Annotated in this window: 56 protein-coding genes, 1 tRNA gene and 1 pseudogene (2 of these 58 only partly in view); 34 read left to right on the top strand and 24 right to left on the bottom strand. The window is 63.0% G+C overall.

Annotation, left to right across the window (positions count from 1 at the left end):
* From ACWFSR_RS12620 to ACWFSR_RS12600, 5 genes are all read left to right on the top strand, one after another.
* On the top strand, positions 1-697 hold the 3' portion of the coding sequence (locus ACWFSR_RS12620) for a DUF2520 domain-containing protein (protein WP_447522523.1). 53 nt of this gene lie to the left of the window's left edge; 697 of the gene's 750 nt are visible here — the last part of the coding sequence; its start codon lies off the left edge, out of view; the stop codon is at positions 695-697.
* Positions 694-1557: a pantoate--beta-alanine ligase gene (panC, locus tag ACWFSR_RS12615; protein ID WP_197106566.1), complete on the top strand. Its 864-nt coding sequence runs from the start codon at positions 694-696 to the stop codon at positions 1555-1557. Before ACWFSR_RS12620 ends, panC begins: the two co-directional genes overlap by 4 nt.
* 58 nt (positions 1558-1615) lie before the next feature.
* Positions 1616-3115, top strand: a complete 1500-nt coding sequence (gene lysS / locus ACWFSR_RS12610; protein ID WP_197109413.1) for a lysine--tRNA ligase — start codon at positions 1616-1618, stop codon at positions 3113-3115.
* A gap of 8 nt (positions 3116-3123) precedes the next feature.
* Complete coding sequence (locus tag ACWFSR_RS12605) at positions 3124-3300, top strand: hypothetical protein (RefSeq protein WP_447522522.1); 177 nt, start codon at positions 3124-3126, stop codon at positions 3298-3300.
* Between the two features lie 98 nt (positions 3301-3398).
* Positions 3399-3587 (top strand): hypothetical protein, encoded by a 189-nt coding sequence (locus ACWFSR_RS12600; RefSeq protein ID WP_197106563.1) that lies wholly within the window; start codon positions 3399-3401, stop codon positions 3585-3587.
* Positions 3588-3674: 87 nt separating this feature from the next.
* Here the strand turns inward: ACWFSR_RS12600 and ACWFSR_RS12595 are convergent, their stop codons facing one another.
* Positions 3675-4697, bottom strand: coding sequence for a LacI family DNA-binding transcriptional regulator (locus ACWFSR_RS12595; RefSeq protein ID WP_197106562.1), 1023 nt, complete (start codon positions 4695-4697; stop codon positions 3675-3677).
* A gap of 235 nt (positions 4698-4932) precedes the next feature.
* Here ACWFSR_RS12595 and ACWFSR_RS12590 point away from each other — a divergent pair, with 235 nt between their 5' ends.
* The 5 genes from ACWFSR_RS12590 (at position 4933) to ACWFSR_RS12570 (ending at position 12354) form a co-directional block, all read left to right on the top strand.
* A complete protein-coding gene (locus tag ACWFSR_RS12590) occupies positions 4933-6972 on the top strand; it encodes a beta-galactosidase (RefSeq protein WP_447522521.1) in 2040 nt (679 codons plus the stop codon).
* Positions 6969-7901, top strand: a complete 933-nt coding sequence (locus tag ACWFSR_RS12585) for a carbohydrate ABC transporter permease (RefSeq protein WP_197106560.1) — start codon at positions 6969-6971, stop codon at positions 7899-7901. Before ACWFSR_RS12590 ends, ACWFSR_RS12585 begins: the two co-directional genes overlap by 4 nt.
* Entirely contained in the window at positions 7901-8779 is an 879-nt protein-coding gene (locus tag ACWFSR_RS12580) for a carbohydrate ABC transporter permease (protein ID WP_197106559.1), read from the top strand. Before ACWFSR_RS12585 ends, ACWFSR_RS12580 begins: the two co-directional genes overlap by 1 nt.
* A 79-nt stretch (positions 8780-8858) precedes the next feature.
* A complete protein-coding gene (locus ACWFSR_RS12575; protein WP_197106558.1) occupies positions 8859-10190 on the top strand; it encodes an ABC transporter substrate-binding protein in 1332 nt (443 codons plus the stop codon).
* Positions 10174-12354, top strand: coding sequence for an alpha-galactosidase (locus ACWFSR_RS12570; RefSeq protein WP_447522520.1), 2181 nt, complete (start codon positions 10174-10176; stop codon positions 12352-12354). Before ACWFSR_RS12575 ends, ACWFSR_RS12570 begins: the two co-directional genes overlap by 17 nt.
* A gap of 19 nt (positions 12355-12373) precedes the next feature.
* On the opposite strand, the gene ACWFSR_RS12565 is transcribed toward ACWFSR_RS12570, so the two are convergent.
* From ACWFSR_RS12565 to ACWFSR_RS12540, 6 genes are read right to left on the bottom strand one after another with little or no spacing between them, the layout of a single operon-like run.
* Positions 12374-13330, bottom strand: a complete 957-nt coding sequence (locus tag ACWFSR_RS12565) for a pirin family protein (RefSeq protein ID WP_447522519.1) — start codon at positions 13328-13330, stop codon at positions 12374-12376.
* Positions 13331-13364: 34 nt separating this feature from the next.
* Positions 13365-14510 carry a peptidase C39 family protein gene (locus tag ACWFSR_RS12560; protein WP_447522518.1) on the bottom strand — a complete coding sequence of 382 codons (1146 nt, stop codon included), beginning with the start codon at positions 14508-14510 and terminating at the stop codon, positions 13365-13367.
* A gap of 42 nt (positions 14511-14552) precedes the next feature.
* Positions 14553-16190, bottom strand: a complete 1638-nt coding sequence (locus tag ACWFSR_RS12555) for an ATP-binding cassette domain-containing protein (protein WP_447522517.1) — start codon at positions 16188-16190, stop codon at positions 14553-14555.
* The gene (locus ACWFSR_RS12550) at positions 16187-17044 is read right to left on the bottom strand and encodes an ABC transporter permease (protein WP_447522516.1); all 858 of its coding nucleotides are present in this window, start codon (positions 17042-17044) and stop codon (positions 16187-16189) included. The genes ACWFSR_RS12555 and ACWFSR_RS12550 overlap by 4 nt, the downstream gene beginning before the upstream one ends.
* On the bottom strand, positions 17041-18030 hold the full coding sequence (locus ACWFSR_RS12545) for an ABC transporter permease (protein ID WP_447522515.1): 990 nt from the start codon (positions 18028-18030) through the stop codon (positions 17041-17043). Before ACWFSR_RS12545 ends, ACWFSR_RS12550 begins: the two co-directional genes overlap by 4 nt.
* A 3-nt stretch (positions 18031-18033) precedes the next feature.
* Positions 18034-20706: an ABC transporter substrate-binding protein gene (locus ACWFSR_RS12540; protein WP_447522514.1), complete on the bottom strand. Its 2673-nt coding sequence runs from the start codon at positions 20704-20706 to the stop codon at positions 18034-18036.
* Between the two features lie 123 nt (positions 20707-20829).
* On the opposite strand from ACWFSR_RS12540, the gene ACWFSR_RS12535 reads away from it, so the two are divergent.
* Positions 20830-21903 (top strand): hypothetical protein, encoded by a 1074-nt coding sequence (locus ACWFSR_RS12535; protein WP_447522513.1) that lies wholly within the window; start codon positions 20830-20832, stop codon positions 21901-21903.
* A 12-nt stretch (positions 21904-21915) separates the two neighbouring features.
* On the opposite strand, the gene ACWFSR_RS12530 is transcribed toward ACWFSR_RS12535, so the two are convergent.
* Both ACWFSR_RS12530 and ACWFSR_RS12525 read right to left on the bottom strand, forming a co-directional pair.
* On the bottom strand, positions 21916-22149 hold the full coding sequence (locus ACWFSR_RS12530; RefSeq protein WP_447522512.1) for a helix-turn-helix domain-containing protein: 234 nt from the start codon (positions 22147-22149) through the stop codon (positions 21916-21918).
* On the bottom strand, positions 22149-22799 hold the full coding sequence (locus ACWFSR_RS12525) for a hypothetical protein (RefSeq protein WP_447522511.1): 651 nt from the start codon (positions 22797-22799) through the stop codon (positions 22149-22151). Before ACWFSR_RS12525 ends, ACWFSR_RS12530 begins: the two co-directional genes overlap by 1 nt.
* A 145-nt stretch (positions 22800-22944) precedes the next feature.
* On the opposite strand from ACWFSR_RS12525, the gene ACWFSR_RS12520 reads away from it, so the two are divergent.
* From ACWFSR_RS12520 to ACWFSR_RS12495, 6 genes are all read left to right on the top strand, one after another.
* Positions 22945-24060 carry a hypothetical protein gene (locus ACWFSR_RS12520; RefSeq protein ID WP_447522510.1) on the top strand — a complete coding sequence of 372 codons (1116 nt, stop codon included), beginning with the start codon at positions 22945-22947 and terminating at the stop codon, positions 24058-24060.
* 167 nt (positions 24061-24227) lie between these two features.
* The gene (locus ACWFSR_RS12515) at positions 24228-26705 is read left to right on the top strand and encodes an ATP-dependent Clp protease ATP-binding subunit (protein WP_197106549.1); all 2478 of its coding nucleotides are present in this window, start codon (positions 24228-24230) and stop codon (positions 26703-26705) included.
* Between the two features lie 193 nt (positions 26706-26898).
* Entirely contained in the window at positions 26899-27402 is a 504-nt protein-coding gene (locus ACWFSR_RS12510; protein WP_447522509.1) for an amino-acid N-acetyltransferase, read from the top strand.
* Between the two features lie 26 nt (positions 27403-27428).
* Positions 27429-28055, top strand: coding sequence for a hypothetical protein (locus ACWFSR_RS12505; RefSeq protein WP_231599639.1), 627 nt, complete (start codon positions 27429-27431; stop codon positions 28053-28055).
* 12 nt (positions 28056-28067) lie between these two features.
* Complete coding sequence (locus ACWFSR_RS12500; protein ID WP_447522508.1) at positions 28068-28520, top strand: SseB family protein; 453 nt, start codon at positions 28068-28070, stop codon at positions 28518-28520.
* Between the two features lie 185 nt (positions 28521-28705).
* A complete protein-coding gene (locus ACWFSR_RS12495; RefSeq protein ID WP_447522507.1) occupies positions 28706-29827 on the top strand; it encodes a DUF2510 domain-containing protein in 1122 nt (373 codons plus the stop codon).
* Positions 29828-29918: 91 nt separating this feature from the next.
* On the opposite strand, the gene radA is transcribed toward ACWFSR_RS12495, so the two are convergent.
* The 4 genes from radA to ACWFSR_RS12475 are packed head-to-tail and all read right to left on the bottom strand — an operon-like array spanning position 29919 to position 33632.
* Positions 29919-31274, bottom strand: a complete 1356-nt coding sequence (gene radA / locus ACWFSR_RS12490; protein WP_197106545.1) for a DNA repair protein RadA — start codon at positions 31272-31274, stop codon at positions 29919-29921.
* Between the two features lie 31 nt (positions 31275-31305).
* On the bottom strand, positions 31306-31620 hold the full coding sequence (locus ACWFSR_RS12485; RefSeq protein WP_197106544.1) for a metal-sensitive transcriptional regulator: 315 nt from the start codon (positions 31618-31620) through the stop codon (positions 31306-31308).
* A gap of 2 nt (positions 31621-31622) precedes the next feature.
* Positions 31623-31925, bottom strand: coding sequence for a rhodanese-like domain-containing protein (locus ACWFSR_RS12480; RefSeq protein ID WP_197106543.1), 303 nt, complete (start codon positions 31923-31925; stop codon positions 31623-31625).
* Between the two features lie 51 nt (positions 31926-31976).
* Positions 31977-33632: an FAD-dependent oxidoreductase gene (locus tag ACWFSR_RS12475; protein WP_447522506.1), complete on the bottom strand. Its 1656-nt coding sequence runs from the start codon at positions 33630-33632 to the stop codon at positions 31977-31979.
* 174 nt (positions 33633-33806) lie between these two features.
* Here ACWFSR_RS12475 and ACWFSR_RS12470 point away from each other — a divergent pair, with 174 nt between their 5' ends.
* The 3 genes and pseudogenes from ACWFSR_RS12470 to ACWFSR_RS12460 form a co-directional block, all read left to right on the top strand.
* Positions 33807-34385, top strand: coding sequence for a hypothetical protein (locus tag ACWFSR_RS12470; protein WP_447522505.1), 579 nt, complete (start codon positions 33807-33809; stop codon positions 34383-34385).
* Positions 34386-34421: 36 nt separating this feature from the next.
* Positions 34422-34511 (top strand) — tRNA-Ser (locus tag ACWFSR_RS12465).
* 247 nt (positions 34512-34758) lie between these two features.
* Positions 34759-34878: pseudogene (locus tag ACWFSR_RS12460) on the top strand (Mu transposase domain-containing protein); the annotation flags it as partial.
* Between the two features lie 88 nt (positions 34879-34966).
* On the opposite strand, the gene ACWFSR_RS12455 reads toward ACWFSR_RS12460, so the two are convergent.
* From ACWFSR_RS12455 to ACWFSR_RS12435, 5 genes are all read right to left on the bottom strand, one after another.
* Positions 34967-35899, bottom strand: a complete 933-nt coding sequence (locus ACWFSR_RS12455; protein ID WP_447522504.1) for an NAD-dependent epimerase/dehydratase family protein — start codon at positions 35897-35899, stop codon at positions 34967-34969.
* 331 nt (positions 35900-36230) lie between these two features.
* Positions 36231-36503 (bottom strand): MerR family transcriptional regulator, encoded by a 273-nt coding sequence (locus tag ACWFSR_RS12450; RefSeq protein WP_447523449.1) that lies wholly within the window; start codon positions 36501-36503, stop codon positions 36231-36233.
* Positions 36504-37495: 992 nt separating this feature from the next.
* On the bottom strand, positions 37496-37738 hold the full coding sequence (locus ACWFSR_RS12445) for a hypothetical protein (protein WP_197106538.1): 243 nt from the start codon (positions 37736-37738) through the stop codon (positions 37496-37498).
* Positions 37735-38733: a TerC family protein gene (locus tag ACWFSR_RS12440; RefSeq protein WP_447522503.1), complete on the bottom strand. Its 999-nt coding sequence runs from the start codon at positions 38731-38733 to the stop codon at positions 37735-37737. The genes ACWFSR_RS12445 and ACWFSR_RS12440 overlap by 4 nt, the downstream gene beginning before the upstream one ends.
* Before the next feature lie 211 nt (positions 38734-38944).
* Positions 38945-39547: a TetR/AcrR family transcriptional regulator gene (locus ACWFSR_RS12435; RefSeq protein WP_447522502.1), complete on the bottom strand. Its 603-nt coding sequence runs from the start codon at positions 39545-39547 to the stop codon at positions 38945-38947.
* Between the two features lie 56 nt (positions 39548-39603).
* Between ACWFSR_RS12435 and ACWFSR_RS12430 the strand changes: the two genes are divergently transcribed.
* The 3 genes from ACWFSR_RS12430 to ACWFSR_RS12420 are packed head-to-tail and all read left to right on the top strand — an operon-like array spanning position 39604 to position 43807.
* Positions 39604-40965 (top strand): flavin monoamine oxidase family protein, encoded by a 1362-nt coding sequence (locus ACWFSR_RS12430; protein ID WP_447522501.1) that lies wholly within the window; start codon positions 39604-39606, stop codon positions 40963-40965.
* A 2-nt stretch (positions 40966-40967) separates the two neighbouring features.
* On the top strand, positions 40968-42056 hold the full coding sequence (locus ACWFSR_RS12425; RefSeq protein ID WP_447522500.1) for an agmatine deiminase family protein: 1089 nt from the start codon (positions 40968-40970) through the stop codon (positions 42054-42056).
* Positions 42053-43807, top strand: coding sequence for an amidase (locus ACWFSR_RS12420; protein ID WP_447522499.1), 1755 nt, complete (start codon positions 42053-42055; stop codon positions 43805-43807). Before ACWFSR_RS12425 ends, ACWFSR_RS12420 begins: the two co-directional genes overlap by 4 nt.
* A 12-nt stretch (positions 43808-43819) precedes the next feature.
* Here the strand turns inward: ACWFSR_RS12420 and ACWFSR_RS12415 are convergent, their stop codons facing one another.
* Entirely contained in the window at positions 43820-44329 is a 510-nt protein-coding gene (locus tag ACWFSR_RS12415) for a GNAT family N-acetyltransferase (RefSeq protein WP_447522498.1), read from the bottom strand.
* Positions 44330-44382: 53 nt separating this feature from the next.
* Between ACWFSR_RS12415 and ACWFSR_RS12410 the strand changes: the two genes are divergently transcribed.
* Positions 44383-44892, top strand: coding sequence for a MogA/MoaB family molybdenum cofactor biosynthesis protein (locus tag ACWFSR_RS12410; protein ID WP_197109433.1), 510 nt, complete (start codon positions 44383-44385; stop codon positions 44890-44892).
* Positions 44893-44958: 66 nt separating this feature from the next.
* On the opposite strand, the gene moaC is transcribed toward ACWFSR_RS12410, so the two are convergent.
* Positions 44959-45438 carry a cyclic pyranopterin monophosphate synthase MoaC gene (moaC, locus tag ACWFSR_RS12405; RefSeq protein ID WP_197109434.1) on the bottom strand — a complete coding sequence of 160 codons (480 nt, stop codon included), beginning with the start codon at positions 45436-45438 and terminating at the stop codon, positions 44959-44961.
* Positions 45435-46757 carry a molybdopterin molybdotransferase MoeA gene (locus ACWFSR_RS12400; protein WP_447522497.1) on the bottom strand — a complete coding sequence of 441 codons (1323 nt, stop codon included), beginning with the start codon at positions 46755-46757 and terminating at the stop codon, positions 45435-45437. Before ACWFSR_RS12400 ends, moaC begins: the two co-directional genes overlap by 4 nt.
* A gap of 96 nt (positions 46758-46853) precedes the next feature.
* Between ACWFSR_RS12400 and ACWFSR_RS12395 the strand changes: the two genes are divergently transcribed.
* The 7 genes from ACWFSR_RS12395 (at position 46854) to ACWFSR_RS12365 (ending at position 52466) form a co-directional block, all read left to right on the top strand.
* The gene (locus ACWFSR_RS12395) at positions 46854-47267 is read left to right on the top strand and encodes a TOBE domain-containing protein (RefSeq protein WP_197109436.1); all 414 of its coding nucleotides are present in this window, start codon (positions 46854-46856) and stop codon (positions 47265-47267) included.
* 68 nt (positions 47268-47335) lie between these two features.
* Positions 47336-48112, top strand: a complete 777-nt coding sequence (modA, locus tag ACWFSR_RS12390) for a molybdate ABC transporter substrate-binding protein (protein ID WP_447522496.1) — start codon at positions 47336-47338, stop codon at positions 48110-48112.
* Entirely contained in the window at positions 48109-48996 is an 888-nt protein-coding gene (locus ACWFSR_RS12385; protein ID WP_447522495.1) for an ABC transporter permease, read from the top strand. The genes modA and ACWFSR_RS12385 overlap by 4 nt, the downstream gene beginning before the upstream one ends.
* A gap of 3 nt (positions 48997-48999) precedes the next feature.
* Positions 49000-50214, top strand: a complete 1215-nt coding sequence (locus tag ACWFSR_RS12380; protein ID WP_447522494.1) for an ABC transporter ATP-binding protein — start codon at positions 49000-49002, stop codon at positions 50212-50214.
* A gap of 103 nt (positions 50215-50317) precedes the next feature.
* Positions 50318-51145, top strand: a complete 828-nt coding sequence (locus ACWFSR_RS12375) for an MOSC domain-containing protein (protein ID WP_447522493.1) — start codon at positions 50318-50320, stop codon at positions 51143-51145.
* A 9-nt stretch (positions 51146-51154) separates the two neighbouring features.
* Positions 51155-52219 carry a GTP 3',8-cyclase MoaA gene (moaA, locus tag ACWFSR_RS12370; RefSeq protein ID WP_447522492.1) on the top strand — a complete coding sequence of 355 codons (1065 nt, stop codon included), beginning with the start codon at positions 51155-51157 and terminating at the stop codon, positions 52217-52219.
* A gap of 1 nt (position 52220) precedes the next feature.
* Positions 52221-52466 (top strand): MoaD/ThiS family protein, encoded by a 246-nt coding sequence (locus ACWFSR_RS12365; RefSeq protein WP_447522491.1) that lies wholly within the window; start codon positions 52221-52223, stop codon positions 52464-52466.
* A gap of 79 nt (positions 52467-52545) precedes the next feature.
* Here ACWFSR_RS12365 and ACWFSR_RS12360 read toward each other — a convergent pair whose 3' ends face one another.
* Together ACWFSR_RS12360 and ACWFSR_RS12355 are read right to left on the bottom strand one after the other, a co-directional pair.
* Positions 52546-52971 carry a molybdenum cofactor biosynthesis protein MoaE gene (locus ACWFSR_RS12360; protein ID WP_447522490.1) on the bottom strand — a complete coding sequence of 142 codons (426 nt, stop codon included), beginning with the start codon at positions 52969-52971 and terminating at the stop codon, positions 52546-52548.
* A 2-nt stretch (positions 52972-52973) separates the two neighbouring features.
* Positions 52974-54197 carry a ThiF family adenylyltransferase gene (locus tag ACWFSR_RS12355; protein ID WP_447522489.1) on the bottom strand — a complete coding sequence of 408 codons (1224 nt, stop codon included), beginning with the start codon at positions 54195-54197 and terminating at the stop codon, positions 52974-52976.
* Between the two features lie 235 nt (positions 54198-54432).
* Between ACWFSR_RS12355 and ACWFSR_RS12350 the strand changes: the two genes are divergently transcribed.
* From ACWFSR_RS12350 to ACWFSR_RS12340, 3 genes are all read left to right on the top strand, one after another.
* Positions 54433-54879: a hypothetical protein gene (locus ACWFSR_RS12350; protein WP_447522488.1), complete on the top strand. Its 447-nt coding sequence runs from the start codon at positions 54433-54435 to the stop codon at positions 54877-54879.
* Between the two features lie 99 nt (positions 54880-54978).
* Complete coding sequence (locus ACWFSR_RS12345) at positions 54979-55350, top strand: PH domain-containing protein (protein ID WP_197122994.1); 372 nt, start codon at positions 54979-54981, stop codon at positions 55348-55350.
* A gap of 32 nt (positions 55351-55382) precedes the next feature.
* Entirely contained in the window at positions 55383-56009 is a 627-nt protein-coding gene (locus ACWFSR_RS12340; RefSeq protein ID WP_447522487.1) for a GyrI-like domain-containing protein, read from the top strand.
* A gap of 16 nt (positions 56010-56025) precedes the next feature.
* Here the strand turns inward: ACWFSR_RS12340 and ACWFSR_RS12335 are convergent, their stop codons facing one another.
* On the bottom strand, positions 56026-56845 hold the 3' portion of the coding sequence (locus ACWFSR_RS12335; RefSeq protein ID WP_447522486.1) for a VOC family protein. The gene runs 71 nt beyond the window's last position; 820 of the gene's 891 nt are visible here — the last part of the coding sequence; the start codon falls outside the window, past its right edge — the gene reads right to left on this strand; its stop codon occupies positions 56026-56028.

The following is a 56845-nucleotide window of genomic DNA, read 5'->3' as shown; positions in this document are numbered from 1 at the left end:
CGGCCCGATTCTTGGCGCAGCCCTCGCCGGCGCGGGCCATGCAATCGTCGGAATCGCGGCGACGTCAGAGCGCAACCTTGAGCGTGCAAGCGCGATCCTTCCCGACGTTCCCGTGCTCGACATCCCGACTCTGGTTGAACGCAGCGAGCTTGTGATTCTGGCGATTCCCGAGGGCGAGATTGAGTCCTTCGCGAAGGGTCTCGCCGATGCTGGAGTGTGGCAACCGGGGCAACTCGTGCTGCACACTGCGCCGGGGCTCGGCTATCAGGCGTTGGCGCCTGCGCTTGCTGCCGGCGCGATTCCGCTCGCCGTACATCCGGCCATGGTGTTCACGGGAACAAGCCTTGACCTCACGCGCCTGCACGAAACCTATTGCGCCGTCAGTGCCCCCACTCCGGTATTGCCGATTGCGCAAGCTCTCGTCGTGGAGATGGGTGCCGAGCCGATCGTGATCTCCGAAGACGAGCGTGCTGCGTGGGCCGAAGCGGTCAGTACCGCCACTAGCTTTTCGGCCGCGATTGTCCGTCAATCTTTAGATTTGCTCGGCAGCGTCGGGGTGGATGCCCCCGCGCGTGTTTTAGGTCCGCTGTTGCGGTCCTCGGTCGAGAGTGCGCTTGCGCGTGCAACTGCGACTAGCATCGATGTTTCCTTGCTCGACCCCGAGCCGAGGCCCCATTCACAGGAGGACCCCTCGTGAGTTCACACCCCCGCCCGCAAGTTATTGAGACCGTCGCGGGTATGCGCGATGTGGTTGCGCACGAGCGCGCCGCTGGCCGCACTATTGCTTTGACGCCCACGCTGGGTGCGCTTCACCAGGGTCACCTCGCTCATGTTGAGCGCGCCGCCGAGCTCGCCGATGTGCGCATCGTTTCGATCTTTGTGAATCCCACCCAGTTCGGTGCCACCGAAGATCTCGACAAGTATCCGCGCACGATGGATGACGATCTCGACATGCTTGGCGAGCTGGGGGTTCCCTACGTCTTCGCCCCCAGCGTGGAGGAAATGTACCCGAAGGGGCCAACCTCCACCACGATCTCGGCCGGCCAGATCGGCACCATGTTCGAGGGCAAAACGCGCCCCGGCCACTTCGACGGTGTGCTCACCGTTGTCGCCAAACTGCTCGCCATCACAAGCCCGCAGTTCGTCACCTTTGGCCAGAAAGATGGCCAGCAACTCTTTCTCGTTCGCCGCATGATCACCGACCTCAACATCCCGGTGCAGCTCGAGATCATCGAAACCGTGCGCGAAGAAGACGGCCTCGCCCTCTCCAGCCGCAACCAGTTCTTGGATGCTCACCAGCGCGAAGCAGCATCCATCCTGTCGACAGCATTGAACGCTGCAACCTCGGCCGCCGACAGCGGCCTTGACGCCGTGATCGCCGCCGCGCAGGGTGCACTCATGGGGGCATCGGGTGTGGAGCTCGACTACTTCACTGTCGTTGACACCGACACCTTCATGCCGGTGCCCGATGGGTACCGTGGGCCCGCTGCTGCCCTCGTCGCTGCCCGTGTGGGGGAGACCCGTCTGATCGACAACGCGACCCTCTACGTCGGCTAGTTTTCGGGCGCATTCTTGGGCGCGGCAGTGTTGCCTTATCCCGGCTACGATTGAGGGCGTGAATGACGCCGCTAACGCCCCCGAGCCCACCGAAGCTGAAGTTTCTGAGCAAAAAGCCGTTCGGTTAGAGAAGCGTCAGCGACTCATCGATTCGGGCGCTGAGGCCTACCCGGTCGGCGTCGCGATCACCACGAGCATTCCGGCCGTGCGCGAGAAGTACCCGTCGCTTGAAGCGGATGACACCACCGGCGATGTCGTTGGTCTCGCGGGTCGCATCGTGCATCTCCGCAACACGGGCAAGCTGTGCTTTGCCTCGCTGCAGTCCGGTGACGGCCAGCGTATCCAGGTCATGGTTTCTCTCGGCGAAGTGGGCGACGATTCGCTCGCGCTGTGGAAAGAACTCGTTGACCTCGGTGACCACCTCTTCGTGAGTGGAGAAGTCATTTCGAGCCGCCGCGGCGAGCTTTCGGTCATGGTCAAGGAATGGAAGATTGCGGCCAAGGCCGTTCTTCCCCTGCCCAACCTGCACTCCGAGTTGAGCGACGAACAGCGCGTTCGTAGCCGCTACCTCGACCTCATCGTTCGCGACCAGGCCCGCTTCACGGTGCGCGCTCGCGCCAAGGTGAACGCCAGCCTGCGCGCCACGTTCGCCGCGCACGACTACCTCGAAGTCGAAACGCCGATGCTGCAGACGATGCACGGTGGAGCATCCGCTCGCCCCTTCGTCACGCACTCGAACGCGTTCGACACTGAGCTGTACTTGCGCATTGCTCCCGAGCTGTTCTTGAAGCGTGCCGTTGTCGGTGGCATTGAGCGCGCGTTCGAGATCAACCGCAACTTCCGTAACGAGGGCGCTGACTCCACGCACTCGCCCGAGTTCGCGATGGTCGAGGCGTACCAGGCCTACGGCGATTACAACCAGATGGCAGACCTCACGCAGGAGCTCGTGCAGAACTCCGCGCTCGCCGTGACGGGCTCCACGCTCGTCACTCTCTCCGACGGCACCGAGTATGACCTCGGCGGCGAGTGGGCGCGTATCTCGATGTACGACTCCCTCAACGAAGCAGCTGGCCTGAGCGTCACGCCGCAGACTCCCGCCGACGAACTGAAGGTGTTGGCGGATGCCGTTGGCATCGAGGTCACTCAGCCCACCCACGGCAAGTACGTGGAAGAGCTGTGGGAGCACTACGTCAAGCCGGGCCTCGACCACCCGACCTTCGTCATGGACTTCCCCGTCGACACGAGCCCGCTCGTGCGCGACCACCGCAGCATCGAAGGTGTTGTTGAAAAGTGGGACCTCTACGTTCGTGGCTTCGAATTGGCCACCGGCTACTCCGAGCTCGTTGACCCCGTTATTCAGCGCGAACGTTTCGTCGAGCAGGCACTCCTCGCGAGCCAAGGCGACGTTGAAGCCATGCGCCTAGACGAAGACTTCATCCGCGCTCTCGAGCACGGTATGCCCCCGACCGGTGGAATCGGTGTCGGTGTCGACCGTTTGCTGATGGCCATCACGGGCCTTGGCATCCGCGAAACCATCCTCTTCCCGCTGGTTAAGTAAGCACGACAATGACTGACCCAGTGCCCAACGAGACTCCGGATGCGGCTGAGACGCCGGATGCGGCTGAGTCTCCGAAGAAGTCGACGATCACCCCCATGCGCATTGCGCTCTGGGTACTCGTGGCGGGCGCTGGCCTCTTCATGGTCATCTCGGGACTCGTCGGCGTTATGGTGAAGGCTCAGTAGTGGATCGCAAATCTTCACGGCTCATCATGACTGTGACTCTCGTGGGACTTGTCGTTCTCATCGCCATTGTCACCTTCGTCAACGGTTAGGCTAGAAACGTGCCTCAAGAATTCTGGTCGAACGCCATCTTCTCCGTCATCCCGACGATTGCTATTGGCGCCATTTTCTGGATCGTCATGTCGGCCATTATTCGTTCTGACCGCACCGAACGTGACAGCTACGCCAAGATCGAAGCTGAAGAGCGCGCCAAGGTTGCCGCTCAGGCCGAGTCAACACCTACCGCGTAGGTACCGCCGACCGCCTGGTCACTACCGACCGCCTAGGCACCAGTTGGTCGCTGCAGTAGTTTCCTGCTGAGCACCAGAGGTGGGGTTTTAGGCCGAGCCACGCAGTTTGATTTCGGTGGGCAGAATGCGACCGGGAGTTTCCGGTGTGATGCCGTTGACGAGTTCTAACACCATGGATGCCGCTTCTCGGCCCAAGAGATCGGCTGGCTGACGCACTGTCGTGAGTTGGGGTTGGCACCGCATCGCCCAGTCGCTGTCATCGAAACCAACGATGCCGATGTCTCCGGGCACTGAGCGCCCGCGTTCGCGCAGCACATCCATGGCGCCGGCAGCGAGAGCATCGGATGCCGCAAAGACTCCGTCGATGTCTCCGGCGCGGTCGAGGAGGGCTTTCATTCCCTCAACGCCGCTGTTGCGCGAGTAAAGCGGAAAGTCGACAACCAGGTTCTCGTCGAACTGGTCGCCCAGGGCATCCCGAAAACCGGCTAGTCGTTCGCTACCGGAGTCGCGGTCGAGGGCGGCGGCAATCATGCCGACTTTCTTGCGCCCGGTGGAGAGGAGCTCGCGGGTGATATCGCGGGCTGCGCCGCGGTTGTCGATGCCGACGTAGGGCATGTCGGGCGCGCTCATGGGGTGACCGACGAAGACGGCGGGGAGTCCAATGTGGGCGATGGCGTCGGCAATGGGGTCGTGTTCGCGGGCCGAGACGATGACGGCGCCGTCGACGAATCCACCGCGGAGGTAGTCGGCAATGCGAGCACTGTCGCGGTCGGAACCGATGATGAGGCAGACGAGTTGGTAGTCCGCTTCGGAGAGGCGTTCGTTGGTGCCGAGAAGAATCGCGCCGATGTTGGGGTCTTCGAGAAAGACCGAGTGGGGCTCGTGCACGATGAGCGCGATTGCCTTGGAACGCTGGGTTGCGAGGTTGCGAGCCGCCATATTGCGCACGTAGCCGACTTTGGCGATGGCCTTCTCGATGGCCTCCCGAGCCGAGTCAGAAACGTACGGTTCGCCGTTGAGCATGCGGGAGACGGTGCCACGGGAGACGTTGGCCTCGGCCGCTACGTCGAAAATTGTCGCGCGGCGTGGTCGTGCCCCAGGTGTTGCCATAACCCCATGCTAGCGCTCTCACGGGTGCGGCACTGGCCCCGTTTCGCGGGACTGTTCACGCTCACAGACACGCCGAATGCTTGACAGAGCGAATAAGGCTCGCTTAGTCTGTGAACGCTCCCAGAGATTGTCGCCAATTTTTGTGGGTCAGGTTCTGTGCACGTTCACAGAATCCGAACAATTGTGAGCAGAACTGCTGACTCAGCAGCTGCGCCCATCGCCAAAGGAGGCACGCGTGACCACACCCCGCGCAGATCGCGTCGCGAGCTGGTCACCCGATTCCCTCGTGCTCGGTTGTGACTACAACCCCGAGCAGTGGTCAGAAGAAGTGTGGCAGCAGGATGTGGCCCTCATGCGTGAGGCCGGGGTCACCCTCGTCGCGATCAACATCTTCGGCTGGGCTGAGATTGAGCCGCGAGCGGGGGAGTACAACTTCACTCGCCTCGACGCGATCATGGATCTGCTGCACTCTGCCGGCATCCGCGTAAACCTCGGCACCGGCACCTCATCGCCGCCCGCGTGGCTTACGACGGCGCACCCCGATATCTTGCCCACCGCGGCCGACGGCACCCGCCGTTGGCAGGGTGGCCGCCAAGGCTGGTGCCCGAGTTCTCCCGAGTTCCGCACGGCAGCTCTCGGCCTTGTCGAGAAAGTAGCCGAGCGCTACAGCAGCCACCCAGCGCTCGCGATGTGGCACGTCTCCAACGAACTCGGATGCCACAACGCGCACTGCTACTGCGACACCTCCGCAGCCGCGTTCCGCGTCTGGTTGCAGTCGCGCTACGAGACCATCGATGGCCTCAACGCCGCCTGGGGCACGACCTTCTGGAGCCAGCGCTACAGCGACTGGAATGAAGTTCTCCCGCCCCGGATCACGCTCTCGTCGGCAAACCCTGCGCAACGACTCGACTTCAACCGCTTCAGCTCCGACGAACTTCTCGGCTACTACAAGGCCGAAGCGTCGCTGTTGCGCTCTAAGAGCAGCATCCCGGTGACCACGAACTTCATGGTGACCGCGCACATCCGCAGCCAGAACTACTGGCAGTGGGCGAGCGAAATGGATGTCATCGCCAACGATCACTACCTCGATCACCGGCTGCCGCATCCGAATAATGAACTCTCGTTCGCGGCTGACCTGACTCGTGGGCTTGCCCAGGGTTCGCCGTGGATGCTCATGGAGCAGGCCAGCAGCGCAGTGAGCTGGCAGCCATACAACTTGGCCAAGCAGCCGGGTGAAATGCTTCGCAACACGTTGACGCACGTTGCTCGGGGAGCAGACACCGTCTGCTTCTTCCAGTGGCGAGCGTCGCGACAAGGCGCCGAGAAATTTCATTCGGCCCTGCTCCCTCACGCTGGTACTGACACTGCTGTGTGGCGCGAGACCCTCGACCTGGGTGAGAAACTCCACTCCCTCGAGACTCTCGCGGGCACTCGGGTCGAGGCGTCCGTTGCACTCGTCTTCAGCTGGGAATCCTGGTGGGCGGCCGAGGGCGACTCGCAGCCATCGTCTGCCGTGCGCTACCTCGAGCAGGTTCATGCGGCCTACAACGCTGCAAGCGCGAATGGCGTCACGGTCGATATCGTCGCACCCGGTGCTGCGCTCGACGCCTACACGCTCGTCATCGTTCCTAGCCTCTACCTCGTCGACGACGCGAGTGCGGCCGTCATCAGCGACTACGTTGCGGGCGGTGGCAACGCGGTTGTCACGTTCTTCTCCGGCATCGTGGACGAAACCGACGGCATCCGCCTGGATGTCACCGGCGAGACCCCTCCCGGTGCGTTCAGCGACATGCTTGGCGTCTGGACCGAACAGTTCATGCCCGTGAAGCCCGAAACACGTCTGCTGCTGAACGATGGCGGTCAGGCGAGCATCTGGGCTGAGCACGTCCGCCCCACCACAGCGGATGTCGTTGCCGAGTTCGCGTCCGGCCCCATTCCTGGTGGGCCGGCCGTCACTCGCAATCGCTTCGGTTCGGGAGCTGCGTGGTACGTGGCAACCGCACTCGACGCTCCGAGCTTTGCGGACCTCATGGGCCGCGCACTCAACGAGGCTGGCGTCGAGGCGCTCGATCTGCCCGCCGGTGTTGAAGTCGTGACGCGTTCAAACGACACCGACCGCTTCCGCTTTGTGATTAACCACAGCGCGCATGAAATTTCTTTCCCCGCCGACGGCGCAGAATTGTTGACGGAAACTACGGTCACAGGTTCGGTGGCTGTTCCCGCTGGTGGCGTTCGCGTCATCCGCCTGACTGTCGAAGAAGGAGCAACGCGATGACTACAGACATTGCTACGCCCGCCACACCTAAGAAGGCGGTGACGAAGAAGGTTCGCCGCGCTACCAAAGCCACGAAGAACCGTGGAGCGGTGCTGTTCTTTATCGCCCCGTTCTCGGTGCTGTTTGCCCTGTTCTACATCTTGCCGATCCTGGTCGCGATCTATCAGTCGCTGCTGACGGTTGAACGAGAAGGAACGTTCGGTAAGCCCACCGAGGTGTTTGGTGGCTTCGTGCAGTACGCACGAGTGTTCCAGGACGACGCTTTCTGGTCATCCATTCTTCGGGTGCTCACCTTCGGTGTCGTGCAGGTGCCGATCATGCTCGGCCTCGCGTTGTTGCTTGCGCTGCTGCTGGACTCCCCGCTCGTCAGAGGCAAGCGCTTCTTCCGCCTCGCGTTCTTCGCACCGTATGCCGTTCCCGGTGTTATCGCGGCGGTCATGTGGGGCTTCCTCTACTCGCCCAAGCTGTCGCCGTTCACCGCGATCACGAGCGAGATCAACTTCCTCGGTGCCGACCTCGTGCTGTGGGCCATCGCGAACGTTGTGACGTGGGTGTTCGTGGGCTACAACATGATCATCATCTACTCGGCGCTGCTCGCGATCCCCAGCGAGATCTACGAAGCCGCTCGCCTCGATGGTGCGTCGCAGGCTCGCATCGCCTGGTCGATCAAGATTCCGTTGATCACCCCCGCGATTACGCTCACCGCCATTTTCTCGATCATCGGAACGCTGCAGCTGCTCGCTGAACCTCAGGTCTTCAAGAGCTTCACCTCGGCCGTGACCAGCACGTTCACGCCCAACTTGCTCATTTACTCGACAGCCTCGGTGCCGAACGTGAACCTCGCCGCCGCTTTCTCGGTCGTGCTCGCGCTCTTCACCTTCGCGCTCTCGTTCACCGTGCTCAAGTTCACCCAGCGAAAGGCTGACTGATGAGTGCCACGACAACTCCCGTGAAGAAGCACAACGGTCCTCGCGAAAGCCTGTTCTCTCGGGCCGGCGCCATGCTCGTCATGGCTATCTGCACCTTCTACTTCTTGGTGCCGATCTGGTGGCTCTTCGTGGCCGCGACGAAAGACCGCGCCGATTTCACGACAAGCGCACCGCTCTGGTTCGCTGACTTCAACCTCATCGAGAACATCGGCAACTTGGCGGCCTACCGCGACGGCGTCTTCTTCCGCTGGATGCTCAACAGCGTGCTCTACGCCGGTGCGGGTGCTGCCATCGCAACACTCTTCGCGACGATGATGGGCTACGCGCTGGCGAAGTACAGCTTCCGCGGCCGCGAAACCCTCTTCAACGTGGTGCTCGGTGGCGTGCTGGTTCCGGCAACGGCTCTCGCGCTTCCGCTGTTCTTGGTCTTCAGCCAGGTGGGCGCCACCAACACGTTCTGGTCGGTGTTCTTGCCGAGCATCGTGAGCCCGTTCGGTGTGTACCTTGCCCGCATTTATGCGACCTCGAGCGTGCCAGACGAACTTGTTGAAGCTGCCCGTATCGACGGCTCGGGCGAGGTGCGTACCTTCTTTACGGTTGCCACTCGACTGATGACGCCGGCAATGGTCACGATTTTCCTCTTCCAATTCGTCACGATCTGGAACAACTTCTTCCTGCCGCTCATCATGCTGCGCGACGAGAAGCTATTCCCCGTCACGCTTGGCCTCTATATCTGGAACAGCCAAGTCAGCCAGATTCCCGAAATTCGGGCGTACGTGATCATCGGTGCCCTGCTGTCGATCATCCCGCTCATCATTGCTTTCCTCAGCCTGCAGCGCTTCTGGCGCAGTGGGCTGGGAACGGGCGCAATCAAGTAGTCGCCCTCTCGACCACTCGGCTTACCCCGAGGGAAACCCCGCACCACACCACAATCACAATCGCAAGGAAGGTAATCGCATGGCTAATCGCATAGCTCGCGCTGGAGGAGCATTGGTGCTCGTCTCCGCGCTCGCACTCACAGCATGCTCAACCGGAGCCAGCACAGACGGTGGCACTGACGCCGCCGCGTGCGCCCCGTCGGATGGACCCGTAACGCTCAACTTCACCACTTGGTTGCCCGGCATGGAAGACGCCGTCGCTATCTGGAACGAAGCCAACCCCGACATCCAGGTTGAAGTTCAGACTGGACCGAACGGTAACGGCGGAACGTACAACAACTTCTTCAACCAGATCGAAGCAGGCAACGCGCCTGACCTCGGTCAGATCGAATACGACGCACTGCCCAACTTCCGTGTACAAGACGGCGTCGTCAACATCGCCGACTGTGCCGGAGTTCTGGATGCTCAGGACCAGTTCATTGACTGGACCTGGAGCCAGGTCACATTCGGTGAAGAAAACGCTGTGTACGCAGTGCCGCAGGACACCGGCCCCGAGGGTCTCTTCTACCGTGCCGACCTGTTCGAGGAAGCCGGAATTGACATTCCGACCACCTGGGCAGAATTCGAAGAAGCAGCCAAGGCCGTTCGCGCAGAGGGTGGCTACATCACCAACTTCTCACAGAGCGACATCAACGCCTTCGCCGGTCTCGTTTGGCAGGCAGATGGCCAGTGGTTCGAGAACGACGGTGAAGCGTGGGACGTAACCCTCGACTCGCCCGAATCGATCATGGTCGCTGAGTACTGGCAGAACCTGATTGACCAGGACCTCGTTGCTGTTCTCCCGCCGTGGACCGACGAGTGGAACAACGGCTACAACTCGGGTGACGTCTGGAGCTGGGTTTCCGCAGTCTGGGGAGCAAACACCATCACGAGTGGTGCTCCTGACACCGCAGGCAACTGGGCTGTAGCTCAGATGCCGCAGTGGAACGAAGGCGAATCCGCTGCCGGCAACTGGGGCGGATCGAGCACCGCAGTTCTCAAGGGAAGCGAACACCCCTACGAGGCTGCACAGTTCGCACTCTGGTTGAACACTGACCCTGAGGCACTGTCGAGCATGAACAAGACGGCAAACATCTACCCGGCAACGAAGACTGGTGGCGACCTGCCCGCATTCTCCGAAGGCCTGGACTTCTACGGCGGACAGAACATCTACGACGTGTTCGCTGCTGCCGGCGCCGAGGTTAACCCCAACTTCACGTGGGGCCCGACCATGACGCAGACCTACACGGATGTTGCTGACGGATTCTCCGCCGCAATCTCCGGTTCGGGCACCCTCTCGGAGGCCCTGACCAACGGTCAGCAGAAGACAATCGACGCCATGAAGGCTGCCGCGATTGCTGTCAACGAATAACACGAACGATCTCGTTCACCTCCGTGCCGCGGGCACCAGCTTCGTGCTGGATGCTCGCGGCACGGGCGTGCCGTCGATCACGCACTGGGGCGCAGACCTCGGAGAACTTGACCGCGACGAGCTCGCGGCGCTCGCAGATTCGCGCGAGCGTGCCATCGGGCCGAGTTCCATCGACGAACCTTTCCGGCTGAGCATCGTTCCCTTGCTCGCCGAGGGCTGGACCGGGTTGCCCGGTCTTGAGGGCCGCCACGATCGGGCCGCCGGAGCAAGCGGTGGGCGTGTGCGCCGGCCGTCTCTGCAGACCGCGAGCATCGAGCATCCGACCCCCGATCGTATCTCGGTCACGCTGGTCGACGACGATGCCCTCAGCCTCACTATCGACTTTGAACTGTCTGCCGCCGGAGTGCTGCGCAGCCGTTCACGATTGACCAACACGGCCACCGAGGCTTTCGAGCTGTCGTCGTTGGCCACTGTTCTTCCGCTCCCGCCTGTTGCGCGCGAGCGACTCGACTTCAGCGGAATCTGGGCGGCAGAACGCCAACCCCAGCGCTCCGCCATCGACTACGGAACCTGGCTGCGCGAGTCGCGCCACGGTCGCCGCGGTCACAACGATTCCTTCCTCACGGTGTCGGGAACACCCGGCTTTGGTTTCCGCCACGGTGAGGTGTGGGCGGTACATGCCGGCACCAGCGGCGATACCCGCGTCTGGATTGATCGCCTCGCGCTCGGCTATACGACGGTGGGCGTCGCCGAACTGCTCTCTCCCGGCGAGGTGCGTCTCGCGACCGGTGACACGCACGAAACTCCGTGGGCCTACGCCGCCTGGTCGAATGCCGGCCTCGACGGGCTGAGCGACCGTTTCCACGAGTGGTTCCGTGGTCTGTCCGCGCACCCTTCGACACCTCGTCCGCTCACCCTCAACACGTGGGAGGCCGTCTACTTCGACCACAACTTTGACCAGCTCGCAGCACTTGCGGATGCCGCAGCCGACGTCGGCGTTGAGCGTTTTGTTCTCGACGATGGCTGGATGACCGGCCGCACCGATGATAAGCGCGCGCTCGGCGACTGGACGGTGGACGCCACGTCATGGCCCGAGGGGCTCGCTCCACTCGTTGATCGAGTGACAGCCAGCGGGATGCAGTTTGGCTTGTGGGTAGAGCCCGAGATGGTGTCTCTCGACTCAGATCTTGCGCGCGAGCATCCGGAGTGGATTCTGCGCGACGACGACCGGCCGCTGCCGAAGTCGTGGCGCAACCAGCACGTGCTCGATCTTGATAACCCTGCCGCGCGTGAGCATGTGCGCGATGCGATTGCGGCGCTGCTCGACGAGTACGCGATCAGCTACCTCAAGTGGGACATGAACCGCGACCTGCTCGGTGGTTCGGTGCATCGTCATGTCGCGGCAACGTACCTCATCATGGATGAGCTGCGCGAGCGCTACCCGCACGTCGAGATTGAGTCGTGCGCCTCTGGCGGTGCGCGGGTGGATGCCGGAGTGCTCGAGCGCGTGCAGCGAGTGTGGCCATCCGACACCAACGATGCGCATGACCGTTTCTCGATCATGCGCTGGACCAACCTGCTCGTGCCGTTCGAATACTTGGGCTCGCACGTGGGGTCTTCGCCCGCGCACACGTCGGGGCGTTCGCTCTCTCTCGGCTTCCGTCTCGCGACCGCGCTCATGGGGCACTCGGGCATCGAATGGGATCTCACGACGACAACCGCTGAGGAGCAGGAGGCGTTGCGCACCTGGGCGAGCGCCTACCGCTCGCTTCGCGGTCTCATCCATTCGGGGCGGGTGGTGCGCAGCGAACTCAGCGCCGACCCCATCATCACCGGCGTTGTGGCGGAGGACATCAACGGCGTTGTGGCTGACGCCCTGTACTGGGTGACGAGCCTCACCACCCCCACCGATTCTGTACCCACCGCCCGGCGTTTGCCCGGGCTTGACCCGCACCGTCTGTACCGCATCACCCCCGTCGATGTGGGTGCGGAAGCGGTAACCTACCCGGGCACTGTGCCAGCGTGGTGGCACGACGGCGAGCTCACGCTGTCGGGCGCAGCGCTCGGGTCGGTTGGACTCACTCTGCCGATTCTGCATCCGGATGAGGCACTTGTGTTGCGGGTGACGGCTGTGGGCGGCGAAGACTCGAGCGGCGCGCTCTAACGCGGTCACCGGAGCACAGCTATTCGCGCGGCTTGAGTCGCACTGTGGGAAGCTCTGGCGCGGGCAATGGCGCTTCGTCGCACCCTGCGACGGTGCCGAAACGACCGTCGGGGTTTCCGCCGTTGATCACATCGGCCTGCCACTGCGCGCGGAACTCTACAATCTCGTCGTGGCTGCGCCCAATGAAGTTCCACCACATGACGATGGATTCGCCGAGTGGCTCACCTCCGAGTAACAGGAGTCGGGCATCCGTCGACGCGCTAATGACGAGCTCGGTCACGCCGGGAGCGAGATAGGCCAGGTGATCGGGTGGGGTCGTGACATCCGCGATAGTCACGGCACCGGCATCCACGAGCACGCCGTGTTCGAAGTTGGCATTGATGGGCAGCGTCACGGTTGTGCCGGCGGGGATGTCGAGTTGGGCGCCGAGAAGCGGAGAGAAGACGCGCGCTGGCGACGATACGCCCGCAAGCTCACCGATGAAGATGCTGACGGTTGCGCCCTGAAGATCGAAAGGGATCGGCGCGAAGTTCTCGAAGCTCGGAGCGGTGTGCCGGTGGGCATCCGGCAACGCGACCCACAGTTGCGCACCGTGCAACAGCGTGGGCTCGGCGGGCGAGATCTCCGAGTGAGAAATGCCGCTGCCGGCCGTCATCAGATTCAGTTCGCCGGGGCGTACCGCAGCGAGACTGCCGACACTATCGCGGTGCTCGATGTCGCCAGCGAAGAGCCAACTGACGGTCTGCAATCCAGTGTGCGGATGCGGGGGCACGAGCATCCGCGTCGTGTCAGGTCCGTAGTGGTCGACGAAGCACCACCCGCCGATGAGGGATCGTGACCGCTGCGGAAGAGTGCGCCGCACGTTCATCGCGCGTGGGCCACCGAGCGGGACTTCGCGAGGCTCAAGTAGTTGCACGCCTGCCGCTGGCTGCGTTTCGCACAGCACTTCGGCCGGGTTCTTCTCCGGGTTGCTCACGGCGGCTCCTCACCCATCGTCACCTCAGTGAGTGCTAGCGTGCCACAAAAATTACTCCGCGATAAGTGGGGTCGCCGAACGCGACCATCTGGTCGAGCACCGCGATCGAGACGGGCAGATCGTGGGAGTCAACCCAGGTCTCGCCCTGCTCGGCGGTTATCCACGGATCGTTCAGCAGAACCGTGTCGCCCTTCACCGAGTGCGCCACGACCCAGTGCGGGGTCGAGGCATCGTGCATGGGTTCTTCTTCGATCAACAGAATCGCGAGCTCGCCGCCGGCAACGCGCTCGGTGATCTGCTCAATCGACAGCGGGGCGGTGTGCTGCTGGATGCCGCGGCTCGCCGCTTCGGCCCGCGACTGCTCCTGCAGCTGCTCGCGGAACGTGCGCTCTTCGCCCTCGTAGGTTTCGAGCAGTGTCGGCTCGGTCGTGTCGAGGTGCAGTTCGAGACTGATGTCGGAGGCCGACTGCGCGATCACGTCGTGAACCGCCACCGCGAGACCGAGAGGTTCGCACGCGGGGAAGTTCGTGGCCGAACGCCAGAAGGCGAGTTCGCGCTCGCGGGCATCCTCGTCTTCGGTGTCGGCGAAGGGTTCGAGGCCGAGGTGACTGAGGGCTGTCATTGCGGCTACAGCGCCACACGTGAAGAGCGTGGTCTGGCCGTAATAGCGCAGTTGCTCGTGCGGCCAGGCGTCGTGCCACAGCACGAAGCCGCGAACGCCCTGAGTGCCATCAGCCGAGGAGATAGGGGTTCGCAGTTCGGTGAAGCCGAGGTCGGCGGCGAAGGCGGGGAGCTCGGTGTCGAGCGGGAGCTGCCACTTGAGGGCGGCGTCGCCACGTTCCGCGGAAGCCGCGATCAGTTCGCTGAGAAGACTCTGGGCGGCAGCATCGCTGTCGGCCCAGAGATCAACGAGCTTCGTGTAGCGCGTATTGGGGCGACCCGAGGTGAGGGCCGCCGCACTGCCGGTGGGGGAGTCGAGCATCCACACCCGCGGGTTATAGGGCTCGCGATCGCGTTGCCATTCGGCGGCACGGTCGGTGCCGAGAGCCTCGATGAGGGGCGTGGGAACCTCGGTGGGCGAGAGCTGGACGAGGGCAGCGCCGATGGTCGCGCCAACGACAGCAACGACAGCGTCGGTCGTGTTTGTCGCGGCAGGGTCAGCAGGAGTGGAGGTGTCCACGGGGTCCTTTCGGGTCGAGGTCGGGCGCTTGTGGCGCCGAGCTCAGTGAGTGGGTGCTTCGTGAATGGACGCTGCGACGAGCGCCTGAGTGTAAGGATGAGTCGGGGCGTTGAGCACGTCGTGGCACTGACCAGATTCGACGACTTCGCCGTGTCGCAGCACGTACACGCGGTCGGCAAGCTGGCGCACCACGGCGAGGTCGTGCGAGATGAAAAGGATCGAGAGGCCGAGTTCAACGCGCAGTTTGGCGAGCAGATCGAGAATCTGCTTCTGCACCGAGACGTCGAGAGCGGAGACCGATTCGTCGCAGATGAGCAACTGCGGTTGAACAGCCAAAGCGCGGGCAATGGCGACACGCTGGCGTTGGCCTCCCGACAGTTCTGCCGGTCGCTTGCTCGCGAAGTCGGTGGGCAGTTCGACCAACTGCAGCAGGCCATTGAGGTCGGATGCCGGACGCCCCGCCACCCGCAACGCCAACTTCAGCGACCGTCCAACACTGATCATCGGGTTGAGCGAGGAGTACGGATCTTGGAACACGATCTGCATTTGCTTGGGCGTGCGTGAAGCGCGGCCCACGGCGAGGGCGACACCGTCAAACTCGATCACCCCGCTGGTCTCGTGCTCGAGCCCCGCGACGCAGCGGGCGATTGTGGTCTTGCCCGAGCCGCTCTCGCCGACGATGCCCACGGTCTCGCCGCGGCCCACCGTGACGCTCACTCCGTGCAGCACGGTCTTATCGCCGAAGCTCTTGGCGATGTCGGTGGCGGTGACCAAGTCACCAGCGCTCGTAGTGGCATCGCCGCCAGCATCCGCCCCGGATGCCGTACGCACGACCCCGGCGGAGCGATCGGTGAGCGAGGGGTCGGCTTCGATCAGCGCCCGAGTGTAGGGGTGGCTTGGCGCATTGAGCACGGAGCTCGTGACACCGCGCTCAACAATCTCGCCGTGGCGCATGACGAGCACGTGCTCGGCACGCCCGCGCACCATGCCAAGGTCGTGCGAGATGAGCAGGGCAGCCATGCCGCGCTTCTCTTGCAGGCCCCGAAGGAGATCGAGGATCTCGCCCTGGTTGCTCGCGTCGAGAGCGGTGGTTGGCTCGTCGGCAATGAGCAGTTCGGGGTCGGTGGCGAGGGCCGCCGCGATGGCCACCCGTTGGCGCATTCCACCGGAGAGTTCGTGCGGGTAGGCGCGCGCAACATCCGCGGGCAGGTTCACTTCGGCCAGGCTTCGCGTGATGCGAGCGGTGCGTTCCTCGCGGCTGAGGCGGGTCGCGCTCGCGGCATCGATCGTCATCCCGATCTGGGTGCCGCAGCGGTGCACGGGGCTCAGGCTCGTGAACGGATCTTGCAGCAGCAGTGAAATGCGGCGACCTCGGGTCGCACGCCATACGGCATCCGTTGAGGGCAGTTCGATGGTGGCACTCGACAGCGCGATGGTGCCGCGGGCGCTGAAGCCAGCGGGCAGGAGCCCGGCGATTGCTTTGGCGGAGAGCGTCTTGCCCGAGCCCGATTCGCCGATGAGCGCAAGGGTTTCGCCTGGCGCGATGGAGAAGTCGAAGGGGGCGACAACAACGCCAGCCGGCCCGTCGATCGTGAGCCCGGTAACGGCCACCTGAGCGGTCGAGCCGATGCCCGATCCGGAGCCCGACACGGGCACGTTTGTCATGCTGGTCTCGGTCATGAGCGTCCCGTTCTGGTCAAGTTTTGGCCGAGCCAGTCGCCTACAAGGTTTGCGGCCGAAGCGACGCCGATGATGAGCAGTGCCGGCACGAGAACGGCTGCCGGGTTGTCGATCATGATGGCGCGACCATCGGTGAGCTGGCGGCCCCAATCGGCCGTGCCGGGGGCAACGCCGACGCCCAAGAACGACAGCGACGAGAACGCCACGAGCGCGAAGGCCACGTTGAGCATCGCGTTGGTGATGATCAGCGACCACACGTTCGGCAGCACCTGCGTGAACATGATGCGGGTCTTGGAGAGCGACAGCATTTGGGCTGCCTCTACGAAGGGGCGCGCGGCCTGTTCCATCACCCCGGCGCGCACAATGCGGATGTCGGAGGGCGAGAACAGCAAGATCAGCAGCAGCACGGTCATCCAGTAGCCAGCGCCAAACACGCCTGCGACCACGATCGCGGCCAGCAGCAGCGGAAGCGAGAACAGCAGGTCGGTCCAGCGGCCAATGATGAAGTCGATCGGGCCGCGCAAATAGCCCGCAACCGTGCCGAGCAGAATGCCGAGAATCATCGACCCGAGTGCAACACACACCGGACCGACGAGGGCGGATGCCGCTCCCGCGATCGTCAGCGCAAGCACGTCGCGACCGAGTTCGTCGGTGCCGAGAAGGTGACCAGGGCTGCCCGGGGGCAGCAAGGAATCGAGGATCGACTGGGCTGTGGCATCCGGGGCAATAAGGTTGCCGAAGAGCACCAAGAAGGCGACGACTCCGAGCAGGGCGAGTGACAACCACACGGCAACCGGGTGCCGACGGCGCGACCGCGGAAGTTTCGCTAAGACGATAGCTTCGGTGCTGCTCACTGAGCACTCTCCTTGGCGCGGATGCGGGGGTCGAGGAAGATGTACGCCAGGTCGGCGAGCAGCGCGATGGTTGCAATCGTCACGGCCACCAGCAGGGTGAGCGCTTGCACGACGGCGATGTCTTTGAACAGCACGGAGCCTTGCAACAGGGTGCCGAGTCCGGGCAGTGCGAAGGTCGTTTCGGCGAGTACGGTGCCGCCGACCAGGAAGGTCAGTACGAGGCTGGCGCCGGTCACGATCGGGATGGCGGCGTTGCGCAGGGCGATCATATGCACTTGGCGGTCGGGCAGGCCCCGCGCGCGACCAAAGGTTACGTAGTCGCTTTCGAGTTCGCGCAGCATGGCGGTGCGCGTGAGCTTGAGGATGATGGCGCCGAGCCCCAGAGCCAGCGTGATGGCGGGCAGTACGAGGTGCCAGAGAGTGTCGAGGCCACCGTCGCCCGATCCATAGACCGGGAAGATCGGTAGGTAGAACGCGAACACATAGAGAAGGAGGAGGCCGACGGCGAAGGTGGGGGCGCTGAGGCCGACGATTCCGAAGCCGGTTGCGAAGCGGTCGATCCAACTTCCCGAACGAACGGCGCTCTGCACGCCGAGCGGAACGGCGACGATCACGGCGAGCAGGAAAGCGAGTCCGCTGAGGGCGGCGGTGATGCCGAGGCGCGAGCCAATGACATTCGACACCGAATCTTGCAGGCGGATGGACTGCCCAAAGTCACCGGTGAGGGTGTTGCCCAACCAGATCAGGTACTGCATATACAGCGGCTGATCGAGGTTGTATTGCGCGCGGATGGCGGCGATGGCTTCTGGCGATGATGCCCGGTTGCCGAGCAGGTTCTTAACGATGTCGCCGGGGGCGAGATGCAGCATCGAGAACACGATGATGGACAGCACCAGCAGGATGCCGATGGTGCCGAGCACGCGCACCACAAGCATGCGGCCCAAGGACCGTGCTTGTGATGCGCGTGCAATCGGGGTGGTTGTCACAGATTATCCAGCGGGGGTGAGCAGGGTCGGCCACGCGGAGATGAACGCGAATGAGCTGTAGCTGCTCATGTCGATGTCCTTGGAGAACGCGGTTGCGGATTGTCCCCACCAGAGTGGAACGCTGATGATGTCTTCTGCCTGCAGCGTTTCGGCCTCGATGAGGAGGTCGATGCGGGCAGAGGGGTCGGTCTCAGCGCCGACACGTTCGAAGAGCGAGAGAACTTCGGGGTTCTCGTAATTCGAGATGTTGTAGTCGCCGAGCATGTACGTCGACACTTCAGCAGGGTCGCCCAGCGTGGAGAAGTACCACATGAGGCCAACGCCGTAGCTGCTGTCTTGTTCGAGGCTCGCGAGCCATTCCTCGATGGGAACCTCGCGCACGTTCAGCGTGATGCCGATCTTGGAGAGGTTCTCGGCGAGCGACTGAGCGGCGGTGCCGAGCTGCGGTCCCGTGGAGGGGAACAGAATGTCGGTCTCGAAGCCATCCGGGTGGTCCGAGGCGGCCAGTGCTGCAGCAGCCGCATCGAGGTCGAAGTCGTACTGCGGGATGGTCGCGAGCAGGTCGCGCGCATCGTCGGCGCTGTAGACGCTTCCGAGGGATTCGGGGGTCGCGATGGCAGTCGCTACTTCGCCGTGGCCGCGCAGCAGCTTGTCGACGATCGTGGTGCGGTCGACGCTGTGGGCGAATGCTTCGCGCACCTTCGGGTCGTTGAACGGCTCGAGGGCGGTGTTGAAGTACATGCCGACATAGGAAAGGTCATTGACGTAATCGACACGCATGTTGTTGAGGTCTTCCCACTGGGTCGACTGCGCGAGTGGCACGTTGAACGCCACATCGATGTCGCCAGACTGGGCGGCAAGAAGACGAGTTCCCTCATCCGGGATGAACTTCACGTTGATGTTCTTCACCTCGGGAAGGTCGCCCCACCAGCTGTCAACGCGTTCGAAGTTAACGTGCGAGTCGGGCACGAACTCGGTGACCTTGTAGGGGCCCGAGCCCAGAAGCAGGGCGCTGCTGGTGCCGACTTCGCCGTTGTTCTCTTCCCAGAACTTTTGCGAAGTGATGAAGGCCGCGCCACCCGTGCTCATGTTGGCGGCGAATGCTGCATCAGGGGCCGAGAGGGTCACGGTGACTTCGAGGTCGCCGGTCTTCTCGACGCTCTCCACGCCACCCAGGTAGTACGAAAGGCCGGGCGAGCTGGTTTCGTCGCGCGCCTGCTCGAGGCTGAACACAACGTCGTCGGCGGTCACCGGGGTGCCGTCTTGGAACATCGCATCGTCGCGCAGCTCGTAAACGTAGGTCACGTCGTCCGGCTGGTCCCACGATTCGGCGAGGCCGGGCTGCAGGGCCCCGTCGGCGTCGATCGAGACAAGACCTTCTTGAGTGATGGAGGCAATGTAGTAGTTGAGGATGCCGCTCTCGGCACCCACATAGAGGCTCGAGAGGGAGCCGGGTAGAGCAACCGTGATGGTGTCAATGTTGCCGTCGCCAGTGGGCGTGCTCGACGTGGCACAGCCCGCGAGCAGCAGGGCCGAGGCAGCGACGGCGACTGTGGACGCCCGAGCCCCCTTAGCCAGGGTGGAGTTAGTCGATCTCATGCGAAGTTCGTGCCTTTCGGTGAGCGTTACAGGAGGTGAAAAAGGAGAGGATGCAAATTTCGCGCGTTGGAGGTGCGAGTGCTGTGACAGTGCCGCGCGGTCACTGTTGGTTTTCCGGGCCACCTCGCGCATGGCCAGCAGCCGAAGGGCCACTGCGATGCTTGGAGTGTCGGCGGAGTCGTCGAGCGTTGTCGCATAGATGCGTCGACGAAGCTTGGGTTGCAATTCGAGGGCCACGACGCCGTCGGGCAAGGCGGTAGTGGCTAAGGCGAGTTCTGAGAGGAACGTCACACCGATGCCGGATGCCACGAGCGCGAGTGCTGCGCCGGTGGTTGTCACATCGTGCCGCAGGGTGGGGTTTTCGCCGAGGGCGGTCGCGACGGCAACAAGCTGCTCGGTGCAGGTAGCCGGGCCGCCGATCCACGTAAACGGAAGAAGCCCCGCAACGCTGGCTGACGCCCCGAGCTGATCGGCGGTGGCCCGAGGCACAATCGCGAGCACGTTTTCGGAGAGCAGGAAGCGCGATCGCAGTCCCTCCGGGCTCGTGTGCGAGCTCGATGCGATGGTGTGGTCGCTCGCGTAGCGGTAGTCGAGGGCGATGTCGGCGCGACCTTCGGCGACGGCGCTGAGGGCGGCATCCGGTACTGCTTCGCTGAATTCGACGTGGATGCCCGGAAACTCGCGATCGAGCCGCGAGAGTAGTGGCGCGATGATGCTGGCGACGGCGGCGGGGAACGCGGCGAGACGCACAGCGCCCCGGTCGAGTCCGAGGTGAGCGGTGAGGTCGCTGGCTGCGGCCGTGATGGCGGCATCGATGCGCGGAGCGTGGCTGGCGAGCAGGGCGCCGGCTTCGGTGAGTTCCATGCCACGCGGAGTGCGCGCGACGAGGGCGATGTTCAGGCGAGCTTCGCTGCGCTTGAGATGTTGGGTGATGGCGGGCTGGCTGAAGCCGAGGCGCCGTGCGGCGGCCGAAACGCTGCCGGTCTCTTGGATGGCGACGAGGATGCGCAGCATGTGAAGGTCGAGCGCGCGCGTCAGTTCGTCAAGGGTGGCGGATTCGTGCGGTGCGTCCTGCATAACGACACCTTATGGGTAAACACCACCCGCATAACGTTACAGAATGATTAACTTTGGTTATGAAGCGCGCCGCAACCCTTTCGGGGGCAGGCCGAATCGCGACCGGAAAAGTACTCTTAAATCATGACAAGTTCTCGACGCCTGCCCGCACTCATCTCGGGCGCCGTTGCTCTTTCTTTCGTCCTTGGCGGTTGCTCGCTGATCGAGCAAGCTTCTGACGTGGTCGCTTCAGCAGGGGGTGATGTGCTCGCTCACGCCGTACTTGCGGCGACGGTCGCCGAACTCGAGAGTCTTGATGGGGTGGAAGCGGCGTCGTATGAACTCCAAGCCGACACTTATCTCGGGAACATCGGCAGAGTCAGTGTGGTCGCTACGCCGACTATCGACGGCGCCCAATTGGGGCAGCTCTCGGAACAGTTTCGTGACGGCTATGCCGCAATCGAACAGGTGGCGGTTGAACCCCACTTCAGTCTGACTCTCGCGGACGATGCCACAGGAAAGTTCGACCTCTGGGAGGTTCCGGAATCGAATGAGAGCTTTGTCGAGAACTTCGAATTCTGGCGGGCCGCGTCAGCAGCGGTCGACACCGAGCTATGGCTTGAAATTCTTCCGGGCGATGGCTGGACGCTAGGGGTTCGGTCGATCGCGATTCCGGATCAGGCAGATTTCGAGGAGGCAACTGATCGCGCGATTGCGAACTACGGCGCTCTCCAAGAGGTGGAGCTTGTCGAGGATGATCGCCAGAATTACTGGCAGCTTGCGGGCATCCAATCGGTGGGGGAGCTTGCGCCACTGAGGTTCGTCGAGCTCGTGAGCGATCTGCGCACGATCATGCCGCTTTTCTATTACCCGGTGGAGTCGGATGCCGTCAGTGGCGATGCGGACTTTCCGCAAGGGTTCCAAGTTGGTTGGGGGCCACCTGGCGCGGACTACGGCCTAACATCGGTCATCGTTTCCAGCAACGAATACACCGATGAATCGCGCAGCAACGCCATTCGGGCTGCGACTCGCACGAGCGAAATCGAGGGAGTCAACTTTCAATTCGCCACGCGCGATCGGGTTTTCTGGATGCACACGTCTGCCTGCAACGATTCGGTAGTGGTCACCGCCGACGATGACCTCTTCTTCGAAGATGTCGCAGCCTCCGGCGCGAAGCTGTTTGAGGGTGCGGGCCCTGGCGCGTGCTTCCCGAATTAGCCGCTGCGTTGCTTAGCGTCCAGCAGTCACGAGAAGCTCGCCAACTTCACATTCGAGAGCTTCGCACACCGCAAACAGCGTCGAGAATCGGATGGCGCGGGCTCGGTCGTTCTTCAGAATTGACAGGTTCACGACGCTCACGCCCACAATTTCGCTCAGCCGTGTGAGCGTCATCGCTCGTTGCTCGAGCAGTTCATCGAGCCGACAGTGGATGCCGGTGGCGTCGTTCACGTCCGCAGGCGCCATCAGACGAGTCCGTCGGTGTCGCGCTGCAGGCGTTGACCGAATTCGAACACCCCAGCGACTACACCGAGAGCGAGGCCCCAGGCGAGTGGGGCGAGATCGAGAATTATCTCGAATATCACGAGGCCCTCACCGGTGCCGTTCGTTGCGAGCACTCCGTCTCCAAGGAACTTCACGACTTCGGCGTTCAGGATGGCCTGAATTAGCGGGGTGAAGGTGCCGACGGCCATGACAAGTATTGCGGCCGCGAGCGCTGCCCAGGTTGCCGAGCGAGCGAAGGGTCGCTGTTTGAGTAGTCGCTTGCCGAGGAAGTACACGATCACGCTGAGGCCGATGGCGAGTAGGGCGCTGAGTGCTGTCTCGGAGACCATGATCCAGCGCACAACGGTGGGCGGAGCGTCGATGGCGAGGGTGACGGAGTCGTAGGTTGCACTGCTGATCGGGCTGACTCCGTCGGCGAAGTCCGGAGAACTCGAGTTCTCGATCGGCAGCCCCGCCACGGTGAGAGTGTGCGCGGTCAGGATGAAGAACGTCCGAACAGCAAAGAAGACGAGGCTCACGACGCCCACGACAAGAGCTCCGATGGTGATGGTCCGAAGCCCTCGACGGTCGAGAATTTCGAGACGGTTGATCGTGCGCGGTGATATTTTCATGGCGATTGTCCCAACGTTTATCAATACTAACGACAATCGTTAACATAATGCTTATCGATATGGCACGCAAGGGCCACTTGTGCGCCTCATGACGGGCTCTCTCGATCTGCGCTCATTGCGGGCAGACGAAACGTAAGGTTGAGTCATGAATTTTCAGCGGCGGGTCATGGGCGCCATTGTGGCGGCCGCTTTGCTTGCGCCGGCGCTGGGAGGCTGCACGCCTTTCGGTGATGGAGAGAGCGGACTCCCCATCGACGAACTCACTCCTTCGCAACAACAGCTTCTCGTGGAGAGCATCGCGAGCGTGCGGCAGATTGCGGGCATTGGTGAAGTGTCTGCCACCGCGATATCGAGCGAGCTGTGGGAGAGCGCCGTCATGGTCCAGGTCGATGTGAGCGAAGGCTTTGCATCGGAACAGACGCGAGCCATTGCCGCAACGATGAATGGTGCATCCGGCAATATGCGAGAACCCGCGCTGCCTTCGGCCTTCACGATTCGAGTAGCGGGGGATGCCGCTGGCAGTTTTCGGGTTGCAAACCTCGGGCTTGATCCGGACGTGGTGGCTGACAACTTCACCTACTGGCAAGCGCTCGAGGAGGCGGCCGGAACTGAGCTCAATATGATCCTCTTCCCCAGCGGTTACGATGACGGTTTCTATTCGCGAATAGTCTCAGCGCCCGGAGGAACGCCTCCGCGAGAAACGATCACCCAGTTCATTGACAACTACGACGCGGTCGCTGCGATTGTTCCGATTCAGGCGAGCGACGGCAACTTGTTCTCCGCTGTCAGCAACAGCGGCTACGAAGCGTGGTCGCTGCCTGGGCTAAGTGTCAACGGTCGACTTCCGCCGAAGGAGGTGATTGAGCTCGTCGAGGAGATCCGCCAGGTTTTTCCGCTGCAGCAGAACTCGTGGTACGACCTCGGTGAAGACCTCCCGGAGTATTCGCCGGAGGGTGCGACGGTGCACTGGACGGATGACGACACCGTAGTGCAGGGCCGGGATGTGTCCATCTTCTCTGGGGAATATCGTGAGGAAGACTGGCCTGCGATCGTGGCTGCTGCAGCCGGCGCCACCACTCTGACCGGGGTTGGTTTTCGGTACTTCTCTTTCGAGCGCGAATTTCATTTTCATGTCTCTCCCTGCGACGGAACAATCGAGCAGACCGCAGACGACCAACTACTCTTCGATGCCCTGTCCGCGAGCGGCATTGCTTCGATGGAAGACATCGCTCCCGGGTTCTGCACCCCCGACTACTACTAGCCGCTAGCCCACGCCTCCGCGTTGAACATCGCAAGCTGGTCTGCGCGTTTCTTAGCGCTAGCCGTGCACAGTCACGCCTAGGGCGAACAGGGGCCTATTTCGCGATTTCTCTGGTTAGTCTCTTTACATCGGTACCGAATCTGTAGCGGTATCTAAGGAGTGAAGAGATGTTTGAGAGATTTACCGACCGCGCCCGTCGTGTAGTCGTTTTGGCCCAAGAAGAGGCCAAGATGCTCAACCACAACTACATCGGCACAGAGCACATTTTGCTTGGCCTCATCCACGAGGGTGAAGGCGTTGCCGCAAAGGCGCTTGAGTCTTTGGGTATTTCGCTCGACTCCGTGCGCGAGCAAGTGCAAGACATTATTGGCCAGGGTCAGCAGCAGCCGACCGGCCACATCCCCTTTACGCCGCGTGCCAAGAAGGTACTTGAGCTGAGCCTGCGCGAAGCGCTTCAGCTTGGTCACAACTACATCGGCACCGAGCACATCCTGTTGGGTCTCATCCGCGAGGGTGAAGGCGTTGCCGCTCAGGTGCTCGTAAAGCTCGGCGCTGACCTCAACAAGGTTCGCCAGCAGGTCATCCAGCTCCTCGGCAGCTTTCAGGGCAAAGAGGCGGTTGCCGTTGGTGGCAACGAGTCTGCGCCCGACAAGGGATCGCAGGTTCTTGACCAGTTCGGCCGCAACCTCACTCAGGCCGCTCGCGATGGCAAGCTCGACCCCGTTATTGGTCGCGAGAAGGAGATGGAACGCGTTATGCAGATCCTCTCCCGCCGCACCAAGAACAACCCCGTGCTCATCGGTGAACCCGGTGTCGGTAAGACGGCTGTTGTTGAAGGTCTCGCCAACGCGATCGTTGCTGGCGACGTTCCCGAGACGCTGAAGGACAAGCAGCTTTACTCGCTCGACCTCGGAAGTCTCATTGCTGGTAGCCGTTACCGCGGTGACTTCGAAGAGCGCCTCAAGAAGGTCACCAAGGAGATCCGCACCCGCGGCGACATCATCGTCTTTATTGACGAGATCCACAGCCTCGTGGGTGCCGGCGCTGCTGAAGGTGCCATCGACGCAGCCTCTATCCTCAAGCCGCTTTTGGCTCGTGGTGAGCTCCAGACCATTGGTGCGACGACCCTCGACGAATACCGCAAGCACTTTGAGAAGGATGCCGCGCTTGAGCGCCGCTTCCAGTCCGTGCAGGTGCACGAACCTAACCTGCCGCACACCATCAACATCCTTAAGGGACTGCGCGACAAGTACGAGTCGTTCCACAAGGTATCCATCACTGACGGTGCCATTGTTGCCGCAGCGAACCTCGCCGACCGTTACGTCGCCGACCGTTTCCTGCCAGACAAGGCCATCGACCTGCTCGACGAGGCCGGCGCACGTCTGCGTCTGTCGATCCTGTCGGCACCTCCTGAGCTGCGCGAATTCGACGACAAGATCGCCGACGTTCGCTCGCGTAAGGAAGGCGCCATCGAAGACCAAGACTTCGAGAAGGCTGCAAGCCTGCGCGACGAAGAGAAGAAGCTCCTCGGCGAGCGTCTTCGCCTCGAGAAGCAGTGGAAGTCGGGCGACGTCGGCGCGAGCGGAATCGTGGATGAAGGTCTGATTGCCGAAGTTCTGGCAGCAGCAACCGGCATCCCCGTCTTCAAGCTCACCGAAGAAGAGTCCAGCCGCCTTATCTTCATGGAGAAGGCACTCCACATGCGCGTCATTGGTCAAGAGGAAGCCATCTCGGTTCTCTCCAAGACCATCCGCCGCACGCGTGCAGGCCTCAAGGACCCCAACCGTCCGAGTGGTTCGTTCATCTTCGCCGGTCCGACCGGTGTGGGTAAGACCGAGCTCGCGAAGGCTCTTGCCGAGTTCCTGTTCGACGATGAGTCAGCCATGATCTCGCTCGACATGAGTGAATACGGCGAGAAGCACACCGTTTCGCGACTGTTTGGTGCCCCTCCCGGATTCGTTGGATTCGAAGAGGGTGGCCAGCTCACTGAGAAGGTGCGCCGCAAGCCATTCAGCGTTGTGCTGTTCGACGAGATCGAGAAGGCTCACCCCGACATCTTCAACTCGCTCCTGCAGATCCTCGAAGAGGGTCGCTTGACCGACGGTCAGGGTCGCGTGATCGACTTCAAGAACACCGTCATCATCATGACCACCAACCTCGGCACGAAGGACATCACCGCTGGCCCCATGGGCTTCCAGGTGGAAGGTGACTCGGCAACAAGCTACGACCGCATGCGCGGCAAGGTTGTTGAAGAACTCAAGAAGCACTTCAAGCCTGAGTTCCTCAACCGTGTTGACGAGACCATCGTCTTCCCGCAGCTGAGCAAGCCAGAACTGTTGCAGATCGTTGACCTCTTCATCAAGCGTCTCTCCGAGCGCATGATGGATCGCGACCTCACCGTCGAGATCACTGTTCCCGCCAAGGAGCGTCTCATCGAAGTTGGGTTCGACCCCACCCTCGGTGCACGACCGCTTCGCCGCGCAGTGCAGCACGAAGTGGAAGACGCGCTCAGCGAGAAGATCCTTCACGGCGAGCTCAACGCCGGCGACCACGTACACGTTGACTTCGTTGACAACAAGTTCGTGTTCGTCACGAGCCGCCAGCCGGGTCTCCCCGAAAAGGAGCCGGCCGAGGTCGAGGCCTAAACCTCCGACCTTGCCACCGCGGCACTAGCCACACGACGAAGCGGCTGCACGACACCTTCTGGTGCCGGGCAGCCGCTTCGTCGTTAACGGAACCAGCCACCTGGCAATCGCCCCGCTGCCGGCGGGAGCTGGTGTTCAGTGAAACTCGTCGCGCGGTGTGGGGCTGTGCGCCCCTGAGCGGTACCGTTACTGCGTGACCACCTTCAGCATCCGCCCGGCACGAACGCATGATGTGCGGGCCATCCAGAGCCTCATCGAGCCCTTGGTGAACGAGCGCATCCTGCTCGGTAAAGACCTTGTCGTCTTTTATGAGGCAGTCCAAGAGTTTCGGGTGGCTGTCGCGCCCGACGGCTCCGTTGTCGGATGCGGTGCCCTCCACGTGATGTGGCACGACCTAGCCGAAGTGCGCACCCTCGCTGTCGCCTCCGAATGGCTGGGAAAGGGCGTCGGCCATGCGCTCATGGATCAGATTGAAGCGGATGCTCGCGCGCTGGGTCTTGACCGGTTGTTCTGCCTGACCTTCGAAACCGGTTTCTTTCAGCGCCATGGCTTTGACCCGGTTGAGGAAGAAATCGTCGATCCGACCGTATTTGCGCAGTTAGCGCTCTCACCTGACGAGGGCGTGGCCGAATTTCTGGATCTTTCCCGTGTAAAACCCAACACCCTCGGCAACACGCGCATGCTGAAACACCTTTAGTGGCCTCAGACGTTTAGCCTTGCGGTATGTCGACGTTTAGGAACCCTGTCGGCCCGCAGTCAAGCAGCGTCTACTGGCGCCGGCGCTTGATCGTCGGGCTAGGACTCCTTGCCGTCATCGCCATCATCTTGCTGATTGTCTTCGGCCCTAAGGCCTCATCGGACCCCGCATCCACGTCTACAACGACGTCGACGACGGATCCCTCGGCCGCCGAATCCAGCACGCCAGCCGCCACTGATGCCTCTGGCTCGCTTGTCTGCGATCCCGCGAAGCTCACCCTTGAGGCGATCACCGACGAATCAAGCTACGCCGAGGGCCAGAACCCGCAGCTGTCGTTCTCTATCAAGAGCACCATGACAGAGCCGTGCGCTATCGAGGCCGGCAGCGACATCCAAGAGTTTGTCGTCACCAGTGGTAGCGATGAAATTTGGAACTCAAAGCACTGCCAGACCGAAGGCGAGCCGGGCACGGTCGTGTTGCAGCCTGGTGTGCCGGTGCAGTCGAGTTCGATCGAGTGGGATCGCACCCGGTCCGCCACCGACACCTGCGAGTCAGACCGCCCCGTTGTTACCGCGGGTGGCGCCAGCTACCACCTTGAGGTCTCGCTTGGTGATATCGCCTCTGACAGCACCAAACAGTTCTTGCTGAACTAACCCGGATAGGCCATGGCTTCCTCAACCTCCGCGGCGCAGAGCGCCGAATTCAGTTCCCCCTTGCTCGCTCAAGCTCTCGAAGCTGGCGACCCCGTAGCGGTTGCTCTGGCGCTGCGCAACGACCGAGTCATGGTGCCGTTGCTGACGGATGCGACGGATGCGACGGATGCGACGGATGCGACGGATGACGCCGCAGCGTCGAGCGAGAACGAAGCGCAAGTGCGAGTGTTCCGGCGCGGTGAAGCAGACAAATACATGCTCTTGCTGTTCTCGTCGGTTGAGGCCTATGTGGCCATGCTGCCGGAGGAGACTGACCATCAGGTCGTCGCCTATCGTGCAGATGATTTGCGCGCGTTCCTTGAGACCAATCGAGGCGTTCTGGAGTCTGTCTGGTTCGACGTAGCGGGCCCCCACACGATGCAAGCATCGCCCGATGACATCTTGGATGCCCTCACTCTTTCCTAGACCGACTGCTTGTTGACGGCCTTGGGGCAAATATTTGCCTTCCGGGAGGAATCAGGCTTCTGACCCAGTTCAGGGGACAAACACCCCAAAATAGACCATTTAAGGCCCATTTCGGCACTCTTTAGGGTTACATCCAGACTCACAGCGGCATCAATGTTATAAACAGGCCTTTCTATCCCTTGTCTGTGACGGTTACTCTGTTCAACGTGGAAGACAACAGTTTCGGTGTGCCAGCGGGATGGTACCCAGACCCTCTGGGCTTGCCCCAGTTGCGCTGGTGGGATGCCCAAGCCTGGACTGAGCACACCTCAGATGCACGTGCCCCTATCGTTGTGCAGCCAGCTACCAAGCTGGCGTTCGCCGACGATGACTATGACGACGACGTAGACGAGCTTCCGTCGCGGCGCGAACAGCGCGATCGTGAACGTCATGACACCGGTGACTACCTCAGGACCGAGACTCGTAGCGAGCCGGAGCCCGAGACTGCAGCAGTTCACGACGAACTGAGTGCTCAGCCGCTTCTCGCAATGACATTGCGTGAGCTCGAGGCACCCATTGACGACGCGCAACAGGCCGATGAGCCAATGCTGCTGCCGAAGTCGGCTAACGCCCACGCGAACTCGATGCCTGGTGCATCCACCCTCAGCGCTTACGCCGAGGAAGAAGAGGCACCCGAGCGCGAGATCCGCCAACACCGCACGTACAACGCGGCTGTCTGGCTCATCGCGATCCTTCCACTTGTTCAGCTTCTGACCAGCATGTTCCTGATTGCAGGCGCCGGCCTCGGTAGCAACTTGCCGCTGCTGCTCGTCGTCTGGATTGCTCCGTACATCGTCGTTCTGGGCCTCGCCGCCTACGACAACCTGCTGCTGCAGGTGTGGGGTCACGAAAAACCAGCAAACGCTGCGTGGGCATTCCTGACCGCACCGGTTTACCTAGTGGTTCGTGGTCTGCGCACCATGAAGGAGACGGGCAAGGGCATCGCGCCGATCGCCACGTGGGCCGGCACGATCGTGTCGCTGGTTATCGGAATGTTGATCCTTCCCGGACTCCTCATCTCCTTGATTCCGCAGACGTTCAGCAACCAGATCGAGAGTTCGATTCAGGCTCAGGCTGCGACGCTCGGCGCAAACATCGAGCTTTCTTGCCCCGCAACTCCGCCGGTTCTCATGGGCGACACGTTCACATGTCGTGCAGTGAAGCCCGCCAATGGCCAGAGCGACTCGATCCTGGTCAGCTTGCAGCGTGAGAACGGCTGGATCAGCTGGCGCGTAGAGGACTGGGGTCTCTGGACCCTGTTCGGCTAGCCAACAGTTCACCACCTAGCGTCGCAACGGCGGCTCATCTTCGGATGGGCCGCCGTTGCTGCGTTCTGGGGGAGGAGCGTGACTCGTCGGCTCAGAACTCGGGGATGTGCACGCGTTCTTCGGTCGCCCCGGCGAAGGCCAAGCGGAGGGCTTCGCGAACGTGGGCAGCGTCGGCATCAATGACTGTGTCGAAGCCCAGCCGTGCCGCTTCTGCCAGTCGCTGTTTCGCTGACGATGCTGGCCGAATTTCGCCGGCCAAACTGATTTCGCCGACGACGGCCATCGTGGCGGAGAACGCTTTGTCTTTGTAGGCACTGGCGATTGCCAGTGCAATCGCGAGATCCGCTCCGGGCTCGGTGACGCGGATGCCGCCCACCGTCGACACATAGACATCGAATGTCGATAGGGGAATACCCGCTCGCCGCTCAAGCACCGCGAGCAACATGGCCACTCGTGAGGCATCGACGCCGTTGACGACGCGACGCGGTTGGGGAGCTTGAGACTTCACGATGAGCGCCTGCACCTCAACAGGCAGGGCGCGCCTGCCCTCGAGGGCGATCGTGACACACGTGCCACTCACGGGTTGGCGGGCGTGGGAGAGGAAGAGCCCGCTGGGATCGGAGACTTCGGCGATTCCTTCGCCGGTCATCTCGAAGCAGCCGACTTCTTCGGTGGAGCCAAAACGGTTCTTGTGGGCGCGGACAAAGCGCAGCGCCGTCTGGCGGTCGCCTTCGAACTGGAGCACGACATCCACGAGGTGTTCGAGCAGTCGTGGGCCCGCAATGGTGCCGTCTTTGGTGACATGGCCAACGAGCAGAATGGGCAGGTTCTGGTCTTTGCTAACCCTGATGAGTGTGGAGGCGACTTCGCGCACTTGCGATGGCCCGCCGGCGATACCTTCGGTCGCGGCGGAGGCAACAGTTTGCACGGAGTCGACGATCACGAGTTGTGGCTTGACGTGATCGATCTGACCGAGGATCGTGCCGAGATCGGTTTCGGCGGCCAAGAACAGCGAAGGGTGCAGGGCGTTGGTGCGTTCGGCGCGCAAGCGAACTTGGCTGACCGACTCTTCGGCCGTGACGTAGAGAACACGCTGACCGGATGCCGCAGCCCGCGATGCCACTTCGAGCAGCAGTGTTGACTTGCCGACGCCGGGTTCACCACTCAACAGAATGGCAGCGCCGGGCACGACACCGCCGCCGAGCACGCGGTCGAACTCCGCGATGCCGCTCGGCCAGTGCGCAACGGACTCGGCACCGATCTCGGTGATGGAGCGTGCGCCGCTCGTGTCAGAGACGGCAACGGTGGCCACACGCTTGGTGATGCCTGTTGCTGCGCCCGCATCGGTCACGGTGCCCCACTGCTGGCATTCGCCGCAGCGGCCCACCCATTTGATGCTCGTCCAGCCGCACTCAGTGCAGCGAAAATTACTTACAGCTCGGGCCATGTTTCAACCCTAGGCGGCACGACCGACACTGCTAGGCGAGAGTGAGGAACAGCTTCTCGATATCTGCCGGGGACATTCCATCGTGGCTGCCCTCGCCATCCGCATCATCCGTCGAGCATGATTGCAGGGCGTTCGCGATGATCATGAAGCCAGCGCGATCGAGTGCCTTGCTGACGGCAGCGAGTTGCGTCACGACGTCTTTGCAGTTCGACTCGGCTCCCATCGACTGGATGAGGGCGTGCAGTTGACCTTCGGCGCGCTTGAGGCGGTTCATCACCTTGCGCATCGCTTCGGGGTCGTGCCCGGTAGCGGCATCCGTGGAGGCAGCGATTTCAGAGGTGGTCATGACTAATTGCCTTTCGTAACGGGTAGACCAGCGGTACGCCAGGCGGAGGTTCCGCCCTCGATGTTGACGGCGTCGAAGCCCTGGGCGTTGAGCCATTCGACGGCCTGAGCACTGCGGCCGCCGCTTTCGCAGATGACGTAGACGGTCTCGTCGCGGTCGAGTTCTTCGACGCGAGCAACGAGTTCGCCGAGCGGAATACTTGCGGCCTTTGGCGCATGCCCCGAAACGTATTCGACGGGTTCGCGCACGTCAATAACGACAGGGTTGGTGAGTTCGGAGAGGGTCTGGGGTGTGACGGTGTTCATGGGGGATTCCTTGGGAGTGACGTCGATCAGGTGGGTACGGGGAGGGGTAAGTTACGCGTTCGCGGCGAGCCAGGTGCGGTAGCCGCCATCGAGGTTGACAGCGTCAATGCCGTGCTGCGTCAGGATGCGCACGGCGGTGTGGCCGCGCTGTCCGACCTGGCAGTGCACGATCACGCGGCGGTCATCGAGCTCACCAAAGCGGGCACGCAGATCGTCGAGCGGGATATTGACGGCGTGCGGGATGGCGCCGCGCTCGAATTCGGCGGGGGTGCGAACATCCACCAGCACAGTGCCGGCCTCAAGCTCGGCAGCGATTTCGTGCCACTGGATCGAGGCACTCAGGTCATCACGGAGGTTCTTGGCGACATAGCCGAGGTGGTTGATCGGGTCTTTCGCTGAGCCATACTGCGGCGCATAGGCGAGTTCGAGATCAGCGAGAGCACTCGCGGTGAGGCCGACGCTCGTGGCGGTGGCAATCACATCCATTCGCTTATCGACACCCTCGCGACCGACAACTTGGGCTCCCAAGATGAGATCGGTGTTGGCGTCGACGATGAGCTTGAGCGACAACGATTGAGCGCCCGGGTAGTAGCCAGCGTGAGAAACCGGGTGGGTGTGAATCACGCGAATGTCGCGACCGGCAGCACGAAGCGCGCGTTCGGTCGAACCGAGGCTGGCGGCAGTGAGATCGAAAACGCCGACGATGGCGGTGCCCAGTGCTGGCTTCGAGTGCACGTCATCCCCGGCGAGAGTGTCGGCAAGGTAGCGGCCGTCACGGTTGGCCGGCCCGGCGAGCGCAACGAGTTCGTGCTCGCCAGTGATGGCCCCGACCTTCTCGGCAACATCGCCGATCGCATAGATATGGGGTGCGCTGGTCTGATAGCCAGCACTGACTCGGATGCCGCCCGTTGGCCCCGTAGCGAGGCCAGCGTGCACGGCGAGCCCGTTGTCGGGTCGCACCCCTACGGCCGCAACGACGAGGTCTGCGGCAACGCTGGAGCCGTCGCTGAGCTGGACGGAGGTGTCATCCATCGCGATCGCTTCCGTGCCGAGGTGGAGGGCAACACCGTTCTCGCGCAGGTGCGCTTCAATCGGGGTCACCATTTCGGAATCGAAGGTTGCCAGAACGTGGGCGGGGCGCTGCACGAGTGTGACGCTAAGCCCGCGCTTAGCGAGGTTCTCGGCCATCTCGATGCCGATGTAGCCGGCACCCAAGACGACGACGTTCGCAGTCGCCGGGTCGAGGGCGTCGAGGGAGGACTGGAGCAGGTCGACGTCTTCGATATTGCGCAGCACGAGCATCCGCTCACTGCCGGGGATGGCGGGGATGACCGCGCTCGCGCCCGTTGCAATGACGAGCTCGTCGTAGCTTTCGGTGCTGATGGTGTCGTCGACGTGGTTGTGCACGGTGATGCTGCGTTGGGTGGGGTCGATGGCGGTGACGTTGTGGTTCACGCGCACGTCGAGGCCAAAACGGCTGCCGAGGCTGGCGGGGGTCTGCAGGAGAAGTTCGTCGCGGTCGGTGATGACGCCGCCGAGGTAGTAGGCAAGGCCGCAGTTGGCGAACGACACGTGACCGCTGCGCTCAAAGATGACGATCTCGGCGTGTTCATCGCGACGGCGCATGCGGGTGGCGAAGGACATGCCGGCGGCAACTCCGCCAATGACGAGGATGCGGCGGGTGCGGTGCGTGGGGGAAGTGCTCATCAACCAAGCATACCTAGGGGGGTATGCGGGCCCCAATCTATCGGGGTAACTAGAGATCCGCTGAGCGCGAAATGCGTGCGGGAGAGGGCGCGCCGCACTCCTCGATCGTTTTTGAGGAATGCGCGACTTATGGATGCTTCCCGCTTACGATGAGGGAGCGAACAAGGGAGCACCGTGGCGAAAGACAAAAACATTGACCCCCGATTCGACCCCGTTTTTCAGCGAGGTTACGCAGCAGGGGAGGGCGGCCAGCGCGAAGAAAACACCCGCGCCGCCCGCAACGTCGACAGCTACCGTCAACCTGATCCCGCCGCCGTGGTGTCGCCGGTTCCGCGAGTCCCTACCGACGATCGCGCCACAGCAGCGGCAGCGACCGCCACCCTCTCCGCCCGGGAACCTGACCCTTCGCGGGCCAGTGGCGACACTCATCCCTCGGCGGCGCCGCAGTCACAGTATCTGGATGACGCGGCCGCATCCGCTGACCCCGTCGCGACCCCCACGCCGAAAAGTCTCGCCCGCAACCCCTGGATCTACGTTCTCTGGGCGGTGGGCGGTGGTCTCATGGCGAGCGGCGTCGGAGGGCTGTGGTGGGCGTTCAAGGGGCTCTATGGTCGTGGCACTATCAACGAAAACAGCTGGGAGCTGTTCAACCTCGCTCAGGTCGCAGCACCGATCTGCATCACCGCTGGCGCATTCTGCGTAGCAAGTGCCCTGCTCGTGCACTGCCTCAACTGGATGCGCCGCAACCCGTGAACGCACGTCACCGATATCTGTACTAAACTCTCTCCCGGTACCGTGTCCGAGCGGCCGAAGGTGCAACTCTCGAAAAGTTGTGTGCGTGAAAGCGCACCGTGGGTTCAAATCCCACCGGTACCGCCAAAGAAAAGCCCCCTACTTCCTGGTGTTTACAAGGAAGTTAGGGGGCTTTTGCTTTCCGCATGTCGCCATTTGGCAACAAACTGGCAGCACATCGCAGGTGTCCTAGCGTGATCCGGTGCCGCAGGTCGTGAGCCGCGACCCGCTCGAAAGCTTTGTCAGCGTGGTCAGTAGTCGCGCTTGCGGATATCCGCCAGAGCAATCAGGAACATCTATCGGCTCCGCAGACGCCAGAGAAGTCAAGAGCGATATCGGTCGGCTCGTCGATGTGACCGCGAGCCTCGACACCGTCAACGTCACCCACGACGGGGTGAACGTCACCTCTCACGAACGGGAATGGGCCCGCGCCCTGACGGTGACCGGCCCCGAGCTGATGCGGCATTGTAGAAAATACGAATAGTGGTCCTGTTTTCAAACGGCACTAGTGGCCCTATTTTGGGTCGGCGTGACCATGGTGCTCATGAGGAGGCCCTTTCGGCTGCAAATGACGTGGTGATGCCAGCTGTGATGGGTGTTGGTGAGATGCCGAAGACGGTTTCAAAGGCCGTGGAATCAAAGAGATACGGTGCGGTGTATTGGTAGCTCATCTCGAGGGTTTCGCGCGCTGCAGTGTTGAAGAGAGCTCCGATTCGCAGGGTCGTTGCAGACGTCACGTTGATGCGTGAGTCGGGTGCTCCGGCGAGGTGCAGGTATTCGCGGCCGGTGAGCGCCGGCGCCGTCGGGATGTGCCAGGTGTTCCCGCTGTCCGCAGGGCGGGTGCCGAGGATTGCGAGGGACTCGCCGATATCGGGTGTGTAGGTGAGCGAGTGCGGTTGGTCTGCATCGAAAAGCCAGCTTGCGGGTTTGCCGGCCGCGATCTTGGCGAGGGCAAAAGTGTTGAAGGCGCTGGTTGTCGCCTCGGGGCCGTAAAAGTCGGCGCTGCGCGCGACAGTGAAGGAAAGCCCGCGTTCTTCTTTCGCCGTGTGGAGGGCCGTGAGCGCGTCTGCTCGAATGCGACCTTTCTTGCTGACGGGGCGGAGTGCGCTCAGTTCCGTCATGGGGCCGTCGACGAGCCCATACGCGTAAACATTGTCGAAGTAGATGAGATGGGTGTTGTTGGTGATCGCGGCGTCGATGCTGTTGCGAAGAATGATCGGCCACTGCTGCGCCCAAATGGTGGACGAGTAGGCCAGGCCCGCAGTGAGATACGCGACCTGCGCGCCGGTGAGGGCATGCGCCACGTCCGCGGCGGTCAGGAGGTTCGCAGTGATGGATGACACGCCGTCGATGGTGGACGGCCGGCGGCCAACTGAGGCTATCTTTTCGCCGCGTCGGAGAAGGGCTCGGATGGTCTCACGCCCGATAACCCCGTTCCCGCCGAGGACGACGTGTAGCTGCTGGGTAGTGGTCATGACTTGTCTCGATTCTGGTTGGTATGGAAAAACTTGTGGGTAGCATCTTCCTGGGCGATGCGACGCGGTCCGGCAAAAAGTGGATCTCCGAGAGCGGTTCCGACGACCATAAATTCCGCTATCTGGTCCGGGTCCGGGTCCGGGTCCGACAGCATGGTCAGGGCGTGACGGTCCGCAGCTGCCGCGGTCGCTGCAGCTGATGCATACGCGCCCAAATACTCGCTCGGAGCGTCTAAGTCGATCGCGTCTAATCCGTCTAGGGCTCGCACCGAGCGGTCAATCCCGGGACTATCGTCGGTGAACTTCCAACCCTGTGAGCGGGCAAGGCGCATCACGTGCCCCGCGAGGTGTCACGGGGAAGAGACCCTACAACCCGCGGTGTGCCCATCGCGTACGATGCGACGCTGAATATCTCGGCAAACGGCGCACCCTTAGTATTCGGCGCCCGAATGATGTCCTTCGTCGCGGCGATCGAAAGGCCAGCCGTTTCCAGCAACGCACGGGTAAGTCGAACACGTTCGGCATGCAGCTCCTCGTATTCGACCTGATTGGGGGCAGATCGAACTCCTTCAGGAAATAACCCCTCGCGTTGGTAATACTTCACCGCAGAAAGAGGAGCGACGGCTTGCCAGGAAGGTTTGGATATTTGCACTATCGGATAGTATCACTATCTATTGACGGGTCAAAACTCTGTCCAACTACGACCGTCCATGAGGCACATCCGGCACCCAAGGTGGAGATGTGGCTTTCTGAATTTTGTGGCGGGGTTCCTCCTACTTCTAATGGCGGGATTAGTTCACACCGACTACGAGGTCGTCGGAAGTTGGTGCTGCAACGAGGGCGACCGCAGCGATTTCCTGACCGTCGGCAGAGTCCTCGAAACTGTCCGCTAATTACCTCTATGGAACTGGACGCCTGCTCATCGGGCCGCGGGAGCGACACAGGCAAGAGCGAGAGCGACGGCTCCATGCTCAGCCCCCGGGTGGGCGCCTCAACCATTCTCCGAGTGTCATAACTGATGCAAGCAAGCATCAAGTGAATTGCTGCGCACACGATACGAGCGGGGCGTCCGTCGCGGCATACGCCGGCTGCGGCGAACCCATCACCACTCGCACACACCAAGCATTGCTCGTGTTACACAGGAACCCTAACGATCCCACTCGCGGTCGAGCACGAGGCATGCAGAACTGCCGAAAGCGCCAAAATCGTGCTTCGTTGATCCCGCCATGTTGGTGCGCTGCACGGACAGGGTTCTATGACGATGCCGGTTTGGCGATGGGAGATGAGTTCTCGGAATGCGTGGAAAACCATTACTGCGCGGTAGAGCTGCATCACATGGCTTCGCTCGCCGCTTCCGCGCCCAAACACGTCTACGCAGCGCGTGATGAAAAGTGGCAACACTTGGTACAAAACCGCAATGTCTCAAGTGCGACGACATGATCGAAATGCCGGAAATGCGGAGAATTTGAGGACGATAACCCTGTGCACAGGGAGGGAATGAGGGTTCACATCCCACCGGTACCGCCAGCAAAAGCCCCGCATTCCTTGTGAATGCGGGGCTTTTTCGTGCGGGGGCGCTGGCGCCGTGGTGCAGCTCTAGAACTGAGGCTTGTTGCTCGGACGGTTGGGGTCGTCATCGCGGAAGGGCAGCGCGGCAACTACCAATGCCGGAATAAGGAACCCCATGGCGAACGATAGCCAGAAAAACGATCCGAAGCTGCGATCTTTGCGCTTAGCTGAGCCGGCGACCAAGAACGAGATGAAGAGGTTCAGCAGAAAAAAGCCGCCAAGAAATAGGGAGTAAACGAGGTCATAGGTTGCCGGAAGTAATGGGTTCACGTGGCCACACTATCGACCTCGGCGAGTTCGTCTTCGGTCGCCATCCGGAATCCGCCGCCCGCGGGGGTCTCGATCGCGTGGCGGGGCTGGCCGCGCGTCGCCCACAGGCTCGCGCCGATCGACGTGGCCAGGATGACGAAAATCACACCGAGCGACAGAGTCGTCGAGATGTAATACACGTCGAGCAAGAGCATCTTGATTCCGACCCAGACGAGCAAGAGAGCCAGGCCGATCTTCAGATAGATGAAACGGTGCATGAGGTCAGCGAGCAGAAAGTACATTGCTCGTAGGCCGAGGATCGCGAAGGCATTGGCGGTGAACACAAGGAACGCTTCGTCGGTGACGGCGAAGATGGCCGGGATCGAGTCAACGGCGAACACGATGTCGGTGATCTCGACAAGAACCAGCACGGCCAGCAGCGGGGTAGCAAGCAGCACGCCCGCCTTGCGCACGACGAACTTCTGACCGTAGAACGCATCCGTCATGGGGACGCGGCGACGGAAGATCTTGAGCACGACGGACTTTTCGGGGTCGTAGTGCTCGTTTCGTTTGCGCAGCATCTGGACGCCCGTGAAGACCAAGAAGGCACCGAATACGTACAGCACCCACGCGAAGCTACTGAGCAGGGCTGCACCGGCGGCGATGAAGATGCCACGAAACACGAGAGCACCGATGACCCCGAGGAACAGCACGCGGTGCTGAAACTGTGGGGGTACGGCGAAGGCGGAGAAGATGATTGCCCAGACGAAGACGTTGTCAACGGCAAGCGACTTCTCGATAACGAAGCCGGCAAAGTACTGCTGGCCGAATTCCGCACCAAACAGCCACCAGATAATGCCACCAAAGGTCACGCCGGACGCGACCCAGATCACGGACCACGCTGCGGCTTCGCGCACGCTGATGACATGAGCGGTGCGATGGGCGATCAGGTCGATGGCGAGCATCACGAGGATGACGCCGATAACGGCGAGCCAAGCCCACAGAGGGACGTTCATGAAACAACTCCAGAATGTTAGAAATTCTGGAGGTCTCGTCGAGCCCTTTCGGGCCCTAGCTGCACCGGGTCATGATGACACGACCGTAATGACGATGAGCTTCGCGGGGACTACTCCCCTCCGTGCTGATAACTCAAACACACTTCGGGATTCCGCTCAATGAATCGAACTCGGAACTCGGGTTTTTCGCAGCTTGGACCGGTTCGTACAATTAGCCCAACGGGATGTCGAGCATGTCCTCGAGGGTCTCGCGCACGAGTGACTCTCGGGTTTCGCGGGTGCGGAAGTTCACAAGTTGGTACGCCGAGGTGGCATCAACGAGGGCGAAGAGCACGAGGGCGGCGCGCTCCGGGTTGACTGGGGCGAACTGCCCGGCATCCTGACCGGCGCGGATGATCCTGATGGCGAGCGCATGCCAGGAATCCATTGACTGGCGAGCGGCTTCGGCGAGCGACTCGTTGCGGCGGCCGAGGCTCCACGCATCGGTCCAGACTTCGCCGACGTTATCGCGCGCCGGGTCTGCGATGGCCTCAATGAGCGCTCGAATCTGATCGAGGGGTTCGGCTGGCGCGAGAGCGTAGCGCTCGACTTCGGCGATCTCATTTTCTGCGATCGACGCGAAGGTCGAAGCCACTAGTGCTTCCATGTTGGGTTCGTAGTGCGTGATGAGCGGGGCGGTTACTCCGCAGTGGGCGGCGAGGTTGCGCAAGGAGATCGCGGCAAGTCCCCGGGCGAGGGCGATGGCCTGAGCCGCGTCACGAATTTCGGATGCTCGCTCGGTGGCGTTTCGTCGTCGAGTTGTGCCTGCTGCCATCCTCGCAGTGTAGCCGTTCTTGACTCTTATTGAACAGGTGGTAAATAATGGAGGGTATGAACACCTTTAACCACGACGTTGTCATCGTCGGAGCCGGCGCCACAGGCCTTACCGCAGCACGGGCTCTCGTTCGCGCGGGCAAGAGCGTGATCGTTCTTGAAGCGCGTGACCGCATTGGTGGTCGTCTCTGGACGAACGACATCGACGGGCAGATGTATGAGATCGGCGGCCAGTGGGTTTCTCCTGACCAAACCGCACTCATCGACATGCTCGCCGAACTCGGCCTCGAAACCTACTCCCGCTACCGCGAAGGCGAGAGTGTCTACGTGTCGCGCGATGGTGTTGCGCGTCGCTTCACCGGAGACATCTTCCCCGCCGGCGAAGCAACCGAAGCCGAGATCACCCGACTGATTAAGGTGCTTGACGCCCTCGTGGCTGAGCTCGACCTTCAGGCTCCGTGGGAGCATCCGCTGGCCGCAGAATTCGACCGCATCTCGTACCGCGCGTGGCTAGAAAGCCAGAGTGCGGATGCCGAAGCTGTCGACAACATTGCGCTCTACGTTGCCGAGGCGATGCTCACGAAGCCTGCCCACTCGTTCTCGCTGCTGCAGGCGTTGCTCATGGCCGCCAGTGCTGGCAGCTTCAGCAACCTCGTTGACGCCGACTTCATTCTCGATAAGCGCGTGGTCGGTGGGCTTCAGCAGGTTCCGCTGCTCATGGCCGACGCCCTGGGTGGCGACGTTGTTCGCCTTTCGCAGCCCGTTCGCCGAATCGAATGGGATGCCACGGGCGCGACCGTCACGAGCGACGAGCTAGCGGTGCGTGCCGAGCACGTGATTGTTGCCGTGCCACCGAACCTCTATGACCGCATTGACTACGTTCCTGCGTTGCCACGGATGCGCCAGCAAATGCAGCAGCACTCTTCCCTCGGTCTCGTCATCAAAGTGCACGCGACCTATGTGACTCCGTTCTGGCGCGCGGCCGGGCTTTCCGGCACAGCCTTTAGCCCGTACCAAATCGTGCACGAGGCGTACGACAACACCAACCACGGCGAAGAGCGTGGCACCCTCGTGGGCTTTGTGTCGGGGGAGAAGGCCGACGAACTGTTCGCGCTTGACCCGGTCGAACGCAAGCAGCGCATCCTCGAATCGCTCGCGACCTACTACGGCGACGAAGCACTCACTCCGGCCGTGTATTACGAAAGCGACTGGGCCTCCGAAGAGTGGACCCGCGGTGCGTATGCCGCGAGCTTCGACCTCGGCGGGCTCACGCGGTACGGCGCTCTGCAGCTTGAGCCGGTGGGGCCAATTCAATTCGGCTCCAGCGACCTCGCGGCGGAAGGGTACCAACACGTTGACGGTGCTATTCGCGTGGGACAGCGGCTCGCGGCATCCATTATCGAAGCGTCGAAAGGCTAGTCATGAGCTGGAGAATGCCATCCGAAACCGCTGAACATGAGCGCACGTGGATGGCGTTCCCGCGCGTCGGGGAAACCCTCGGTGAGACCGATGCCGATCGCGAACTCGGCTATGCCGCGTGGGCCGATGTGGCTAACGTCGTCGCCCAGTTTGAGCCTGTGTCAATGGTGGTTGACCCCACTGAAATGCTTCGTGCTCGACGGATGCTCGCCAGCAGCATTGAGCTTGTCGAAGCACCGCTCGACGAGTTTTGGATGCGCGACATCGGGCCCACGTTCGTGCTCGACGATGAGCGGCCGGGCGTGCTCGGCGCTGTCGACTGGATCTTCAACGGGTGGGGTGCGCCCGCGTGGGCGGAGTGGGCGAAGTCGGCTGAGATCGGTCGTTTCGTCGCGGAAGCTGCGGGTGCCGAACTCGTTAGCTCGCTTCTCGTTGCCGAGGGCGGCGGACTACACGTGGATGGCGAAGGCACCGTCTTGCTGACCGACACGGTGCAGCTCGACCCGCGCCGTAATCCGCTCGCTGACCGAGCACGCGTTGAGCAGGAAATGCTGCGCACGATTGGCGCGACCCATGCGGTCTGGCTGCCACGCGGCCTCACCCGCGACTATGACGACTTCGGCACCAACGGGCACGTCGATATCGTGGCGACAATCGCATCGCCGGGGCGCGTGCTGCTGCACGCCCAGCCCAGCCCCGAGCATCCGGACCATCAGGTGATGGCCGAGATCCGGGCCAGCCTCGAGAGCCAGCGGGATGCTGCCGGTCGAGCCTTCGAGATCGTCGAGTTGCCGGCGCCCGCGACCCTTCGCGACGACCATGGCTTCGTCGACTACAGCTACGTCAACCACCTCGTCGTCAACGGGGGAGTCATCGGGTGCGGGTTTGCCGACGAAGTCGCGGATGCCCGAGCCGCCGAAATCTTGGCCGACGCGTATCCCGGCAGAACCGTGCACATGGTCGACTCCCGAGAAATCTTCGCGCGCGGCGGAGGCATCCATTGCATCACCCAACAGCAGCCGAAAGTGCCCGGAGTTAGTGTGAGGGCAGACGGCGCTGCTGCCGTGCAAGAACCGGGAGCAATCGTATGAGTCCCTTCGATGTCGTTGAAGCCTCGATAGCCGAACTGCAAGCGGCGCTCGCGGCTGGCGCCCTCTCGAGCGAAGAACTCGTCACCGCCTACCTCGCGCGCATCGACCGCTATGACCGCAGCGGTCCGATGCTCAACGCCGTCGTGGTGCCGAACCCCGAGGCGCTCGCCGAAGCGCGCGAATCTGATGCGCGCCGGTCCGCCGGTCAGTTGCGGGGAGCGCTCGATGGCATCCCGTACACGGCCAAAGACAGCTACCTGCACCGAGGGCTCACCGCAGCGGCCGGCAGCCCCGCCTTCGCCGACCTGCGCGCGATGCGGGATGCTGCCACAATTGGTGCCCTGCGCGGTGCCGGAGCCATCTGCCTCGGCCTCACCAACATGCCCCCGATGGCCAACGGCGGAATGCAGCCCGGCGTGTATGGCCGTGCCGGGAGCCCCTACAACTCCGAGTACCTCACCGCCGCCTATGGCTCGGGATCGTCGAACGGCTCTGGCACCGCAACGGCCGCAAGTTTTGCGGCCTTCGGCCTGGCTGAAGAGACCTGGTCGAGCGGCCGGGCTCCCGCCTCCAACAACGCGCTGTGCGCCTACACGCCGTCGCGCGGCGTGATCTCGGTGCGCGGCAACTGGCCCCTCGTGCCCACGATGGATGTCGTCGTGCCGCACACCCGCACCATGGCCGACCTGCTCGCCGTGCTCGACGTCATCGTGTTCGACGATGAAGATGCCCGTGGTGACTTCTGGCGCTCGCAGCCGTGGGTAGAGATTCCGGCGGCTTCTAGCCTGCGGCCGGAAACGTATCTGTCGCTCGCGCCTGAAGCTGCGGCGGATGCGGATGCTGCGGCCGGGGCAGCGAACGCTGCTGCGGCGCTGCCGCTGGCGGGTAAGCGCTTCGGCGTTCCCCGGATGTACATCAACCGCGATACCGAGGCGGGCTCGGGCACGCGCGGTGTCGGCGGTCCGACAGGAACCGCGATTGACACCCGCCCGAGCATCCTGACCCTGTTTGACCAAGCGCGTCGCGACCTCGAAGCAGCCGGCGCGACCGTGGTGGAGGTCGACTTTCCGGTCGTCTCGAACTACGAAGCCGACCGGGCTGGTGCCCCCACGATCGCGACCCGCGGTCTGGTGAGCCCCGAGTTCCTGAAGCGCGAAATCGTCGATCTCTCGGCGTGGGCGTGGGAAGACTTCCTCCAGGCCAACGGCGACCCGAACTTCGACACCATCGTGGGTGTCGACGGCAGCACGATCTTCCCGACGACACCGGGCGCCCCGCATGATCGCTACGACGGCTTCGAAGACGACATCGCCGTCTATCCGACTCAGGTGCGCGACCACCCCTACGACACCTTCACCGACATCCCCGAGCTCGAAGCGGGCGTGCGCGGCCTCGAAGAAACCCGCCGCATCGACCTTGAAGAATGGATGCGGGCCAACGAGCTCGACGCCGTAGCTTTCCCCGCGGTCGCCGACGTGGGCGCCGCCGATATGGGAACGAACCCCGCCACGGCGGCAGCAGGCTGGCGAAACGGTGTCTGGGTCGCGAACGGCAACCTCGCGATTCGGCACCTGGGCATCCCGACCGTCACGGTTCCTATGGGGCTGATGGATGACATCCGGATGCCCGTGGGAATCACTTTCGCCGGTGCCGCGTATTCCGACCTCGACCTGCTGCGTATTGGTGTCGTGTACGAAGCGGTGTCGCAGCGTCGGGTCGCGCCGCCGCGAACACCCCCGCTGGTCGGCTAAGCGGGTCGTGCCCTACAGCTGCTTGATCATCTCGAGTTCGCGTCGGGATTTATCGAGAATGTAGGGAACCGTGTGCCGTGTCAGGGTGAAGCCGCGATTTTCGTAGGCGGCGCGCGCCCGAGCGTTGTCTTCGTGCACGCCGAGGGTGAGGGTGCTGCCGTACTGGAAAGCCCACTGCTCGATGGTCGTGAGCAGGGCATCCGTCACGCCAGCCTTCCGGCCACGAAAATCGGGAGTGACGTAGACGCCCACAAGGAGCGGGCCCGTTTTTGCGTCAGGGATATAGCACCCCATCGTGCCGATCCACCTGCCTTCGGTGGTGATGGCGGCGACAGCAATGGCCAACGAGTTCTGCCCGCGCACAGCGCGCCGCTGCCACTCAGCTTCGGTGGCGCGCTGCGCATCCTCAAGGTGCTCGGCAAAACCAATCGGGGTATCAGCCAGCATCTCCAAGCGCAGATCGCGAACTTCACGCCAGTCTGCTGGCTCCGTTCGTCGGATGGAAAACTGTGGCTCGCGCATGATCTGAATCTTAGTTGTGGGCCTGGCACGCAGCCTGCCGTACCGTTGCAGACATGGTTCACACTCACAGCGGCAAGGGCAGCGACGTTGAGGCAGTGCCCGCTGCGGTCATCACGGTTTCTGACCGCAGCTTCCGGGGGGAGCGGGCGGATACCTCGGGGCCGCGCGCGGTCGAGCTGCTCACGGCGCAGGGCTATGCGGCGTCGTTGACGGTGATTCCGGATGGCGCGGAATCAGTCACTACTGCGATACGCGCCGCGCTCGCCGCTGGTGCCCGCATCGTGATCACGAGCGGCGGAACGGGAGTGGCTCCCCGGGATCTCACGCCCGAAGGAACCCGGCCCGTGCTCACACGCGAGATTCCGGGCATTGCCGAAGAGCTGCGCCGCGAGGGGGCTCGCCACACAAAGATGGCGGTGCTGAGCCGCGGTCTGGTTGGGGTTGCGGGCACTGCTCTCGTGGTGAACCTGCCCGGGTCAACGAAAGCGGTCGAAGAGGGGCTTGCGGTGGTCGCGCCGTTGATCGGCCACATTCTGGAGCAACTTGATGGCGGAGACCACTAGCGAGATTGCAGGCTGAGGAGCCCGAGCCCGACGGTAAAAGCCAGACGGCTCGCCGCTCACCGCACGTTATTCGGGGCGACGCCAGTCACCCGAACGGCCACCGGACTTCGCGAGCAGTCGCACGTTCTCAATTTGCACGGTCTTGTCCATGCCCTTGACCATGTCGACGATCGCGAGAGCCGCCACCGACACCGCGGTCATGGCTTCCATCTCAACGCCGGTGCGATCGGCGGTGCGTACGGTCGCGGTGACGGCGACACCGTCATCCGTCACCTCGAGGTCGACGGTCGCGCCGTGCACGCCGATGATGTGGGCGAGCGGCAAGAGTTCGGCGGTGCGCTTTGCCGCTTGGATGCCGGCGATGCGCGCGACCGCCAGAACGTCACCCTTGGGAGCGTTGCCCGAGCGCAGCGCATCAATGATCACGGGGGAGCAGCGAACGAAACCCTCCGCCGTCGCCTCGCGAACGGTCGGGGTCTTGGCGGTGACATCCACCATCCGGGCTTGGCCAGCGGAATTGAGGTGGGTGAAAGGCTGATCGCTCATGACACCAGTGTGACAGTCAGGGTGTCACCGTTGAGCACATCGGTCGTGTCTTCGGGTACGAAAGCCAGGGCGTTGGCGCTGGCCAGACTCGCGACGAGATACGAACCGGCACCACCAGCGCTCGCGGGACGAACGGATGCCGCACCCTGCCCATCCTCTTCGACAACAGCGGGCATGTATTGCGCGCGCCCCGCGGGGCTGCGCCAGCCCGTTGTGACGGTGGCGGTGAGCGTCGGCCGCACGATCGGCGATCGGCCCGCCAGCGTGAGAAGCGCGGGGCGAACGAAGGTTTCGAACGAGACGAAGACGCTCACGGGGTTGCCGGGGAGGGCGAAGAGGAGGGGGCCGCTGTCGGGAGCGGTTGCGGTGGCGGTCGTGGCGGTGCTGTTGTCGCTGCTGCCGTCGGTGGCGGCGCTGGCGTTGACGACCGGGAACCGGCCGAACCCTTGGGGCTTGCCCGGCTGCATCCGCACCGGTCCGAACCAGATGCCGAGCGGGGCGAGCACGGCTTTCACGACGTCGTAGGCGCCGACGCTCACGCCGCCCGAGGTGATGATGGCATCCACGTCGGGGGCGTGTGTGTCGAGGATCGCACGCAGAGCATCGTCGTCGTCGGGCACAGAACCCAGCTGCACGGGGATGCCGCCGCACTCGGTAATCAGCGCTTCGAGCAATAGCGAGTTCGAGTCATGGATCTGGCCCCGGGCGAGAGGCTCGCCGGGCTGGCGCAGTTCGCTGCCGGTCGAGAGCACGCCAACGCGCGGTGCCGGAATCACCGAAAGAGTTCCGACCCCAGCAGCGGCAGCGGCGGCAAGATCGCGCGGGCCGAGAACGCGCCCGGCGGGCAGCACCGCAGCATCGGTGCGCACGTCGGTGCCCTGGGGGCGAATGAACGCGGCCTCGCTCGGGGCCCGAAAAATGAGCACCGTCGCGGTGCCCTCATCAGTGTCTTCGATGGGAACGATGCAATCGGCGTCGTCGGGAACGGGAGCGCCGGTCATGATGCGCGCGGCCTCGCCGGGTTGAAGTCGGGGGTTCTCTGCGGACCCGGCGGGGAGGTCGGCAACCACAGTGAGGGCAATCGGGGTTCCGGCGGTGGCCGTTGCGGCATCCGCTCGACGAAGCGCGTAGCCGTCCATCGCCGAGTTATCGAAGCCGGGCACATCCGCGGCGGCCCGAACGTCGGCGGCGAGCGTGCGGTGCAGGGCCTGAGCGATCGGAACAGTGATCGCGGGCAGCGTGGCAGTGGTCGTCAGAATACTCGCGAGGTGCTGCTCAATACTGATCGATGCCGGTAGCGGCGTTGCGTCGAGGGCCATAGGCTCACTCTAGCGAAAACGGTTCACACTCGACTGGGTGCGGGCGTAGCGAAAATCGCCCTTTATCTCCGCAGGTGCGGTGCTAAACTCCGATTTATGACGCACTATCGGATTAGCGAAGCCGCAGGGCTCCTCGGAGTCAGCGACGACACCGTGCGACGGTGGATCGCCTCCGACGGACTGCCTGTCTCTCTCGATGACGCCGGGCGCCAAGTCATCGACGGCGCGGACCTGGCCCAGCGGGCTCAAGAGCGTGCGCAGCAAGCCCTGCAGTCGGCAGCGGCATCCGGCTCACCGAGCAGCGCTCGTAACCGGATGGTTGGGCTCGTCACGGGCATCCTGAGCGACACCGTCATGTCGCAGGTCGAGCTGCAGTGCGGCCCGCATCGCATCGTGTCGCTCATGTCGACCGAAGCGGTGCGCGACTTGAAACTCGAAATTGGGTCGCTCGCGGTCGCCGTTGTGAAGGCAACGATGGTGGTTGTTGAGGCTCCGAAAGACAACTCCTAGTGATGCTTCCGGTGCGGAAGCAGGGGCAGCCGCGGCAGCAGGGCGGGCACAGGCGACGACGGGTTCGCGTGCTGACGACGGTCGCCGCCATCGCGATGGCAGGTCTGGTGGGGCTCGCCGGATGCTCGGCAGCAGACCCGGCACCGGCATCCACGTCTGCTGACGGTGCGCTGCAGGGTGAGCTCGCGATCTTCGCCGCAGCCTCATTGACGGCCTCGTTCACCGAATTGGCTGACGCCTTCAGCGCCGAGAACCCCGGCGTCACAATTGCTCCGATCTCCTTCGACGGCTCCTCTACTCTCGCCACGCAAATCAGCGAAGGCGCCCCGGCCGACGTCTTCGCCTCCGCGGATGACGCCACAATGCAGCAGGTCAGCGCCGAGCTGGCGACTGCTCCCGTTTCGTTCGCGAGCAACGAATTGCAGATTGCGGTGCAGCCCGGCAACCCGCTGGACATCACGGCACTGAGTGATCTGGCGGCGCCCGACGTGCAGGTTGCCCTGTGCGCTCCCGCGGTTCCGTGTGGGGCCGCTTCGCGCATCCTGCTCGACGCTGCAGACGTCGAACTGACTCCGGTGACCGAAGAACAGAACGTGACGGCCGTGTTGACCAAGGTCGAGCTGGGCGAAGTGGATGCCGGGCTCGTCTATGTCACGGACGTTCTGAATGCCGCGGGTGCGGTCGACGGCATAGCGATTGCCGACGCTGCAACCGCACGCAACACGTACCCGATCGCCGTGCTGAACGAGGCTGCGCAACCGGCCATCGCGGCGGCCTTCGTCGAATTCGTGCTGTCGCCTGCGGGGCAGAGCATTCTTGCGAGCTACGGATTCGTGAAGCCATGAGTGGCTCCTCGCGCAGCGCGCTGACCACCGGCACCGCAGCCAGCCGAAGCGCAGCCAGCCGAAGCGCAGCCTCCCGCACCACGGCAGCAGCCGGCTCTGGCATCCCGCGCCTGCTCTACCTGCCCGCCGCCCTTGGATTCGCGCTGCTGATCTTGCCCCTCGTCGGGCTGTTTCTCCGGGCCGATTGGCCCAGCGTGCCGGCCGCGATCGTCTCGGAGGAGGCACAGTCGGCACTCTGGCTGTCGCTGCAGACCGCCCTCGCCGCGACGGTGCTGTGCCTCATCGTTGGCATTCCGCTCGCGCTCGTGATCGCTCGCTCGGGCAATCGGCTGGCCGGTCTGCTGCGTGCGCTCACGACGCTCCCGCTCGTGATGCCGCCCTTGGTCGGAGGCATCGCCCTGCTCTACCTTCTCGGACGCAACGGGCTCGTCGGCAGTGTGCTCGAACTGTGGTTCGGCATCCGCATTCCGTTCACGACGGGCGCTGTCGTAATCGCCCAATCGTTCGTGGCTCTGCCCTTCCTGGTGATCTCGGTCGAGGGTGCACTGCGCACCGCGGGCACTCGGTACGAGGCGGTCGCCGCGACGCTTGGCGCCGGCCGCTGGACGGTCTTTCGTCGAGTCACCCTGCCGCTCATCATGCCCGGCGTCATCGCCGGAACCGTGCTCTGCTTCGCCCGCGCGCTCGGCGAATTCGGCGCCACCGCCCTCTTCGCCGGCAACGCCGCCGGCACCACCCGCACCATGCCCCTCGCGATCTACACCGCGTTTAACGGCGCCGGCGTGAGCCAAGATTCGGCCATCGCTCTGTCGCTGCTGCTCGTGGTCGTCGGCATCGTCATCCTGCTTCTGCTGCGCAGCTGGCGCCCGACTTCGGAGCGCTGACCCATGACACTGGATGCCACTATTCAGGTGAGTCGAGGCTCGTTCAGTCTCGACGCGAGCGTCACAGTCGCGCCCGGAGAAACGCTCGCGCTGCTGGGCCCGAACGGCTCCGGTAAGTCGACGCTGCTCGCGGTGATCGCGGGGCTGCTCGCTCCCGACCAGGGCTCCGTCTCGGTCGACGGTCGGGTGCTCACCGAGGTTCCGCAGTCGGGTGGCGGGCGGATGACCGTGGTGCCCGCTCATCGCCGTCGCATCGGTCTGCTCGGGCAAGAGCCCCTGCTGTTCCCGCATTTGAGCGCCCTCGAAAACGTCGCTTTCGGGCTGCGGTCGCGCGGGCTGCTGCGCTCGAACGGAATGAATGCCACGGATGCCCGCGAACGTGCTTCCGAATGGCTGGCGGCCGTCGGCATGAGCGAGTTCGCCGCTCGCAAACCCGCCGAGCTCTCGGGAGGCCAGCAGCAGCGCGTAGCGATTGCCCGCGTGCTGGCCACCGAACCCGACGTGCTGCTCTTCGACGAACCGATGGCTGCCCTCGACGTGCAAAACGCTTCCCTCGTGCGCACCCTGCTGCGCGAGTGTCTGGCTTCCCGGATCTCCGCCACTCACACCGGAATCGATGGCCGCCCGCCGACCGCGCCCGCCACCATCGTCGTCACTCACGATGTGGTGGATGCCATGGTGCTGGCCGACCGCGTCGCCATCATGGATGCGGGCCGCATCATCGACAGCGGCGACGTTGCCCGAGTGCTCGGCGAGCCCGTCAACCAGTTCGCCGCCACGCTCGTCGGCCTCAATGTGCTGCACGGAATCGTCGAAACCCGTGAACTCGTGCGACTTGCGGATGGGCGTGGATTCGCCGTCGACGACGTCGTACCGGAGGTCGGTGCGGAGGTTTCGGTCGCGTTCCCGCCGTCTGCGGTGACGCTGCGCCGGGAATCGTCGGGTTCCGACGCTGCTGCTGCCGCCGCTGCTGCGACCGCAACCGCGGGGCCCACGGCATCCGAATCAACCGCATCCGCCCCCTCGCACCCCAACGAATGGCACGCCACCGTCGATCTTCTCGAGCCCGGCCTCAGAGGAATCCGCGTCACGCTGCTGGGCGACACCGTCGTGGCCGAGACAGCGGCGGCCGATCTGCTCGCGCACGACATCACGCCGGGGGACCGCATCGTGGCATCCGTCGCTGCATCCCAGGTCACGGTGTACCCACGCCGCTAAAACGCACCGTCACAACGCGCCGCTAAAACGCACCGCCAATTCGCATCGCGAATCCTCGGGACACTCCCGTCGTTCTTGGGGCGCACGTTGCTAGGATTCGCCCATGCGCGTGACACGACTCAGAGTGTATCCAGTGAAGTCTTTTGCCGGCGAAGACGTCGATTCGGCGGCCGTCAATCCATGGGGCCTTGACCAGGATCGCCGCTGGGCGCTTGTCGATAGCGACGGCAAAGCCCTGACCGCGCGTCAGCACAACCACCTTCTCGGCCTCACCGCTCACGCGCTGAGCGAGACGGCCGTGCGGCTTTCTGACCGAGACGGCTCCAGCGTGACCGTCGACATGGCCGACGGCGGCGACACGATCGAGGTGAGCCTCGATGGGCAAGGCACCGCCCTTGCAGCCCGCGGCGACGTGAACGCCTGGCTCAGCGAACGCGCCGGCCTCGACGCTCGCCTCGTCTGGCAGTCCGACCCCACTGTGCGCGCGATCGACCCCGAAGACGGCGGCCAGCCGGGCGAAGTCGTGTCTCTCGCTGATGGTGGCCCGCTGCTGCTCGCAAGTGAAGCGTCGCTGCGTCAGCTCGACGAGTGGACCGACGCTGATGACGCGCCCCTCGACATGATCCGGTTCCGTCCCAACGTGATCATCGACGACCTCGAACCGTTCGTCGAAGAAAGCTGGACCAGCGTGACGATCGGTGACGTGCGCTTCCGCGTCACCATGATCTGCGACCGCTGCGTCATGACCACGATCGAACCCTCCACCCTCGAGCGCGGCAAGGAACCGATTCGCACCCTGGCGCAGCATCGCCAGCGGGACCACAAGACGTGGTTCGGCATCCGGCTCACTCCGCTTGATGGCGGCAGCATTCACGTGGGCGATGCGATCGACGCGACGGCCTCGGAGGTTTCGCAGCCTTCCGCGGGTTAGTCTGACGCTATGAGTTCCTCCGCGATCGGCACCCCCGTCGTGGACACCCTGGGTCGGCCGCTGCACGACATTCGCTTCTCGGTCACCGACCGCTGCAATTTTCGCTGCGTCTACTGCATGCCCAAGGAAGTCTTTGGCGCTGACTATGCGTTCATGCCGCGCGACGAACTTCTGAGCTTCGAAGAGATCACTCGCTTGGCGCGCATCGCCGCACGTCACGGTGTCGAGAAGATCCGCCTCACGGGCGGCGAACCGCTGCTGCGCAAAGGACTCCCTGAACTGGTCGGGATGCTGTCGAAGCTGACGACTCCGGCGGGCGCGCCCCTCGACCTCGCCATCACCACCAACGGCTCAGCGCTCGGCCACCTTGCCCCCGCGCTCAAGGAGGCCGGACTCAAGCGCGTCACGGTGTCGCTCGATTCGCTCGACGATGCGACCTTCCAGTCGATGAATGACGTCAAGTTTCCTGTGAAAAAGATCTTGGACGGCCTCGACGCAGCGCACGCCGCCGGGCTCGGCCCCATCAAGATCAACATGGTCGTGAAGAAGGGGCACAACGACAAAGACATCGTCGCGATGGCCCGCCACTTCAAAGACACTCCGTTCATCCTGCGCTTCATTGAATACATGGATGTCGGCACCACCAACGGCTGGCAGCTCGGCGAAGTCGTGCCCTCGGCCGAGGTGATCGACCGTATCAACGCCGAACTTCCCCTCGAAGAAATCGCCCCCAACTACAGCGGTGAGACCTCGCAACGCTGGCGCTATCGCGATGGCGGCGGAGAGATCGGCGTGATTTCCAGCGTCACTCAGTCCTTCTGCCACACCTGCTCGCGTGCTCGAATCTCGGTCGACGGCAAGCTCTACACCTGCCTCTTTGCGAGCTCTGGCCACGACCTGCGTGCCCTTATGCGCGACGGCTGCACCGACGACCAACTATCGGATGCCATGGCCCACCTCTGGCGCGACCGCACCGACCGCTACTCAGAGTTGCGCTCGCTCAACACCGCCCGGCCGGCGACCACGCCAGCGCCGGGAGCTAAGAAGATTGAGATGTCGTACATTGGCGGCTGACATGATCACTCACATTCGCTATTTCGCTGCCGCCGCCGAGGCGGCCGGGCGCGATGAAGAGCACCTTGAGATCGAGTCGGGGGCGACGCTGGCAACGCTCAAGGATCTGCTCGTCGAACGCTACGGTTCGCTCATGCAGAAGGTTGTCGAGTCGGGGTCGTTCCTGATCGATGGCGTTGTTCGGCGTGACCCCGCGCACGCGGTTGGCGCTCGCGTCGACGTGCTACCGCCGTTCGCTGGCGGCTAGAGCCCAGCTCCGCTTACGGCTGCGACGTGGTCTGTGCGCCTGACTGTCGCTCGCCGATCGTGTGCGCCGAAAGTCGCCGCTACAGCCCCACCCATTCGGTCGCTCCACCGGCGAGCTGCTGACGTTTCCAAATCGGCACCGTCGCCTTGATGCGTTCAACGAGCAGTTCGCACGCCTCGAAAGCTTCGCGACGGTGTGCTGCAGAGACGGCTGCAGACAGCGCAACATCCCCAATCTGCAGCAGGCCAACCCGGTGCGCTGCCGCAATCGCGAGGCCCGTTTCGGCCGCCACCTCGGCGCAGCACTGAGCAAGCAGCGCTTCGGCTTCGGGATGCGCCTGATACTCCAGCGACCACACTTCGTTGCCGGCGTCGTGATTACGCACCACTCCCGAAAACACGACGACCGCGCCAGAAGCGGGGGACTCGACAGCGTGACGAATTGCGGCCTCGTCAATCGCGGCATCCGTGATGGTGGCGAAGCTTGCCGGGTTCTGATCGTTCACGTTTAGTACCTCGCGAGCGCAGGATCAATGACCTGCGCGTAGTCGTCGATGCCGCCCACTAGGTGGCGGATGTTGGTGAAGCCGGCGCTCTGCAGCATCCGCAGAGCACGTTCGCTGCGAATGCCGTGGTGGCAATACACGACCACGGGAACGTCGGTGCGGATGTCGGCAAGCCGGCCCTCAAGGCCACCCAGCGGAATCAGTTCGGCAGTCTCAATCGCGGCAATCGCAAACTCAAAGGGTTCACGAATATCGACCAGCTGCAGTGGCGCAGAACCGCGGAGCATGGCCGCAAGTTCCCGCGACTCGATCTCCTCGCCGGCGCTGCGTGCGCCGCCTGCGTCGCCGGTCCCGCTGGCGTCATTCGAGCCGTGGGTGCCACTCGACGCGGGCGCCGCCGTCACGCCACAGAACAGGTCATAGTCAATAAGCTCGGTAATGGCATCCGCATCGTCGCTTGCAGCGTATTCGAGTTCACGAAAGCGGCCGGTGAGCGCGTCGTAGGTGCTCACTCGGCCGAGGAGAGGTTCGCCAATTCCCGTGATGATTTTCACGGTTTCGGAGCACATGATGGCGCCGATCATGGCACAGACGGTCGGCAGCACGCCGCCCTCAGCGCACGAGGGAACAGTGCCGGGCGCCGGCGGAACGGGAAACAGGTCACGGTAGGTCGGCCCATGACCTGACCACGAAATTCCGGCTTGGCCGCCGTAGCGCAGGATCGCACCCCACACGACGGGGATGCCGGTCAGCGCGGCCGCGTCATTGACGAGATAGCGCGTGGCGAAGTTGTCGCTGCCGTCGAGCACGAGGTCATACCCCGCGAAGAGTTCGAGCGCGTTGCGGGAATCGAGCCACACATCGTGGGCGATGAACGAGACTTCGGCGTCGATGCGGCTGACGGTTTCGGCCATGGAATCGAGCTTGCTGCGCCCGATATCGGCAACCCCGTGAGCGAGCTGGCGGTGCAGATTCGAGAGTTCAACGACATCCGTATCGATGACGCCGATGGTGCCGACGCCCATCGCGGCCAAGGCGGGAATGGTGGCACTGCCGAGGCCACCGGCGCCGACGACAAGAACTCGGGCGTTCGCAAGGCGACGCTGGGCGAGTTCGCCAAAGCCGGGGTTAGCGAGTTGGCGCGAATAGCGGATGAGGCGGTCGGAGCTGAGCGGCGCACCCGCCTCGACGAGCGGCTGGCGGTCATGCTGAGCGGGCGACGTCACAGGTTCGATCCTTACCGCGCCGGGAGCGGCACAGTCACGATTCTAGCCTCCGCGTTATGGGCACTCTGGGGGTCTGCTGCGGCTTTCGGGCGTGGGGCTTTTGCCGATTCGATCCGTGACGTAGAGTTGCTGAAATTCATGAGCGGTAATCAAGTAAGTCATTCTTCGGAACTATCGGAAGATGGCGCAATGATCACCGTTCGTCGCTGTTGTCCCCTTCAAAGGAGATCCTCTGGTGTCTGTTCGTCGAAGTCGACCGGCATTCGCTGTCGTCGCGGCCGCTCTGCTTGTTCTTTCCCTTGCCGCGTGTACCGCCGAAGCTGGAGAGCCGGTCGATCCGCTAGTCGAAACGCAAGCAGTCTGCGATCAGGTATCCGACGCGGTAACCCTCACCTTCAATCTGAGCACTTCAGTCGATCAGGGGCGGGCGATCGAAGCTGAATACGAAGGAGCGAAACGCGTCGCCGCGAGGATGATTCAGCGGATCTCTCCCTCGGAAGAAACCGAATTGGCCCCGCTGATCGCTGAACTGCAAGCGGTGACCCCGGCGACCGCGATTGCTGCGGAGGGGGAGCCTTATGATCCCGACTCTGTCGAATGGACGGCTGCCTATAGAGCTGTGCTCGATCAGTGCGAGGCAGAACTTGGCATGTTCGGAATCGAAGGCTGGGTCGGCGGCTAGGTGCAGCCCTCGTCCCTCGACTCTCGAGCGTCGGTGACTGCCGATAGGGTGTGGGCGGGCCGGAGATCTCGGCTCGCAACCCGATCTGAGGAGTACCCGATGGAAGCCGCCGTAATCGCCGCCTGGACGTTTGTTTCTGAAGCCCCCATTCCCGAAGATGTGATGCCGATGCTGCTGCCCGGCGAACAGCCCATCGCGGCCTACAAGACGTTCCGCGACAGCGCAGTTTTCACCAACAAGCGCCTCATCGTACGCGACGCTCAAGGCATCACCGGCAAGAAGGTGGAGCTCTACTCGCTGCCCTATTCGAACGTACTCATGTGGTCATCCGAGAACGCCGGAACCCTCGACATCAATGCCGAGCTTGAACTGTGGACCCGCGCCGGCCACATCAAAATCAAGGTCGGCAAGGCCATCGACGTGCGCAAGCTCGATATGCTCATCGCCAACGTGGTGATCGGCGCCAGCTAATAACACGAACCAATGCACGGCGGGGTGGGGCAATGAAAACTGACTTCAAGAAGACGCTCGACGCATATAAAGCGCGCCACAACGAGTTCAGGATTCTGGATGTCCTGCCCCAGCAATACCTCATGGTCGACGGCCATGGCGCACCCGGTGCCGACAGCGACTACACGGCTGCGATTGCGGCGCTGTATCCCGTGGCGTACACGCTGAAGTTTGCGAGCAAAGCGCTCGACCGTGACTATGTGGTGCCGCCGCTGGAAGCGCTCTGGTGGGCCGAAGATATGGCTGCCTTCACGAGCGGTCGCGACAAGTCACAGTGGGACTGGACCGCGATGATCCTCGCGCCTGAGTGGATCACCGCGACCATGTTCGAGGATGCCGTTGCTTCGGTGGTCGCCAAGAGCAAGACACCCGAGAACCTGCCCGCCAGTCTCGATAAGGTCCGCCTCGAAACCCTCGACGAGGGGGTGTGCGTGCAGACACTCCACCTCGGCCCTTATGACGATGAGGCCGAGATTCTGGCGCAGATGCACACCGAATTCATTCCCGAGCAGGGGCTGCGGATGACCGGCAAGCACCACGAGATCTACTTCAACGACTTTCGTAAAGTCGAGGCATCCAAACTGCGCACGCTGCTGCGGCAACCCGTGGAACGCGCCTAGTCCGGAGCGGGTTTAGCTAAAGCTTGGCGATCTCGATCTTCTTGAGCTGCATCATGTGCTCGAAGGCATTCGGCCGTGTCATGAGTTCGTCGATATTGGCGGGAGTGATCTGCCAACTCACGCCGAATTTGTCTTTGCACCAGCCGCAGGCTTCCGCTTCGGGAACCGCCGAGAGCGACGCCCAGTAGCGGTCAATCTCCGCCTGATCCGCACACGGAATCACAAACGACACCGACTCCGTGAACGTCACGTGTTGGCGAGTGGCGGCATCCATTGCTACAAACCACAGGTCTCGGAGCCTGACATCGCCAAACATGACGGAACCCGGATGCGCGGGGCCCGTGCGTTTGGTGTAGCGAACGTCAGCCCCCAACTGTGCATTGTCGAACACGGAGGCGTAGAACTCGATGGCTTCTCGAGCACGGTTCTGCACGCCGTCGCCGAACAGCAGCGCGGGCATGATCGTGGGCCGCGGTTCACCAGCGGGATCGGTGAGGATCAGCTGCCAGTTCACGCCAAAACGGTCCCGCAACCATCCATAGCGCGGGCTGAAATCGTAGTTAGCGATCGGCATGAGCGCACTGCCGCCGTCGATAAGCGCATTCCACAACGCATCAAGATTGCGGCGAGCATCCGGATCAATAGAAGGATCGAAATTGACCATGAACGACGTGGACTCGTTGAACGCAAATCGCTCGCCCGCGTTAATCGCCAAAAACTCTTGCCCGGCAAGACGGAAAGTAACCGTCAGCACCGCACCGGCGAGGTCGCGTTGAAAGTCAGCCAACCCCTCCGAAGGGTAGTGAGTGGTGTTGATTATCGAACTGTCGGAAAAC

It is taken from the genome of Salinibacterium sp. NYA9b (assembly GCF_976973725.1).
Note: the sequence above shows the minus strand (reverse complement) of the source record. Positions and strands in the feature narration are given on the sequence as shown.

Excerpts from the sequence above, each read along its gene's own strand:
- ACWFSR_RS12605 (WP_447522522.1), top strand. The coding sequence starts at position 3,124 with ATGACTGACCCAGTGCCCAACGAGACTCCGGATGCGGCTGAGACGCCG.
- ACWFSR_RS12595 (WP_197106562.1), bottom strand. The coding sequence starts at position 4,697 with ATGGCAACACCTGGGGCACGACCACGCCGCGCGACAATTTTCGACGTA.
- ACWFSR_RS12585 (WP_197106560.1), top strand. The coding sequence starts at position 6,969 with ATGACTACAGACATTGCTACGCCCGCCACACCTAAGAAGGCGGTGACG.
- ACWFSR_RS12580 (WP_197106559.1), top strand. The coding sequence starts at position 7,901 with ATGAGTGCCACGACAACTCCCGTGAAGAAGCACAACGGTCCTCGCGAA.
- ACWFSR_RS12575 (WP_197106558.1), top strand. The coding sequence starts at position 8,859 with ATGGCTAATCGCATAGCTCGCGCTGGAGGAGCATTGGTGCTCGTCTCC.
- ACWFSR_RS12555 (WP_447522517.1), bottom strand. The coding sequence starts at position 16,190 with ATGACCGAGACCAGCATGACAAACGTGCCCGTGTCGGGCTCCGGATCG.
- ACWFSR_RS12540 (WP_447522514.1), bottom strand. The coding sequence starts at position 20,706 with ATGCAGGACGCACCGCACGAATCCGCCACCCTTGACGAACTGACGCGC.
- ACWFSR_RS12535 (WP_447522513.1), top strand. The coding sequence starts at position 20,830 with ATGACAAGTTCTCGACGCCTGCCCGCACTCATCTCGGGCGCCGTTGCT.
- ACWFSR_RS12530 (WP_447522512.1), bottom strand. The coding sequence starts at position 22,149 with ATGGCGCCTGCGGACGTGAACGACGCCACCGGCATCCACTGTCGGCTC.
- ACWFSR_RS12525 (WP_447522511.1), bottom strand. The coding sequence starts at position 22,799 with ATGAAAATATCACCGCGCACGATCAACCGTCTCGAAATTCTCGACCGT.
- ACWFSR_RS12520 (WP_447522510.1), top strand. The coding sequence starts at position 22,945 with ATGAATTTTCAGCGGCGGGTCATGGGCGCCATTGTGGCGGCCGCTTTG.
- ACWFSR_RS12515 (WP_197106549.1), top strand. The coding sequence starts at position 24,228 with ATGTTTGAGAGATTTACCGACCGCGCCCGTCGTGTAGTCGTTTTGGCC.
- ACWFSR_RS12505 (WP_231599639.1), top strand. The coding sequence starts at position 27,429 with ATGTCGACGTTTAGGAACCCTGTCGGCCCGCAGTCAAGCAGCGTCTAC.
- ACWFSR_RS12500 (WP_447522508.1), top strand. The coding sequence starts at position 28,068 with ATGGCTTCCTCAACCTCCGCGGCGCAGAGCGCCGAATTCAGTTCCCCC.
- radA (WP_197106545.1), bottom strand. The coding sequence starts at position 31,274 with ATGGCCCGAGCTGTAAGTAATTTTCGCTGCACTGAGTGCGGCTGGACG.
- ACWFSR_RS12485 (WP_197106544.1), bottom strand. The coding sequence starts at position 31,620 with ATGACCACCTCTGAAATCGCTGCCTCCACGGATGCCGCTACCGGGCAC.
- ACWFSR_RS12480 (WP_197106543.1), bottom strand. The coding sequence starts at position 31,925 with ATGAACACCGTCACACCCCAGACCCTCTCCGAACTCACCAACCCTGTC.
- ACWFSR_RS12475 (WP_447522506.1), bottom strand. The coding sequence starts at position 33,632 with ATGAGCACTTCCCCCACGCACCGCACCCGCCGCATCCTCGTCATTGGC.
- ACWFSR_RS12455 (WP_447522504.1), bottom strand. The coding sequence starts at position 35,899 with ATGACCACTACCCAGCAGCTACACGTCGTCCTCGGCGGGAACGGGGTT.
- ACWFSR_RS12440 (WP_447522503.1), bottom strand. The coding sequence starts at position 38,733 with ATGAACGTCCCTCTGTGGGCTTGGCTCGCCGTTATCGGCGTCATCCTC.
- ACWFSR_RS12435 (WP_447522502.1), bottom strand. The coding sequence starts at position 39,547 with ATGGCAGCAGGCACAACTCGACGACGAAACGCCACCGAGCGAGCATCC.
- ACWFSR_RS12430 (WP_447522501.1), top strand. The coding sequence starts at position 39,604 with ATGAACACCTTTAACCACGACGTTGTCATCGTCGGAGCCGGCGCCACA.
- ACWFSR_RS12425 (WP_447522500.1), top strand. The coding sequence starts at position 40,968 with ATGAGCTGGAGAATGCCATCCGAAACCGCTGAACATGAGCGCACGTGG.
- ACWFSR_RS12420 (WP_447522499.1), top strand. The coding sequence starts at position 42,053 with ATGAGTCCCTTCGATGTCGTTGAAGCCTCGATAGCCGAACTGCAAGCG.
- ACWFSR_RS12415 (WP_447522498.1), bottom strand. The coding sequence starts at position 44,329 with ATGCGCGAGCCACAGTTTTCCATCCGACGAACGGAGCCAGCAGACTGG.
- ACWFSR_RS12410 (WP_197109433.1), top strand. The coding sequence starts at position 44,383 with ATGGTTCACACTCACAGCGGCAAGGGCAGCGACGTTGAGGCAGTGCCC.
- moaC (WP_197109434.1), bottom strand. The coding sequence starts at position 45,438 with ATGAGCGATCAGCCTTTCACCCACCTCAATTCCGCTGGCCAAGCCCGG.
- ACWFSR_RS12400 (WP_447522497.1), bottom strand. The coding sequence starts at position 46,757 with ATGGCCCTCGACGCAACGCCGCTACCGGCATCGATCAGTATTGAGCAG.
- ACWFSR_RS12395 (WP_197109436.1), top strand. The coding sequence starts at position 46,854 with ATGACGCACTATCGGATTAGCGAAGCCGCAGGGCTCCTCGGAGTCAGC.
- ACWFSR_RS12385 (WP_447522495.1), top strand. The coding sequence starts at position 48,109 with ATGAGTGGCTCCTCGCGCAGCGCGCTGACCACCGGCACCGCAGCCAGC.
- ACWFSR_RS12380 (WP_447522494.1), top strand. The coding sequence starts at position 49,000 with ATGACACTGGATGCCACTATTCAGGTGAGTCGAGGCTCGTTCAGTCTC.
- ACWFSR_RS12375 (WP_447522493.1), top strand. The coding sequence starts at position 50,318 with ATGCGCGTGACACGACTCAGAGTGTATCCAGTGAAGTCTTTTGCCGGC.
- moaA (WP_447522492.1), top strand. The coding sequence starts at position 51,155 with ATGAGTTCCTCCGCGATCGGCACCCCCGTCGTGGACACCCTGGGTCGG.
- ACWFSR_RS12365 (WP_447522491.1), top strand. The coding sequence starts at position 52,221 with ATGATCACTCACATTCGCTATTTCGCTGCCGCCGCCGAGGCGGCCGGG.
- ACWFSR_RS12345 (WP_197122994.1), top strand. The coding sequence starts at position 54,979 with ATGGAAGCCGCCGTAATCGCCGCCTGGACGTTTGTTTCTGAAGCCCCC.
- ACWFSR_RS12340 (WP_447522487.1), top strand. The coding sequence starts at position 55,383 with ATGAAAACTGACTTCAAGAAGACGCTCGACGCATATAAAGCGCGCCAC.